Below are 57,671 nucleotides of genomic sequence, written 5' to 3'. Positions count from 1 at the left end.
CAGTCGTCGATAAAACTTTCATCTATAAAGCTGACTTTTTATGTCTTGCTGTTTTGTATGGTAGCCATAGTCTTTCATTCGTTTTTCGACGGAAGTAATTATTTGCAACCGCTTACTACTCCACGTATGTGGCTGTTTGCTATCATGTTAGCTTTGGTCCCTACGGTTATTTCTTTGGTGACGATGACTATGGCCGTTCATGCTATCGGTTCTACACCTACGGCTATTATGGGTGCATTGGAGCCTCTCTCTGCCGTGATTATCGGTGTGACTGTGTTTGGTGAGATTTTTACGTTGCGGTTGGGAATCGGTATATTTATGATCCTTGTTGCCGTAATTCTCATTGTTGCGGCGAAATCATTTTCTCCCCGTAAAATTGTTTCTTTTATCGGACATGTTGTGCATACTGTTCCGGTACGTAGGAAGTAATCGGCTTTTTATTCGCAACGAAATTCGTCGTTAAGATGAAAACCCCGTAATAAATCGGGTGCAGCCATTCTCTTTTTCCCAGCGAGTTGTAACTCTTCTATCCGTATAAATCCGTCGGTACAAGCTATGTCAATATGATTTTTTCCATCTGTGTGTATAGACCCCGGTGCATAGTTATGTTTGGAGGGTAGGGGGGTTGTACGGTATATTTTTACTCCGAAACGATTATTATCCGGCGATATCCATTCGCACCATGCGGCCGGATAGGGAGACAGTCCCCTCACGAGGTTATGGATTTGCTCGCTTGTCTTTTTCCAGTCGATATGGCATGTTTCCTTAAATATTTTGGGCGCAGGCCGTAAGGGTTCGTTAGTTTGGATAGAGGCTTGATCGATAGGGGTGATATTCCCGGAGATAATGGCATCGACAGTTTCGACTACCATATCGGCGCCCAATGTCATTAGTTTGTCGTGTATTGTCCCTACATTATCTTCGGGAAGTATAGGGATTCTTCGTTGCTGTATGATTTCGCCCGTATCGATTTCGTGTTTGAGGAAGAATGTCGTGATTCCTGTTTCTGTGTCGCCGTTGATAATAGCCCAGTTGAGAGGAGCGGCTCCTCTGTATTGAGGTAAAAGCGAAGCGTGTAAATTGAAAGTACCCAGACGGGGCATGTTCCATACGATTTCGGGAAGCATGCGAAAAGCTACTACAATTTGCAGGTCGGCGTGTAACTCTCTCAACTGTTCGATAAAGCACTCGTCTTTCAGTTTCTCCGGTTGTAGAATCGGTAAACCTCGGCTAAGAGCGTATTCTTTGACCGGAGAGTATTGTATTTTGTGGCCTCTGCCGGCCGGTTTGTCAGGCATGGTAATAACAGCCACGACATTGTATCCTCCTTCGACAAGGCGTTTCAGACTCTCGACAGCGAAGTCGGGAGTACCCATATAGATGATGCGTAAATCTTGTTTTTCCATTGTTTTTAATCTTGAGAAAAGTGAACGAGTACCCGCCGGTACGAATTGAAAATTTTTGATTTGGAAACAAACCCGATATATTTCCCGTTTTCTACGACAGGTAGATTCCATGCGTTGGTTTGGTCAAATAATTTCATGACATTATCCATGTTGCTCCCTATTTCTATTTTGGCTGGGGGCATGGTCATGAATTTTCTGACATAGAAACGGTTATACAGTTCTGGCCTAAACATGATATTGCGTATGTCGTCGAGTATGACGATGCCTAATAATGTATTGTCATTGTCGGTTACCGGGAATATGTTACGATGGGATTGCGAGATAACCTTTACCATGTCTCCGAGACTCATATTCGGGTGTACTTCGATAAAATCTTTTTCGATGACACTGTCCATCTTCAAAAGAGTAAGTACGGCTTTATCCTTGTGATGGGTGAGTAGTTCTCCTTTTTTTGCCAGACGCATGGTATATATGCTATGTGGTTCGAACACTTTTATCGTTGCATAAGCTACGGTCGAGGTAATCATTAACGGCAGGAATAAATCATACCCACCGGTAAGTTCTGTTGTCAAGAAAATAGCCATGAGCGGGGCGTGCATAACAGCGGCCATGACTCCTGCCATACCCATCAATGCGAAATTTTTGTCAGAAAGCTCCATGGGTAATAGTCCTGTATGATTAAGAACATAGGCAAAGAAGAAGCCTGCGAAACACCCTACGTACAAACTGGGTGCGAAGGTTCCTCCCACACCACCTCCGCCATTGGTCGCACTGGTCGCTAATACCTTTACGAGTATGATGAGTCCCAAGAAGAGCATCATGACCCACATATTTCCATTCTCAGTATAAAATAAACTCCCTTCGGCCAGTTGTTTGAGATTGTCGTTCAGCAAGCTGGTAATGGCTCCATAACCTTCGCCGTACAGTGGCGGTAATAGAAAAATAGAACAACTTAGAATGAGCGAACCGAGAATGAATTTTTTCCATGGAGTCCCTATCCGGCGGAATATATCTTCCATACGGTTCATAATGCGGGTAAAATAAAGAGAAACAAATCCGCAAAAGAAACCGAGAAAAATAACGTATGGTATGCGGGCGGCGACGAACGGTTCGGTTTGGACGAAACTAAATTCGGCATTGTATCCGGTAAAGATATAAGAAACAGTGACTGCGGTAATCGACGAGATGAGTAAAGGTAAAACCGAAGTTGCAGTCATATCGATCATCAGTACTTCGAGTGTAAACAAGATTCCGGCGATGGGGGCCTTGAATATTCCCGCAATGGCGGCGGCAGCTCCGCAACCCACCAAAAGCATTAGTAATCGTTGGTCGAGGCGAAACAACCTTCCTATATTCGAACCGATCGCAGCCCCAGTATAAACGATGGGAGCTTCCGCTCCGACCGATCCTCCGAATCCGATTGTGATAGAACTCGCGATGACCGATGTGTACATATTATGTGGTTTAAGCCGGCTTTTCTTTTGCGATATGGCATAAAGTATGCGGGTGACACCATGACTGATATCGTCTTTTACAATGTAACGTACGTACAAGCCGGCCAATAAAATACCTATTATCGGGTATATGAGATAAAGATAGTTGGCGCTGTCGGCATTGAAATGCGATGTTAGCAACTGTTGTATAAAATGTATGAGAAATTTAAGAATAAGAGCAGCGGCGGCAGTACAAATTCCGATAATAAAACTGAGAATTAAAACGAAATTGTGTTCATTGATGTGTTTTTCCCTCCACATCAACAGCCGCATCATCAAATCGTGCCTATCTTCCCTTTGGGTATCTTCTATTTCTATATCTTCGTCTTCAATCATATATGTTTATTTATACTCCTTTTCCTGTAATAACGGTTCTGATGGTGTAGATGATAATTTTGAGGTCTACCAGCAAAGACATATTTTCCAAGTAAAGAATATCGTATTTCAACCGGGCTATCATTTCATCGACGTTTCGAGCATATCCGTATTTTACCATTCCCCACGATGTGATTCCGGGGCGTATCTGATGCAATAATACGTAATAAGGAGCTCGTTCGACGATTTGACGGATAAAGTATTCCCGTTCGGGCCTCGGACCTACGAGAGACATGTCTCCTTTCAATACATTCCAAAACTGTGGTAATTCGTCCAATCTGTATTTCCGTAATACTTTCCCTATTTTAGTAACCCGCTTGTCGTTTTCTTCCGATAACAAAGGGATTCCGGTTTCTGCATGGGCTTTCATCGTTCGGAATTTGTAAATTTTGAACGGTCTGTGCCTGTAACCTATGCGCTCTTGTTTGTAAAATATAGGACCGTTCGAGTCTTTTTTAATTAGTATGGCTAAGAGTAGAAACAAAGGAGAAAGTAAGATCAATGCGATAAAAGAAACAAAGATATCGATTACTCGTTTCATATTCTTTTCTCCCTCGGAGATGGCGCAATTACTCATGTCGATGAGCGGAGCCCCATAGATGTTGGTTAGTCTTACTCTCGAAGAGATAATGTTAAACTCGTCTGTCCCCAATTTTATGGGTAAGTTGAGTGGATATAGTGTATTGATAAGTTTATGAAGCTCTGCTAAATCGTTTTCTTCCGGGGCAACGACAAGCTCTTGAATGTTCTTTTGTTTACACAGCGAGGATAATTGTTTTATCGGGTATGTCCTTCCTTCGGCTTCCGGGGCAGGCGTTTCGTGGTTGACCCGAATGAATCCGACGATATGATAACCGAGCGATTGTCTGGGTTCTTCGAGTTCTTTCATTTGCTTGATTGCTTTGGGACCGCAACCGATGATAAGCGTGTTGAATTGCCATTTTCGGCGGTGAATCATAGATGTGGCATTTCCTGTGACAATGGCCCGCCCTGTATATACACAGACAAATTGTAAAGCATATAAAGCAAGTAGCAATTCGTAATTGTCTATTCTTATTCGTAGAACATCGTTGATGAGGGCAATAAAAAATATAAACAGTGTATTGACCAATACAGATCCCAATGTCTGTATTAATTCTTGAATGCGAGATTTGAAAAAAGGCTGGTTGTAATATCCCGACAAATAATAAACGCACATCATTAACAGCGGGAAAAGTATTTGTCCTTCTATGACACGAGGCGAAAGCAAATACATTTTCAATGATTCGCCCGCTGCAATTCCCGGAAAATGGAAACGGACAATATTGAAAAGGAACCACGATACATTCGATGTAAGGTAATCCCCCAGTACGTATCTCCGTATTTGTCGTTTACCGTTGATCACTCTCGTATAATCTTGATAGTTCCGTCGGCTTCGAGTTTGATGATACTCGACGGGAGGGACTCTTTTATTTCGTCTCTGCGTGCCGTTACGATATAATCGACGGCATTTTTTATTTCGTCCGATATTTCGGAAAAGTTATGGGGAGCCGCATTCCCGCTGATATTGGCCGAGGTTGATACGATAGCTTTTCTGAACTGTCGGCACAATCGTTGTGAGAACGGTTCTTTTGTGATGCGTATGGCTATGCTTCCGTCATCGGCGAGCAAATTCGTTGCAAGGTTGCGTGCTCCGGGATAGATGAGGGTAAGAGGCTTTACGGCCACATCGAGTAGTTGCCACGCCGTTTCGGGTACTTCCGAAACATAATATTCCACTTTCGCTTCACTGTCTGTAAGTATAATAAGGGCTTTGCTGTCGGCTCTCTGTTTGATTTTATAAACTCGTTGTACCGCTTCTGCATTGGTAGCATCGCAACCGATACCCCATATTGTGTCGGTGGGATATAAAATGATTCCCCCCCGCTGCATGACCTCGCAAGCCTGTTTTATATCGTCGTTGATTGTCATGGACATATCCTCTTGTTTCTGTTCAAGAAACAAAGATAATACAAACGAAAGCATAATGGTGAACAAATCTTCGTTTTTTAGGAGCTGTTTTGAAAAAAACTCCCGGGTAGTATTTCTTTTTTTGTTTGCCGGTATGCGCGCTTTGGGGGAACTTTTCATTAATGAGACGATAGGCGGTGTATTGGTGATAGTTCGTCGTACGCTTTGATTTAAGTTCCCCGACATATTTTTAAAGCATTATTTATAAATGGTTTGCTACATAATATATTGTGGCTTTATTGAAAAATGCTATCTTCGCACAGTAAACGAAAATGAAAATGGCAAGAGAAAGAGAGAATCTGCCGGTAGAAGTTCGCCCCTATCGTGTAGGCTTGACGTTGAGCGGGGGAGGAGCCAAAGGTTTTGCCCATGTAGGGGCATTGAAAGCAATGGAAGAATTGGGGGTTCGGCCGGATATAATATCCGGTACGAGCGCAGGAGCTGTTATTGCGGTACTTTATGCCGACGGCTATTCACCCGATGAAATCTTAGACCTTTTTTCAGGTTTGTCTTTCAATGATTTGGCCGAAATAACTTTGCCCCGTTCCTGCTTTTTTAAAATAGATCGGTTTAAACATTTCTTGCAAAAGTCGTTGCGAGCAGTCAATATCGAGGATTTGTCTATCCCGGTTGTCGTTACGGCTACCGACCTTGATCATGGAAAGTATGTAGCATGGCGATCGGGAGAGATTGCCGAGCGGGTAACGGCTTCGTGTAGTATTCCTATTATATTTCCTCCGGTTCTTATCGATGGTACGCATTATGTCGATGGAGGTGTCTTGCGTAATTTGCCGGTTTACCCCATTCGTCCCGAGTGCGATGTCGTTATAGGTATCAATGTGAGCCCGTTAGTTAATAAGCAATATAAGCAATCGATATTGGATATAGCGGTTCGTTCATATAGCTTCATGTCTAAAAGCAATGTGATCGAGGATATGAAATTGTGCGATCTTTTTATTCCTATGAAAGAGGCTGCACGATATGCCGTATTTGATATTCATGCTTTGCGTGATATCGCTAATGTCGGCTATCAGCAGACATTGAAACTTTTTACAGGAAAACATGCTTCCAAAATAAATGAATTGAATAAATAAAAAACGCGCGATATGTCCGATGAGAAAATAGTTATCTATCAGGTTCTCCCCCGATTGTTCTCCAATATGTGCGATACATGTGTCCCTAATGGTACTTATGTGCAGAATGGAGCCGGTAAGTTAAACCATTTTACCTCGAAAGTCTTACGAGAGATAAAAAAGTTGGGTGCGAACTATATTTGGTATACGGGGATTATAGAACACGCTACCAAGACAGACTATTCGAAATATGGGATTCGAAAGGATAATAAATATGTGGTTAAGGGTGAAGCCGGGTCGCCTTATGCTATCAAAGACTATTATGATATAGATCCCGATTTGGCCGAAGATCCATCGGCACGTATGCAAGAATTCGAGGCGTTGGTAACCCGTACACATGAAGTCGGATTGAAAGTAGTACTTGATTTCGTGCCGAATCATGTGGCTCGTCAATATCATTCTGATACTACGCCAGAAGGTGTCGATGATTTGGGTGCTCATGACAACAAGGAGATGCATTTTTCTCCTTCCAATAATTTTTATTACATACCTCGGCAGGCATTTACGCCGCAATTTTACATAGGTGAAGGAGAGGATCGCTATTTCGAATATCCTGCGAAGGCAACCGGAAATGATTGTTTCGGGGCTTTCCCGGGAGAATATGACTGGTATGAAACGGTGAAGCTGAACTATGGAGTGGATTATACAGGAGGTGGCCGTTGTCACTTCGACCCTATACCCGATACATGGTACAAAATGCTCGATATTCTCCTATTCTGGTGTGGGAAAGGTGTTGATGCTTTTCGTTGCGATATGGCCCACATGGTTCCTGTCGAGTTTTGGAATTGGGCTATTTCGAAAGTGAAAGGAAATTATCCCTCGGTTATATTCATTGCAGAGATTTATGATCAGGCGTTGTATCGGGTTTATATCGAGAAAGGTAAATTCGATTACCTATATGATAAAGTAGGATTGTACGATAAATTGAGAGGGGTATTGTGTCATCAGGTATCGGCTGCGCAGCTCACTTATTGTTGGCAGTCTGTCGATGGAATAGGAGGAAAAATGTTGAATTTTCTCGAAAATCATGACGAACAGCGCTTCGCTTCCGACCAGTTTGCCGGTGATGCCGATAAAGTCCTCCCTGCATTGGTCGTTTCGTCGATGATGAATACAGGACCTATGATGATATACTTCGGACAGGAATTGGGTGAGCGTGCAGAGGATGCCGAGGGATTCAGTGGAAAAGATGGTCGTACGACGATATTCGACTATTGGAGTGTGCCCACGGTTAGACAGTGGTACGATAGCGGGCGTTGCTCGGTATCTAAATTGTCAGCAAAGCAGAAAAAACTACGAAATTTGTATAAAACGGTTCTTAATATTAGTCGTTTGGAATCAGCTGTTGTTCATGGCGATTTCTTTGATTTGATGTATGTCAATGGGGAAAATCCATGTTTTAATCCGCATCGGCAATATGCATTCCTTCGTAAATATGGAAATGAGTTATTAGTTATTGTTGTTAATTTCGATGACCGGCAGGCGAATGTGAAGATCAATATCCCCGATCATGCATTCGAAACGATGAAAATAGTTCCGGGTAAATACGAGGCATTAGAACTGATTGGAGGAGATAAAGAGATGAAGGAGTTGAGTCCCGAAATACCGTTTGCTTGCGCCCTTTCGGGGTATGGAGCTGCGGTTTGGAAAATAGAGTTAAAAAATTTTTCCAAAGAGATACAGAAAAAATAAAAAAGTACAGGAAAATTTTGAAATAGAAATTGTACCTTTGCCGTACAATTAATAATCTCTGTTTTACACACAAAAATCATGAGTCAAACACCTCCTTTCAAGGTATTTTCGGGAACCAATTCAAGGTATCTCGCTGAGAAAATTTGTAATAGTCTGGGTTGTGAGTTAGGTCAAATGAACATTCAGCATTTTGCCGATGGAGAATTTGCCGTTTCTTTCGAAGAGTCGATCCGTGGTTGTCAAGTCTATTTAGTGCAATCGACATTTCCCAATTCCGACAATCTGATGGAATTGTTATTAATGATCGATGCTGCCAAACGAGCTTCTGCCAAGTCTATTGTAGCTGTTGTTCCTTATTTCGGGTGGGCTCGCCAAGATCGCAAGGATAAGCCACGTGTTTCCATTGCTGCGAAATTGTTGGCCGATATATTGAGCGTTGCAGGTATCAATCGCCTTATAACGATGGATTTGCATGCCGATCAAATACAAGGTTTCTTCGATGTTCCGGTAGACCACTTGTATGCTTCGTCTGTATTTATTCCCTATATTCAGTCTTTGAAATTGAAAGATATGGTGGTTGCTACCCCCGATGTGGGTGGTTCCAAACGAGCCAGTACTTATGCCAAATACTTGGGTGTACCTTTGGTTTTATGCCATAAACAACGGGCTAAGGCCAATGTGGTAGAAAGCATGACAGTGATAGGAGATGTAGAAGGAAAGAATGTCATTTTGGTAGACGATATGGTCGATACGGCCGGGACGATAACCAAAGCAGCCGATTTAATGATGAGCAGAGGAGCTCTTTCGGTACGTGCCATAGCTTCTCATGCCGTGATGAGCGACCCTGCCAGCGAACGGGTTCAAAACTCTTCTATGACCGAATTGATTTTCACGGATAGTATTCCTTACACCAAAAAATGCGATAAGGTACATATCCTCAGTATCGCTGACTTGTTTGCCGATACTATTCGTCGGGTCTACGAGAATAAGTCTATCAGTTCGCAGTACCTCCTGTAATTGGGAAGTATAGAATCTAATATAATGTTACCGGGTCTATTGCAAAAAGCAAATAGGCCCGGTAATTTTTTAGGAGAGAGGGTAAATTCATTTTGAACGCTTTCCCTGTATTTTTTCGAATTGAAAAATATTGATAAGAAAACGAGGAATATAACAATGGATAGGGAGGCTGAACCTATGTCTTAAAGGTTCGAGAATTAATCACCCTTTATTATCCTTAGCTTTCGTGTGTGAGTAGAATTTAGAGTCTGAATTTTGGATTATTGGGGATAATGGAATGAAGGAAGAGGACGTTAAAAAAAATAATCTGTGTAACTACTACACAGATTATTTTTTCATTATCGTTGTTTGTTGCAACTTACTTCACTTCCTCGAAATCGACATCGGTAACATCTTTACCATTATTTCCGCTTTGTGAAGCATCTGCACCCGGTTGAGCTTGTTGTGCTCCGGCAGCTTGTTGTTGAGCCTGAGCATTGTACAAGTCTTGGGCGGCAGCTTGCAATACATTGTTCAATTCGGTCGAAGCGGCATCGATACCGGCAATATCCTGAGCTTTGTGAGCTTCTTTTAATTTAGCCAGAGCCGACTCGATAGCGCTTTTTTTGTCTGCCGGAATCTTGTCTCCCATTTCATTAAGCTGTTTTTCGGTTTGGAAGATGAGAGCATCGGCATGATTCAGTTTGTCGATACGTTCTTTTTCCTTTGCATCGTTTTCAGCATTGGCAGCAGCCTCGTCCTTCATTCGTTTGATTTCGGCGTCGGTCAACCCGCTCGATGCTTCGATACGTATGCTTTGTTCTTTACCTGTACCTTTGTCTTTGGCCGATACATTCAAGATTCCGTTGGCATCTATATCGAACGTGACTTCGATTTGAGGCACACCCCGCATGGCTGCCGGAATTCCGTCCAAGTGGAATTTACCGATAGTTTTGTTGTCTTTTGCCATAGGGCGCTCACCCTGTAATACATGGATTTCAACTGAGGGCTGGTTGTCGACAGCCGTCGAGAAGACTTCCGATTTACGGGTAGGAATAGTCGTGTTGGCGTCAATCAATTTGGTCATTACGCCACCCAGTGTTTCGATACCCAATGAAAGGGGAGTTACATCGAGTAATAATACATCTTTCACATCACCAGTCAATACCGCACCTTGAATGGCAGCACCTACCGCAACTACCTCATCGGGGTTAACACCCTTTGAAGGAGTTTTTCCGAAGAATTTTTCTACAATCGCTTGTATAGCAGGGATACGAGTAGAACCACCCACGAGAATTACTTCGTCTATGTCAGAGGCACTTAAACCCGCATCTTGCAAAGCCTTGCGACACGGTTCGATAGTAGCCTGAATCAATCGGTCGCTCAATTGCTCGAATTTGGCACGAGTCAATGTTTTAACCAAGTGTTTGGGTACACCGTTCACCGGCATAATGTAAGGTAAATTAATCTCGGTCGATGTCGAGCTCGACAATTCTATTTTAGCTTTTTCGGCTGCTTCTTTCAAACGTTGCAAAGCCATCGGGTCTTCTCTCAAATCGACACCTTCGTCTTTTTTGAATTCATCGGCAAGCCAGTCGATGATAACGTGGTCGAAGTCATCACCGCCGAGGTGTGTATCACCGTTGGTCGATTTCACTTCGAATACACCGTCACCCAATTCAAGAATAGAAATATCGAACGTACCGCCACCCAAGTCAAATACGGCGATTTTCATGTCTTTATTTGACTTGTCAAGGCCGTAGGCCAATGCGGCAGCAGTAGGCTCATTGACAATACGACGTACATTCAAGCCTGCGATTTCACCGGCTTCTTTCGTGGCTTGACGTTGAGAATCGTTAAAATAGGCCGGTACGGTAATAACGGCATCGGTTACTTCTTGCCCTAAGAAATCTTCGGCTGTTTTTTTCATTTTTTGAAGAATCATTGCCGAAATTTCTTGTGGAGAATAGAGACGACCGTCGATGTCTACACGCGGTGTATTATTATCGCTTCTTACTACTTTGTAAGGTACGCGAGAAATTTCGTTAGCTACTTGATCGAATGTTTCACCCATGAAACGTTTAATCGAGAAAATAGTCCTCGTAGGGTTGGTGATGGCCTGACGTTTGGCAGGTTCTCCCACCTTGCGTTCACCACCATCTACGAAAGCCACGATCGAAGGAGTCGTACGACGGCCTTCACTGTTGGCAATTACTACCGGCTCGGTTCCTTCCATAACGGCGACACACGAGTTGGTTGTTCCTAAGTCAATACCAATAATCTTTCCCATAATTTTATATCTTTTATTGTTAATTCGTTATTTTGTTTACTGTCTGTTTTTTTATAGACACTGCATCTTGTTCAAATGTTATGCCAAAAAACGAAAGCAAGGAAAATGTTTTTTTTGTCAGACTTTTCCAAAGCGCTTTGTTGTCCTGTGTCAGTAATGCTGTCGATTTGTCATATTGACTTTGCTCTTTCTGTTTATCTAAAAAACGCAAACGAGCGAGTATGGGGCGGTTCTGTTTGTACTTATTTCCCCGATTTATTTCGTTATTAAACCGAAATGATGTAAATTTGCCAATCTTATAAACAGGAATTTTTATCGAAAGTATAGTTAACTAAATACTAATTATTATGAACATTTCTCACATTGAACATTTGGGAATCGCTGTGAAGAGTCTCGAAGAAGCCATTCCTTATTATGAAAACATTTTAGGTCTTAAATGCTATTCTATTGAAGAGGTTGCCGACCAGAAAGTGAAGACGGCCTTTTTCAAAGTGGGGCAGACCAAAATCGAATTATTGGAGCCGACAAGCGAGGATAGCACTATTGCCAAATTTATAGAAAAACGTGGCGAGGGAATTCATCATATGGCGTTCGCTATCGAAGACGGTGTTGCCAATGCTTTGGCCGAAGTGGAAGCCAAAGGGGTACGCCTTATCGATAAAGCTCCCCGCAAAGGAGCCGAAGGGTTGAACATCGCATTCCTTCACCCCAAATCCACTTGTAGCGTATTAACCGAACTTTGTGAAAATCCTAATAAATAAGAATATGAGCAATCAACTTGAAAAGGTACAAGAGCTGATAGAACTACGCGCTCAGGCTCGCTTGGGCGGTGGACAGAAAGCTATCGATAAGCAACACGAGAAAGGAAAGTATACGGCTCGTGAACGTATTGCACAACTCCTTGATGAAGGTAGTTTTGAAGAATTGGATATGTTCGTGAAACACAGATGTACCAATTTCGGCCAAGAGAAAAAATCATTTTTAGGCGACGGTGTCGTTACGGGTTATGGTACGATAGAGGGTCGCCTTGTTTATGTTTTCGCTCAGGATTTTACAGTGTTCGGTGGTTCTTTGTCCGAGACAATGGCTTTGAAAATTTGCAAAGTCATGGATATGGCTATGAAAATGGGTGCGCCTTGTATCGGTTTGAACGACTCGGGTGGAGCTCGTATTCAAGAAGGTATCAATGCTTTGGCTGGTTATGCCGAGATTTTCCAGCGTAATATCATGGCTTCTGGGGTTATACCTCAGATTTCAGCTATATTGGGCCCGTGCGCAGGTGGTGCGGTATATTCTCCTGCTTTGACCGATTTCACGATCATGGCGAAGGGTATTTCATATATGTTTTTGACTGGGCCGAAAGTGGTAAAGACCGTTACGGGCGAAGATGTTACACAAGAGGCTTTGGGTGGAGCCGAAGTTCATTCTGCCAAATCGGGTGTAGCCCATTTCGCTGCCGAGAATGGAGAAGAAGCTCTGTCTATTATTCGTAAACTCATCAGCTATATACCGCAGAACAATTTGGAGGAGGCTCCTTTGGTTCCTTGCAATGATCCTATCGATCGTTTAGAGGATTCTCTCAACGAAATTATTCCCGATAGCCCTAATCGTCCGTACGACATGTACGAGGTAATCGGCGCTATTATCGATAATGGTGAATTTTTGGAAATACAACGTGATTATGCCAAGAATATCATCGTCGGCTTCGCTCGCTTCAACGGACAGTCAGTCGGTATTGTCGCTAACCAGCCTAAATATTTGGCAGGAGTTCTCGACAGCAATGCTTCCCGCAAGGCTGCTCGTTTCGTGCGTTTCTGCGATGCATTCAATATTCCTATTGTAAGTTTGGTCGATGTGCCGGGCTTCTTGCCGGGAACCGGACAAGAATACAATGGTGTGATCCTGCATGGTGCCAAATTGCTTTATGCTTATGGTGAAGCAACTGTGCCTAAGGTGACTATCACGTTGCGTAAATCGTATGGCGGTTCGCACATCGTGATGAGCTGTAAGCAATTACGGGGAGATATGAACTACGCATGGCCTACTGCCGAAATCGCCGTTATGGGTGGGGCCGGCGCTGTGGAAGTCCTTTATGCCAAAGAAGCCAAAGCAGCCGAGGATCCTGCTAAATTTATGGCCGAGAAAGAAGCCGAGTATACCAAGTTGTTCGCTAATCCTTATAATGCGGCCAAGTATGGATATATCGACGACGTTATCGAGCCTCGTAATACTCGCTTCCGTATTATACGCGCATTGCAGCAATTACAGACTAAGAAGTTAACTAATCCGGCTAAAAAGCACGGAAATATTCCTTTGTAATACATTTAAAGTATATAAGCGATGAATAAAAAAATCTTAGGGGTATTCCTGTTCGCCGTTTTTACGATGTCTTCGGTGTGGGCGCAGGGCCGCAAAGGATTGCGTATTAATGAAGTCTTGGTTACGAACGAGACGAATTATCAGGACGATTACGGTTGTCAATCGGCTTGGATAGAGATATTTAATACGACCTTCGGTACTGTCGATATACGTAGTTGCTATTTGACAAACGATAGGAATAATCCCAAAAAGTATCCTATTCCCAAAGGCGATGTACTTACAGAAATGCCTCCTCGTCAGCATTTGCTGTTTTGGGCAGATGATATGCCCAATAGAGGGACTTTTCATGTGAATTTTAAATTGGATCCCGATAAGGATAATTGGATTGGGCTTTATGATGCTAATGGAAAAGATCTGATAGACTCGGTGACAGTTCCTGCCGGTATTCCTGCCGATCACTCCTATGCTCGTATCGAAGATGGTGTAGGGCAGTGGATCATCAAAGGCGGTGATGAGACATCGGGGTATGTGACTCCAAGTACGAATAACGTTACGCTCGACTCGAATGAAAAGATCGAAATGTTTTCGGAACATGATCCTTTTGGTGTAGGCATGGCTATTATGGCGATGGCTATTGTATTTTCCGGATTGTTACTGCTTTATTTGATGTTCCGCTTAATTGGTCAAATAACGGTGTTTGTTAAAAAGCGTAATGCTATGCGGGTTCACGGAATATCCGATAAGGAAGAGGCTAAGGAAAAAGGTCTTGGTCGTGAATCGGGCGAAGTGTATGCCGCTATTGCTATGGCTTTATATCAACATCTCGAAGTACACGATGTGGAAGATACTATACTAACCATAAACAAAGTGAAGAAAGCGTATTCGCCGTGGAACTCTAAAATTTATTCTTTGAGGGAAGTTCCCAATAAAAAGTAATTCTCAAAATAACGATTAAAATCTTATGAAAGAATATAAGTATAAAATCAATGGAAATCTTTACAAAGTTTCCGTTGGAGAGATAGAAAAAAACATAGCCCATGTCGAGGTTAACGGTACTGTTTATAATGTCGAGATGGAAGAAGCTGCACCTGTAAAAGTGAGTGCACCTAAACCCTCTTCGGCTCCTCGTACGGCTACGGGAGAACCTGTTATTTCCAAACCCACGTCTGTAAGTTCTGGTGCAGATGCTGTAAAATCGCCGCTGCCCGGTGTTGTCAATGATATTTTAGTAAACGTTGGCGATACGGTGAATGTGGGACAGACTGTGCTTATTCTTGAAGCTATGAAGATGGAAAATAATATCAATGCTATCAAGAGTGGTAAAGTTACAGCCATCAAAGTAAATAAAGGTGATTCGGTACTCGAAGGAACCGAACTTATTATAATAGAATAAGGCTATGAGATTTATAGATTTCTTAGGAGATAATTTGGTTCAATTTTGGGAATATACAGGTTTTGCCAATTGTACACTCCCTCATTTGGCCATGATATTGGTCGGATTGTTCTTTATCTATTTGGCAATAAAGAAAAATTTCGAGCCAATGTTGCTTGTGCCCATCGGTTTCGGTATTCTCATCGGGAACATTCCTTTCAAAATCGATGCTGGTCTCGAAGTTGGTATTTATGAAGAAGGCTCGGTACTTAATATCCTTTATCAGGGAGTGAGTGCCGGTTGGTATCCGCCGTTGGTCTTTTTAGGTATTGGAGCAATGACCGATTTCTCGTCGCTTATCGCTAATCCTAAATTGATGTTAGTAGGTGCGGCTGCCCAGTTTGGTATTTTCGGGGCTTATATGGTTGCTTTGGCTATTGGTTTTGCTCCCGATCAAGCTGGTGCAATCGCCATTATCGGTGGAGCCGATGGTCCTACGGCTATATTCCTTTCATCGAAACTGGCGCCGAATCTTATGGGGGCCATTGCGGTTTCGGCATATTCTTATATGGCCTTAGTTCCGGTTATACAGCCTCCTATCATGAGGTTGCTTACAACGAAGAAAGAACGGGTTATTCGTATGAAACCGGCGCGTGCGGTTTCTCAGAATGAGAAAATTATGTTTCCCATTATTGGGTTACTACTTACCTGCTTCTTAGTGCCTTCGGGTCTACCGTTGTTGGGTATGTTGTTCTTTGGTAATTTACTTCGTGAAAGCGGTGTTACCTCTCGTTTGGCTAAGACGGCGAGTGGTCCTTTGTGCGACATTGTGACTATTCTGTTAGGTATGACCGTGGGAGCATCTACGCAAGCATCCGAGTTTTTAACACCCAGTACACTCGGTATTTTCGCCTTAGGTTTCATGGCATTTATCATAGCTTCTGCTTCGGGTGTATTGTTTGTCAAGATATTTAACCTTGTATTGCCCAAGAGCAAGAAGATTAATCCGCTTATCGGTAATGCAGGTGTATCGGCTGTACCTATGTCGGCGCGTATTTCCAACAATATTGGTCTTGAATACGATTCGACAAACTATCTGTTGATGCACGCTATGGGACCCAATGTAGCCGGTGTTATAGGCTCGGCCGTGGCTGCCGGTGTTCTACTTGGATTCTTATCGTAATTACACGATTGAATAAAAAATGGAGGAGGTATGTCTGTTATCATGACATACCTCCTCCATTTTTTATGTCTTTGTAACTACGAAAATAGGATGTGGTTCGGCATGGTCGAATTGGAAACAGGAATTCCGTTTGTCTCTGCGCTCACCTTTCGCTATCTTTGCATAAAATGCAGGGCTGTGTCTTGGTATATTTGTGGTAATTTTCTGTATGACAGAGACTGCCTTTGCAAAAAAAATAGGGAGTGTGAGTATGTCGGTTTCGTGGAATTTGTGGCATGGTTGTCATAAAATAAGTGAAGGGTGTAGGCATTGTTATGTATATAGGCAAGATAGTCGATATGATAAGGATAGTAGCGTCGTGACACGTACGGCAGCTTTCGATTTACCTTTGCGTCGTAAACGTAACGGTGATTTTCGTGTACCCTCGGGTGAAATGGTATATACGTGTTTTACTTCCGATTTTTTTCTTGAAGAAGCCGATGAATGGAGAGCCGAAGCATGGGCTATAATTAGGGAACGCTGTGATCTATCGTTTCTAATTCCGACGAAACGTATAGACCGTTTCAGAGTATCTTTGCCCAGTGATTGGGGCGATGGTTATGACCATGTCGCTATTGCTTGTACCGTAGAAAATCAAGACAGGGCGAATTATCGGTTACCTCTTTTTCGTTCGTTGCCTATACGGCATAAACTATTGTTTTGTGCTCCCTTGTTAGGAGCGTTGGATTTGTCTGGCTATCTCGATGACGATATAGAGGAAGTATCGGTCGGAGGAGAGTCGGGTATGGATGCGAGGGTTTGCGATTATGATTGGGTATTGGATATACGCCGACAATGTATAGCAGCCGATATCCCGTTTAGCTTTCACCAAACCGGAGCCCGATTGCGTAAAGGAGGGAAGGTATATCGTATTCGTCGGGAATTCCAGCATTCACAGGCGCGACGTGCGGGGATAAATTATAAAATCGATAGGTAATTCTTTCCAAAAAGCAAAGTAATTTCTCGGTGGGTGTATGAAAAAATTTATTCGCTTGATCTATATTCGCTAGGGGAGAGTCCGGTTTGGTGCTTAAAATATTTCCCAAAAAACGATTGAGTCGAAAAATTCAAATGATAGGCGATTTCCTGTATACTCATACCCGAAAATTTCAGAAGATTTTTGGCTTCGAGTATTACATAATCATCGATCCATTGAGCCGCTGATTTTCCTGTTTGTTTCTTTATCAGAGTCGAAAAATATTTGGGTGTGATACACAATTTTTCTGCATAAAAAGTAACGCTTCGTTCTTGTGTGTGATATTGGGTGAGTAGGGCGATGAATTTTCCGAAAAAGATTTCCTGCCGACTCATTTTAATTTCATTTTTGGAGGGTGAATCATGGGCAAGTATCGTGTCATGAATTTTATACATAAGAGCAGAACCGAGTCTTAGGAGCGTTGCAGTCTTCTTGGGTGTATCTTGTGTGTGGCAAATGAGCTGCATGAGAGAGATAAACTGACAAAAAATATCAGTATCTTCGTTAGATAAATGAAAGCAAGGTTCTTTTTGTATTTGCATGTATAGAGGAATCATGTCTCGTGCGTCGAGGAAAGATTGTTCGAAGAAAGCACTTGAAACGGCTATTCCATAAAATTTACGATTACCTATATCTTTTACCTGTATAATATTTTCAGGAGTGTTTATAATCATCATGTTGGTAGTGATGCGATATTCCTTTAAATTAATATTGCATATTAGTTCTCCTTCTAAACATATTACAGCTACCAGAGCATCAACTCGACAAGGATATTTGAACAATTCGGTGTTCGGTAAATTTTCTCCGATAATGATGAAGTCATCATCTAATCCCGTGGGATTATTTCTTTTTATCAATTTCGAAAGTTGGGCAAGAGTGAAACTTTCGATGCCTTTTTTATCCATAAATACGATATTTTGCCCAAATGTAACTAAATAACTTAGAATTTTAGCTGTGAATATTATTTAAATACGACTTTTAGAACATCAACTGTGAAAAAGAGGACTTTGTCGATGGAGGGCTTTGCGTCATCTTTGTATCAAAATTTAATGGAGAAAAGTATGAAAAGGAATGGTAAAGCATTTGCTTATTTGTTTTTGGCGGTATGGTCAATGACGAGTATAGGATGTACGTCTTCGAGTAAGGAAGAACGAGCTGTCAGGGAGATTCCGGTGAAGACATGGACGGTGTCTTTTCGAGAAGGAGTCTATACTCGCAGTTATATAGGAGAAATTGAGGGCGAATCTTCTTCCTCGTTGAGTTTTCAAGTCCCGGGGTATGTAGAGTGTATATATGTAAAAGAAGGTCAACGGGTAGAGCGAGGCGAGCTGTTGGCTCGATTGGACGAGACTACGTTACAAAGCACTTATGATGCGGCATTGTCTACTTTGAAACAAGCCGAGGATGCTTATGCTCGTATGGAGCAACTGCATAAGAGCGGAAGTTTACCCGAAATTAAGTGGGTAGAGGTTCAAAGTTCTTTGCAACAGGCTCGTAGTATGGAGCAAATAGCCAAGAAAAATTTGAAAGATGTCGAGTTGCGAGCTCCATATTCGGGGATAATAGCTCAGAAAAGTATAGATACGGGGAGTACTGTGCTTCCGGGAGTACCGGCATTTAAACTGATGAAGATCGATTGGGTGAATGTGAATATTTCTGTTCCTGAGAATGAAGTTGCCGATGTGAAGATGGGAGCCGATGTAACAGTTACAGTAGCTGCTTTGGGTGGTAAATCTTTCTCTGGAAAGATTACGGAAAAAGGAATTGCGGCCGATCCTCTGGCACACACTTATAAGGCGCTTGCAAGGATAGAAAACCGGCAGGGAGAGTTGTTGCCGGGTATGGTGTGCGTGGTTAACATGGGAAGTCGGAACAATTCGCAGATAGTGATTCCCAATTCTGTTGTACAGGTAGATTATAATGGCGATCACTTCGTTTGGCTTTGCAACGACGGGGTAGCGGTGAAACAGACTGTATCGGTTGGCGCTTTGTCGGGGAATGGTGTCATTATTTCTTCTGGTTTAGCTGTCGGTGATAAGGTGATTGTCGAGGGTGCATCGAAAGTGAGTGAAAATATGAAAGTATCGGAACAATGAAAACAAAAGGTGGTATTATAGAAACTGCGATGAAATATCGTCAGATTGTCATTCTGATTGTTTCATTGATGTTTTTCTTGGGTATATATGCTTTGATAAAGATGCCCAAACAGGAATTCCCTGTTTTTACGGTGCGTCAGGGAGTAGTGATAGCCGTTTATCCGGGAGCCACTTCCGATGAGGTGGAAGAGCAGGTGACTAAACCGCTTGAAGATTTTATTTTTGAGTTTAAAGAAGTAAAAAAGTCTAAGACCCATTCACTCAGTCGAGATGGCATGGCGATCGTTTTTGTCGAGTTGAACGACGATATAACCGATAAAGATGAATTTTGGGCTAAATTCAAACATCGGGCTGCGGTTTTTAAATCCGAGTTGCCGACCGGGGTATTGGCATTGGTTACTAACGATGACTTCGGCGATACGTCAGCCATGTTAATAACGATCGAATCAAAAGATAAGACCTATCGGGAACTGGAAAATTATCTCGACGAACTTAAAGATCGATTAAGAAACATCGATGCGGTAAGTAATTTACGAACATTCGGTGTGCAGAAAGAACAGATAAGCGTTTATCTCGACCCTGCGAAACTTGCCCGATATGCTATCGGTAACACGACATTGGCGACAAAGTTGTTAGCGCAAGGTTTTACGACGATGAGCGGGGCGGTTGATAATAGCAAGTTTGTGGCTCCCATTCACATATCCGAGGCATATGATTGTGTGAATGATGTGGCTGATCAAATAATTTTTAGCGATCCGCAGGGGCATGCTATACGTCTAAAAGATGTGGCGCGTGTCGTGCGGGAATATTCCGAGCCGGATTCTTACATTACGAACAACGGAACGAAATGTTTGGTCCTCTCTATGGAGATGCGCGAGGGGAACAACATCGTTCAAATGGGAGAGGACGTCAATAAGGTATTGGAAGAATATGAGAAGGAATTACCCGATGATGTTTCTATATTTCGTATTACCGACCAGTCACAGGTGGTGGGAGATTCAGTGACGACTTTCCTCAGAGAGTTGTTGATCGCTATTATTGCGGTTATTATCGTAGTTATGCTGTTAATGCCTTTGAGGGTCGCTTCGGTAGCTGCATCGACGATTCCTATTACTATTTTTCTGTCCCTGTTGGTATTTTATGCTTGTGGATTGGAATTGAATACGGTGACTTTGGCGGCGTTGATTGCTACATTGGGTATGATTGTCGATAACTCCATAGTGATTATCGATTGTTATATGGAAAAATTGGATAGCGGAATAGACCGTTGGACTGCTGCGATAGAAAGTGCAAAAGAATTCTTTAAATCGATCCTCTCGGCTACATTGGCGATTAGTATCACGTTTTTCCCGTTTTTGATAACCTCGCAGGGAATGATCAACGATTTTTTACAATCGTTCCCGTGGGCGATAACTATTATTTTGTTTTTATCCTTGCTGGTAGCTGTTTTGCTAGTTCCTTACATGCAATATCATTTTATTCATACAGGGTTTAGAAAACAGCCCAAAGAGGAGAAAAAGCAACGTTGTTCGTTCTTGACGATTCTTCAATCTTCTTACGACAAATTGATTGTTAAGTGCTTTGCTCATCCGATTCGGACAATGGGGGTGGGACTTCTTTCTATTGTCGCTGGTGTTGTTATATTTTTATCATTACCGATGAAGTTAATGCCGTTTGCCGAGCGTAATCAATTTGCGGTGGAAATATATATGCCTTTTGGTACGGCACTCGAACAGACAGCCGCTGTGGCGGATAGTTTGGAGTCCATACTTCGGCAAGATAATCGAGTCGTTTCGGTAGCGTCATTTAAAGGTGACGGTTCTCCTCGTTTCCATACCAGTTATGCTCCTCAAATGCCGGGTTCCAATTATGCCCAGTTTATTGTCAATACCATTGGTAATAAAGCCACGGAAGAGATGATTGCCGAATACAAGGACAAATATCTCAATTACTTCCCGAATGTCAGAGTCCGGTTTAAACAACTCGAATATTCCGAAGCAGCCTATCCGATTGAAATGAGAGTGAAAGGGAATAATCGGGATAGTTTGCGATTGGCGGCCGATAAGGTAAAGTCGGTAATGTCCGAATTTGATGGACTTTCGCTGGTTCATGATAATTGGGAAGGGCAACTTCCCGGAGTATCGTTGCGATTGAAAGACGACGAAATGAGCCGATTGGGTATTAACAAGGCATTGTTATCGACCGGTTTGTCCATGCATTTGGGGAATGGGTTGCCGGTAACTACCGTATGGGACGGCGATTATCCTATCGATGTGGTCCTGAAAGATGGTGGCAATATAGAACCTTCATATGAAGATGTGGGCAATCAATATGTATCGGCATGGGGTGGTACGGTTTCTGTCCCGGTAAGGCAGATTGCCGACATTGAGCCTGACTGGCACGATGCCCAAATCGCGCATCGTAACGGTATACCGTCTATTTCGATACAATCCGATGTAAAGGAGGGGTTCAATGCGGCTGCGTTGACTAAGGAGATCGTAAAGGCGATTGAAAAAATCGATTTGCCCGATGGGGTTGATTTTGAAGTCGGTGGTAGTGAGGAGGCAGACAATGAGATGTTGGATATGATATTGAGCGGTCTGTTTATTTCTATTGTTGTTATATTCTTTATTTTGCTGTTCCATTTCCGCCGAATCAATATGGCGTTGCTTGTTTTGGGATCCATTTCATTGTGCCTATTGGGTGCGGCTCTCGGCATTTGGGTAATGGGACTCGATGTGAGTGTGACAGCCGTATTGGGTATTGTGAGCTTGATGGGTATCCTTGTACGTAACGGCATTATTATGCTCGACTATGCCGATGAGCTAAGGGAAAAAGAAGGTTTGACGGTTAGGGAAGCCGCTTTGCACTCAGCGAAGCGTAGAATGCGCCCTATTTTTCTTACTTCTGCTGCTGCATCGATGGGAGTTATTCCTATGATTCTTGGCGGTAGTCCGCTGTGGTCCCCTATGGGTTCGGTGGTGTTTTTCGGGACTATTGTTTCTATGGTACTGACTGTAACGATATTACCCGTAGCCTATTGGTTAATATTTAGCAGAGCCGATCGCAAAAGTATAAATCATTGAAAGAAAGAACAATTATGAGAAATCGAATTATATATCCTGCGTTATGTTTGATGTTAAGCGTGGTATCTTCAAATGCGCAGAAACTTTATACACTCGAAGAATGTAGAACATTGGCATTGGAAAATAGTGCAAAAATGAAAAACAGCCGGTTTGAAGTCGAGGCTGCCAAACAAACTTCCAAAGAGGCTTTTACCAATTACTTTCCGAATGTGTCGGCGGTAGGTGCGATTTTCAAGGCCAGTGAAGGAATGGCTCAGATGGATATGGCACTGCCGGTTCCGGGAATACCGCCTTTATCTATGGAGATGTTGAAGAAAGGGAAGACGGCAGGGGTGACTTTGGTTCAACCTGTATTTATGGGTGGTCGCATTGTCAATGGGAATAAGTTGGCAAATATAGGAAAACAAGTGAGTAAATATCAGCTTTCTCTTACAGAAGATCAGGTAGAAGCCTCTGTTAATCAATATTATTGGCAGATTGTCGCACTAAAAGAGAAGTTGCGTACGTTGGAGACGTTGGAAACTCAACTCAAAGGAATATATAAAGATGTAAAAGCAGCGGTTGATGCGGGGCTTACTATACGAAACGATTTGTTAAGAGTGGAGTTGCAACAGCAAGACATTATGGCGAATCGATTAAAAGTAGAGAATGGTTTGTCAGTGACAAAGATGCTATTGTGCCAACTTATAGGTGTCGATAAGAGTGAATTCGATATTGCTTTCGATGATTTTCCTTCGGCTGTATCTCCGTTGGACTATTATGTTGCCCCCGAGACGGGACTTGAAAATCGTGCCGAAAGTAAACTGCTCGATAAGAGTGTAGAGGCTGCTAAATTGCAACTGCGCATGAAGCGAGGAGAAAATCTTCCTTCTGTGGGGGTAGGAGCCGGGTATATTTATCATGATTTGATGGAAAAAGATACCGATTTCGGAATGATTTTTGCCAGTGTGTCGGTTCCTATTTCTTCATGGTGGGGAGGTTCGCACGCCATTAAACGGGAAAAAATAAAAAAACAGCAAGCCGAAAATACCCGGCAGGATTCCCGGGAAATGATGTTGGTTGAGATAGAAGTCAAATGGAACGATTTACAGGAAGCCTATCAGCAAGTGCTTCTTTCCGAGAAATCCATAGAATCTTCTACCGAAAATCTTCGTCTCAATAACGATTATTATAAGGCGGGGACTGTCTCTCTGTCCGATTTGCTCGATGCTCAGTCGCTTATGCAGCAAAGCCATGATCAGTACGCCGAGGCATGTACGGCTTACCAACAGAAACTTACAGCCTATTTGCAGGCTACCGGGCGATAATTAGTTGCATTGGATTCGTGTAAAACAGTCCGGCCGATAATGAATCTATATCGGTCGGACTTCGTTTATTGTATGTAAGAAGAAGTTTTTTGGCAGGGAAGTTTATAACGAAATTTTCGAATGGTATCGCTTCTCTCCTTGAAGAATCTCTATAATATAAATCCCCGGTTTCAATGAGGTGAGAGGTGAAACGATAGAAGAACTGTTGTAGCAAGATGAATGAACTAGCGCACCTGATGTCGTATATACATTGGCTTTTAGTGGCGTTTGATCGTTCGTGTCGATATACAACATTTGTTTATAACAATAACATCGTAAAGATGTATCGGTTTTACTCGTTTCAATATCGCTTCCTCCTGTCGATTGACGTTTTTTGGCGAATATCCAAGATAAAAAGTCTTCTCTTTTAAAAACCTCGTCCCATACGAAATGGCTTGCACCGGGAACTTCTATATATTCTGCGTCAGCTTTGATATTTGTAAGTTTCTGGTAGGCTTGGCGGGAATTGTTTACGGGAACGACTCCGTCTGCGTCGCCGTGGAAAAGTCGCCAATATATGTTTTTTACCTTGTTGTCTAGTCTTTCTACATTCACTCCGCCGCAAATGGGTATAGCTGCGGCGAAAGTCTCGGGATACCGGCAGGCTATATCGAATGTACCCATGCCACCCATCGAAATGCCGAGGATATATATACGGTCTTTATCGATTTCTTCCATTTGAAGGTAAGAATCGATAAGTTCTTTTACCAGTTTGGTCGGTGTGGAGGTTGGATAATCGATTGGGAAAGTTGTAGCATCATAGGAGGCCGGTTGTGACTCGAATGGCCAAAAATTGGACGGAGGACATTGTGGGAATAGTACGAATGCAGGATAATCCTTTCGGTTTTGGGGATTTGTGAACATTTCGGAACCGTATCTCAGTTGACTTTCATTGTCTGAGCCTCTCTCTCCCGCACCATGCAGGAAAATAACTAAGGGATACTGTTTACCCTTTTCTATGGTTGGTGGTTCCAATTTCCTGTAATTTAGCAATCCTTCCGAGGTTGAATGGAATGTTTCTTTGGTAAATACAAGATTGGGATCTTCATAATCGGCGATTTTGGTGCATTTCATCTTCATGGACGATGTATTCACTTCTATCGTATATATTCCGGTTTCCGCTACTTGGAAAGCGTTATCCGGTTTACCGTCGGTTTCTAATTTTATGTATAAATCATACTCTCCGCCCGAAGTAATTATTTGATGGCCTGCTTTTTCCAAGTTACAAGTCAGTGAGGTTGTCCAAGACCGTGCTGTGAGTAATTTAAATCGTTCTTGATTCCCGTTGTCTTTTTTTAATGGGCCGCTCCACGTAAAAGTATTTTCACTTTCTTGAACCATGACGAGTGCTCCGTCTGGATTCCAACCGGCCGAACAAGCATTGCCTACTACATATAAATTATCATAAGTAACGGCAAATATAGGATCTAGAACAAGAAAGATGAAAATAGATAAAAGTGAGACTTTTTTCATGGTTTTGAGCTTTTTGAATTTTGTTTATTATTATGACACAAAAAGAATGTATAACCCTTATAGTTACATTCAAATTTTTTCGAACTATAAAAAATAGAAAATTGTATGGATAAGAACTTGTTTAAATTTTCATATTGCCCCTGCTTGCGTTATCTTTGCATTATGTGAAGATGGGGATACAGATAAGTTGCGTTCCGGCAATTTCAAGCCTGATCTTTTATATTATTTGCATGTTATAGAAAAGAATGAGGAATATTATGTATTTACGTCCTATATTTTTAGGGATATTTTCTTTTTTAATTTTAACGGTGAGTAGAGGTGAGATGATATCGCCTTTGAAAATTCCGTTATTGATGAGTGCTAATTTCGGAGAATTACGACCGAATCATTTCCATTCGGGGATTGATTTGAAGACACAAGGACGTATCGGATTGCCAGTATATGCTATGGACGACGGTTATGTTTCTCGGGTCGTTGTTTCTCCGTGGGGATTTGGCAGAGCTGTGTATATCAATCACTCGTCGGGTTTGACTACGGTTTACGGACATTTGGACCGGTTTGCGCCTTTTATCGATGAAATTGTTCGCCGTCAGCAGTATGAGCAAGAGGATTTTTCTATCGATTGTGAATTTGCCGAAGGTGAAATCCCTGTCGCACAAGGCAATATAATCGGATATAGCGGGAATTCGGGATCGTCTGGCGGTCCTCATTTGCATTTGGATATACGGGATACCGATACGCAAGACCCGATGGATCCTCAGGAATGGTTGTCTCCTTTAATCACAGACGATGTAGCTCCCGAAGTTCGTAACCTCGTTTTTTATACGCATGAAGGGGTGATGGGAAATACGACTCGTCGCATGGAAAGAAAAGCGGTGCGCGCTTCGGCCGGTTCTTACTCGATAGGGGAGTCGGTTCCGGTATGGGGCGATGTATCGTTTGGTATCGAGGCGTATGATCGAATGACGGGTACGACGAATAAATATGGAGTCCATCAAGTCGATTTGTATATCGATGACAGCCTGTTTTTTTCGACCTATATCTATCGTTATTCGTTTGACGAGACTCGTTATATTAATAGCTTTGCCGAAGAAGGAGTGATTATGCGCACTTATATTGCACCGGGTAATCGGTTGAAGTCTATTTATAAACAAGTAGAAAATAGAGGCATTCTTCATGTCGATGAGGAGCGAGCCTATCGTTGTCGGTATGTTTTGACCGATTATGACGGGAATAGTTCCTCTGTCGAATTTTCATTGATTGGAAAATTGCAGGAACCTCCACTCCCTAAAAAAGAGGGGATATATTTCTCTTATGCAGTAGATAATCTCTATAAAAAAGACGATTTTGGCATTTTTGTGCCGGCCGGAGCTTTGTATGAAAATCTCGATTTTACGAGAAGAAAGATTCCTTCGAAAAAATATTGTTCCGATATTCACATTATTGCACCTTCTGTACCCCCTTTGCATAAAGCTGCCGAAATTTCTGTACGGTTGACCGAGGATAAATTGTCAGATAAAAGGCAATATTATTTGGTTCGTTTGGACGATGATAGATCCTATCCGGTTTGCGGGGAGTATGCAAATGGTTGGTATAAGGCTAAAATTACGGAGTTCGGGTCTTATGCCGTTTCGGTAGATACATTGCCTCCGACGATACTTCCGATTGCACCAGACAAATGGTCGACTCGGGAAAAAGTCATTTTGAAAATAAGCGATGACCAAAGTGGTTTGAAAAGTTATCGGGGAGAGATCGACGGGAAATTTGTTTTGTTCGAATTAGACGGGAAGACAGGTAGAATTTCATATCGTCTCGAAAGTAACAGGGTAAAAAAAGGTAGCGAGCATACGTTGCACGTTGTGGTTTACGATATGTGTGGCAACGAGCAGTCTTATACGAACTCTTTTGTGTGGTAAATAAAAATTATTTGATATGAAGAAAATTGCGATTTTAGTTTTTTTTACGGTAGGATTTTTTGTCCACGTGTGGGCTTGTACGGGATTGATTGCCGGGAAGCAGGCTACTGTCGATGGTAGTGTATTGGTTACTTATTCGGCAGACTCTCATACTTTGTACGGAGCTTTGACTTCTTCTCCTGCTGCCGATTGGCCAAAGGGCTCTATGCGTTCGATTGTAGAGTGGGATACGAATAAACCATTGGGAGAAATAGAACAGGTAGAACATACCTACGCCGTGATAGGCAATATGAACGAACATCAGCTTACTGTTGTGGAATCGACATGGGGTGGTCGTCCCGAATTGGTCGATACGACAGGTATTATCGATTATGGCTCGTTGATGCAACTTGCACTTGAACGGGCGAAAACCGCACGCGAAGCTATAAAGGTAATGACCGGACTTGTAAAAAAATACGGATATTATAGTAGTGGAGAATCGTTCACGATTGCCGATCCCAACGAAGCATGGATTTTGGACTTGATCGGCAAGGGCCCCGGACGTCGGGGAGCCGTTTGGGTGGCGGTTCGTATTCCTGACGATTGTATCGCCGGTCATGCCAACTATCCTCGTATTCACAAGATTCCTATGGACGATAAAGAGAATTGCCTGTACTCTCCCGATGTGATTTCTTTTGCTCGGGAGATGGGGTATTTTGATGGGCTGAATAAAGATTTCAGTTTTGCGCGAGCCTATTCACCCGCCGATTTCGGAGCTTTGAGAGCTTGCGATGCTCGGGTGTGGTCTTTCTTCCGTAAGTATGATAGTACGATGGACAATTATTTGCCCTATGTCAATGGAGAATCGGCTGAACCGTTTCCGCTTTATGTTAAACCCTCGCGAAAGTTATCTGTACAAGATATGAAAGAGGCTATGCGTGACCATTTTGAAGATACGCCTTTCGATATGACGCAAGATGTAGGGGCTGGGCCATTCAAAGTCCCTTATCGTTTCCGTCCCATGTCATTCGAGGTAGATGGCAAATCCTACTGCATGGAACGAGCCATTGCTACGCAACAGACCGGATTTACGTTAGTCGGACAAATGCGGAATTGGTTGCCCGATCCTGTCGGTGGTGTACTTTGGTTCGGAGTCGATGATGCCAATACATGTGTTTATATCCCGATGTATTGTGGTATTACACAGGTTCCCGAATGTTTTAGTCCGGAGAATGGATCGATGTATGATTTCTCATGGACCTCGGCTTTTTGGATTCATAATTGGGTGGCGAATATGGCTTATGCTCGTTATGAGCCTATGATAGGAGATATTCGCAAAGTCCAGTCGGCTGTCGAAACCTCGTTGAATCTCCGTCAGCCGGCGGTCGATAAGGCTGCTGTCGAGTTGTATGCGACCTCTCCCCAAGAGGCTATTGCCTACCTCACGCAATATAGTTGCGATGCCGCCGAAGCCTCGACCGCTCGTTGGAAGAAGTTAGGTGAGTATCTTATGGTGAAATTCCTCGATGGAAATGTAAAGCAAGAAGAAAATGGAAAATTCAAGGATAATGGTTACGGATTGCCCGATTCTCCACTTTTCCCCGGATATTCCCAAGAGTACTACGAAGAAATCGTGCGGCAGACGGGCAATCGCTTTCTCGAAACGCCTCCGAAGTATTGAGCCTTGTCGGGAATTGTTTGGGAGAGTGAGGTAGCTCTTGGATTACTGAATGTTAAATTAATGAGAAACTTTTGCTTAAATAGTGTGGTGGTCTCGTTGAAATAACTAAATTTGTGACAGAAGATAATTAACTATTGAATTCTTTACGATATGGGAAATGAAGATTTATTGAAACAGGTGACCGCCAAAGCTCAAATATGGTTGGGCGATGGCTATGACGAAGAAACAAAGGCCGCTGTGCGTGCCATGCTCGATAACGAAGATAAGACCGATTTGATAGAAGCGTTTTATAAGGACCTCGAATTTGGTACGGGTGGTCTGCGTGGAATCATGGGAGCCGGAACGAATCGTATGAATATCTATACGGTGGGAGCTGCTACTCAGGGATTGTCCAATTATTTGAAAAAGGCCTTTGCCGACCTACCCCAGATAAAGGTTGCTATCGGTCACGACTGCCGGAACAACAGCCGCAAATTTGCCGAGGTCGCTGCCGATGTTTTTTCGGCGAATGGTATTAAAGTATATTTGTTCGATGCTTTGCGTCCTACTCCCGAAGTTTCTTTTGCCATTCGAGAGTTGGGGTGTCAGAGTGGAGTGATACTTACGGCATCGCATAATCCCAAAGAATACAATGGATATAAGGCTTATTGGAACGATGGGGCACAGATGATAGCACCTCACGATAAGAATACCATAGACGAAGTAAATAAAATCACTTCGGTGAAAGATGTGAAGTTCCGGGGAAATGCAGAGCTGATCGAGATTATCGGAGAGGAAATAGATCGTCGGTATCTCGACCGTATTAAGACTCTATCGCTTAGTCCCGAGGCCATTGCTCATCATCACGATATGAAAATTGTATACACGCCTATACATGGTACGGGTGTGAAGTTGATTCCTGCTTCGTTGAAAAACTTCGGATTCACCAACATCATTCACGTTCCCGAACAAGATGTTGTAAGTGGAGATTTTCCGACTGTCGTTTCTCCCAATCCCGAAGAACCTGCGGCTCTCGATATGGCTATTAAGAAAGCCATTGAAACCGATGCCGAGTTGGTCATGGCTTCTGATCCCGATGCCGATCGTATCGGTATCGCTGTGCGTAACGATAAAGGAGAATTCGTTTTGGTGAATGGCAATCAGATTGTGATGATATTCCTCAATTACCTGATGACTCGTAATAAAGAATTAGGGCTGCTGAAAGGTAACGAATATATCGTTAAGACTATTGTGACGACCGAGACTATCAAGACGATCGCCGAGCAGAACGGATTCAAAATGTACGATTGCTATACAGGCTTCAAATGGATTGCTTCTGTTATTCGTGAGAACGAAGGCAAAGCCCGCTATATAGGTGGCGGAGAAGAAAGCTACGGATTTTTGCCCGAAGATTTCGTTCGCGACAAAGACTCTGTATCGTCTATTTCTTTAATGGCCGAAATCGCTGCTTGGGCGAAAGACAAAGGTATGACTATGTACCAAATGTTGCAGGATATCTATATTAAATATGGATATTCCAAAGAAAAGGGTATCTCGGTCGTTCGTAAAGGGAAATCGGGAGCCGAGGAGATAGTCGCCATGATGAAGAATTTCCGTGAGAATCCTATGAAAGAACTCGGTGGTTCTCCTGTGATTCTTGTAAAAGATTATGCATCGCTTGAAGTTACCGATGTGGTGAATGGTACGAAATCGAAACTCGATATGCCTGTAACTTCCAATGTCTTGCAATATTTTTCGGCAGATGGTTCCAAAGTCTCTATCCGTCCTTCCGGTACAGAACCTAAAATCAAATTCTATATCGAAGTGCGTGGTATCAAGATGGATAACTATGCCGATTACGATGCAGCCAATGCAGCGGCCGATGCTAAAATCGAAGCGATTAAAAAAGAGTTGGGTATTTAATCGTTTCTGATTGAAATAGAGCCTTCTTGGCAGTAGAGAGAAATTAAATTTTGAAACACTCTCCAAGTATATATCCCCGGAAAGAATTTCTTTCCGGGGATTTTTTATTAAATGACTTTATTAACTTTTCCTTACTGTTCTCGTAATCGAGCTCAATAGTCAGCATTCAAGTATGGTTAGTTCCGTGGTATTTTCTCTGTATCGTATACATATAGGCTTTATGTAATTAGGAGATAAAAACACAATATAAAACTTGTTTTTAATTTCCCTTTACACTATCTTCGCCAAGTCGTTCGGCTGTTTGGTCTGTTCGACAGACATATTTTTTTTGAAGCGTTTTGTTTTATCCTTTACAAGAAAACGACCAATTTTTAGCAGAAGGATAAGCAGTGCAAACGCTCATGCTTGCCATATATGCGCACGGGAGTGCGGGTATATATCGGTCGGCGTGGGGGTAACTGTTTATTTCTGCGTGGTTACTTGGTCGTACCTCTTGTAAGATAAACAGGTAAGTTCCCTACGCTTTTTTAGTTTTAAACGTCTGCCGGAGGGGAATAGGGAGGCAAAAATAGATTGTATTTTATATGATTAACCTATCGAAAAACAACGTTGAAATGAAAAAGCCTTTTATTTATTCGGCTATTGCTTTTGTTCTTTTCTTGTTCGGCTGTGAGGAAGAATATGACAAATCGGGTATTTATTCTGTCGATATTGTGACGATGAATAAAACGGATGCTTATGCGGTTGTCGATTATAGGACTTTGTGTGGCTCCGGGAGGCTTGATACAGTTCCTCCTCATTCAAAAACGGTCAATAAGATATTGATTTGGGATACACATTTGGTCAAAGATTCTATGTGGTTGGAGTCGGAGCAACGTTTTGAGTATGTTCCCGATAAAGATTCGAGAGTATATACTCCTGCCGAATTTACATTAAATTATTATCGAGGGACGAATATGGACGGTCGGTTGGTCTTGTCGTCTATGAATAAAAAGAAGGTTGTCTATTTCAAGAGAATAGAACCTAATCAAATATGGGGTATTGAAATTCCCTGATGGTATAAGGTTGCAATTGTTCTTTTTGGTTGGCGACCGAGGGTAGAGCTTCGATATTTCATGTCTTACGAAAGAGGGCATTATCAACCCCTCTCTTCGGGACTATTGTTTTTCAGCTTCTCCCCTATGGCACAACGTGCCATAGGGGAGAAGTGGATTACTTTTAAACCCTTCCTTTGTGGGGCGTTAGCCATATAGAGGAAGAGGCTCGGTTAGAATTCACTTGTGAAGTGGAATTTTATCTTGGGAAAATCTGTTTGAGCCATTTGTAGAACATAGTTCGAATCGGCCATGAAGACGTCGCGACCATCGCGGTCTACACTCATGAACTGGTGTTTCCGTTTTTTGAATGCTTCGAGAGCCTGTGGGTCGTCGCTTTCTATCCAACAAGCCTTGTAAAGGCTAATGGGCTCCCAACGGCACTGCGCTCCATATTCGTGTAGCAATCGGTATTGGATAACTTCGAATTGTAGTTGTCCTACTGTCCCGATGATTTTACGGCCGTTGAATTGACTGACGAATAATTGGGCTACACCTTCGTCCATTAGTTGATCTATACCCTTGTTCAATTGTTTCGACTTCATCGGATCATCGTTTTCGATGTATTTGAACATTTCGGGCGAGAAACTCGGTAGCCCTTTGAAGTGCAATTCCTCGCCACAGGTGAGCGTGTCGCCTATTTTGAAGTTGCCTGTATCGGGCAACCCGACGATGTCGCCGGGATAAGCTTCGTCGACCACCGATTTCTTCTGTGCCATGAATGCCGTGGGACTCGAAAAGCGCATCATCTTGTTACTGCGCACATGCTTGTAATTGGCATTTCGTTCGAATTTTCCAGAGCATACTTTTACGAAAGCGATACAACTGCGATGATTGGGATCCATGTTGGCGTGTATTTTGAATACGAACCCTGTGAAGTTTTCCTCTTCGGGTCGGACGACTCTTTCTACCGCTTGAATGGGTTTGGGTGCAGGCGCTATTTTCACAAAGCAATCGAGCAATTCTTTTACTCCGAACATATTTAGTGCCGAGCCGAAAAATACGGGAGCCATTTTGGCAGCTAAATAATCTTCCGTGTTAAATTCGGGATAGACGCCTTCGACCAATTCGAGGTCGGCACGTAACTTTTCGGCATCTTGTTCTCCTATGTAGGTTTCCAATTCGGGACTGTTCACATCAGTTAATTCGATGCGTTCGGTAACGACTTGTTTATTCGGTGTAAATAGGTTTAGATTCTGTTCGTAGATATTGTAAACTCCTTTGAATTTTTGTCCGATGTTGATAGGCCAACTGAGGGGCCGTACGTTTATTTTCAGCTCTGCTTCCAATTCGTCCAGAATGTCGAACGGGTCGCGACCCTCACGATCGAGTTTGTTGACAAACACGATTACCGGTGTATTGCGCATACGACACACCTCCATGAGTTTGCGAGTTTGTGTTTCAACACCTTTTGCAACGTCGACTACGATAATTACGCTATCTACTGCTGTCAGTGTGCGGTATGTGTCTTCGGCGAAGTCTTGGTGACCCGGGGTATCGAGAATATTTATCTTGTAATCGCCGTAATTGAATCCCATGACCGAAGTAGCGACCGAGATACCGCGTTGCTTCTCTATCTCCATCCAGTCCGAAGTGGCGGTCTTTTTGATTTTATTCGATTTTACAGCTCCGGCAATGTGAATAGCTCCTCCGAAAAGAAGTAGTTTTTCGGTTAGTGTCGTTTTTCCTGCATCCGGGTGGCTGATAATAGCGAATGTTCTACGTTTACTGATTTCTTCTGTAAGTGTACTCACGTTATTAATGGGTTTCTTGTAATAGTTTTATGCAATTCGACAGGCTTTCGTACCAGTGAGGAATAGTCAGCCCGTATGTTTTTTTAATTTTACTTTTATCGAGGACGCTGTAAAAAGGTCTGTGTGCCTTACTGGGATATTCATCACTTCGTATCGGTGTCACTCGACAGGTCGTGATCCCGGCCAGCCTGTGAATAGTTACTGTGAAGTCATACCAACTACATACCCCTTCGTCGGAGAAATGGTATGTTCCCGGCACGAATGTATCCGCTTGCAGTATGACAAGGATTGCTTGTGCGAGGTCGGCGGCACAAGTGGGCGTGCCTATCTGGTCGGCGACTACCGATAACTCCTCCCGTTCTTCTCCTAAATGCAGCATGGTTTTGACAAAATTGTTGCCATAAGGGGAGTATAACCATGCTGTGCGAATGATAATGCTTTCGGGACAGATGTCGGTCAATATTTTTTCGCCTTCTAGTTTGGTCGAACCGTAAACCGATTGCGGGTCAGGGGGCATATCTTCGGTATAGGGACTGTAACCTCTTCCGTTGAAAACATAGTCGGTGGAGATATGAATCATGCGGGCTCCGTAATCGGCAGCCGCGCGAGCAAGGTTTTCGACAGCATCGGTATTGATTTTTTTGCAAAGTTCGGCATTGTCTTCCGCTTTGTCTACCTGGGTATAGGCGGCACAGTTGACGATATAGTCGATATGGTTGTCGGCTATGATTTGTTTTACGGCTTCGGCATTGCAGATGTCCAATTCGGCGACATCGGTAAAGATACATTCGAAACGGTTGTTACCTTTCAATGCGTTCCGCATTTCATGTCCCAACTGTCCGTTAGCGCCCGTAATAAGAATTTTCTTAGTCATCGCATTTTATGTATTATTCCAGTTCCAATTCTCCGGCTTTTTCCTGTTTGTATTTCTCGGCGAGAATCGAAAGAAAAGCCGATATCTGTTGAATAGCTTTCAGTGTGTCGGATTGGATTTCTTTTTTCTGCAATCGCAGTAACAATACTCCGTACAACGCATTGAAACATGTTTCCAATTCACCGGTCTTTCCCTCTCCCGATTTGGCTCTCAGCTCCACTATATAGGGCAGAGTCTTGAAAAATGCTGCTCCGTAAAACGGTTCTCGGGTAGATTTCAGCAAACGCAGGTGCAAATCTGTCAAGTCGATAAGTACGTTTTTGTTCAGTTGTAGATGGCCTTTCTTTTCTACACCCTCCGAGTGCATCATATCGATGAGTGATTCGTACCAATCCCGCATGCTCTTTTTTTGTTCCTCGGGTAAGTCATAAGAATCGATGATATGCTTTTGTATTTGGTCTATATCCAGCCCGTAAGCTCGGATAATATCCTCGATTTGCCACATATACAGCAAGTATTCGGCAATATTTTCCTTTTTTTTCTGACTGGCTATGATCATTTGTAACGAAATTTTAAGTAAACAGTCTGTGTTGCGACCTTTGGGTTATAGGGATTCCTTTCCCGAAATTGTCTGCAAAGATAATGTAAATCGTTTGCTGTCGCAATGTTATGTAATGAAAAATATGAAAGTTCAAAGTCTCCTGTTAAGGTGATTGAATGGGAAGAAATAATTTGTGGAGTCGGAATGCGTTGTTCCGAAATTCGAAAAGTGTTTAGGGGAGAAAGAGAAAACCTCCGTTATGCCTCATTTACATAACGGAGGTTTTGATTATTGACGAATAAGTTTTGTCAATTGTTCTGGATCCGGGTCTTTGGCGATGATGACACCCTCGGGCGAAATCAGATAACTGGCGAATCCTTTGTTCAGACGGTAGTTATCGAATATATCCGATTGAGAACCGTCTTTGTCATAGAATTGGGTAGCGGTGTTTAGTCCGTCTCGTTTGATCGTCTCTTCGAAGACTTTTCGACTGGTATCGAACGATACCGATACGAGACTAATGTTTTCGATTTCGCTTTTGTCTATTTCTCGGGCAAACCGTATATTTTCCATACGAGACGGAGCATCGTATCCGGCCCAGAAATTCAGCAAAACATATCGGCCTTTTAATTCACTGAGAGTAACTGCCCCCTCTGAATTTTTTAATTTCAACATCGGAGCTTGTTTCCCTTCTTTTAATCCAGTTTCTACCGGATTGAAAGCCGACGAAAACAATAAAACCAACGCCAGCATACCAATAACTGACTTTGTTTTCTTCATAATGAAGTATTATGGTTCATACTAAATCTGACGTCAGGGTATCGCACCGAAACGGCAGACCCCGCTGATTTTCAGCGGTTAGTTCCTCTTGCTTAGGACGCTTCCTTCGCTACCGGGAACCCATAAAATCGGGACAAAGTTGGAGGTTTTTCGGGAATTAACCAAATGTATTTCTTGTTTTAACAATTTAAAATTTGATAATTATCTGGTTATTAGGCTTTTTTTTTGAAGGAACTAATTGCTACTTAAAACGGCACATTCTGTATCCTATTGCTTCAAACTTTTCGCCATAAAGGGGGATTTTGTTTTTTTCTGTCCCTTGTGCATCGTAGTCGATGAGGTAAAGTTGGTCGTTTTCGCGCACGAACATACTGCATACATTTTGGAAACTTATGCAATTATGAATATATCCATCGCCATTGTAGATGAGTTGTTCGTTGCCGAATGGGACAATGCTGCGACGATAAATTTTATTGTCCTCGGTTATGATATAATCGTGGTTACTTAAATAGGGGAATTTCTGTATATCCCAATGGTTTATAATGTTAGAGAATTGCTCTCGGTCGATAGGTGTAGCTTCAAAAGAGTCTACACCACCGGTCGGAGTAATGGTGATGGCAAAGAGAGTGCTATTGCCCTTCTCGATGTTGCCGGGGAGTAATATGGTTTTGTCGGGATATTGGTAGGCTTTGTAGTAGGGATACCAAATCATAGTGGTATTGTCGGGGGCGGGATCTACCCAGTCGGTCTCCCACATTGAGGTTCCTTCGGGAGTTTCTATACGGAGGGTCGAGTGAATGTGCGAGGCATCTTCCCAATAATGTAAATAACGCAACCGATATAGCATTCCCGAACCGTAACAAGTGAAAACTTCGCTTTTGGCTTGCCCTTCGGTAGGAGGTGTAAATTCTTTGATTTTCCCATATTTGTTCATGATCTGATTCTCGTTGAGGTAGATAGAACCGTCACTTGCGCCTATCCATTTGCCCCAAATGCCTATGGCATCGGGAACTTGGGTTTTGTAAGCACGAGCGGTGACATACAGTCCGGGGTTGTGTTGGGATAATTCTTTCCAATAATTCAAGTCTCCCTCAGGCAGTTCTATGATATAAATGCGTGTATTGAAATCAAGATCTTCTTGGTAACGTTGTAGGTTCGATACATAGAAACTGCGTTCATCGCGTTGTTGGAACTGAGCATTCATGCGTATCAGAACATCTTGTTCGTCTATGTAATAGACAAGTCCTGTGGCGATGTCGATAATGACTTGTTGAGAGGAACTGCTCCACAAACTGGCTGTATAGTTTGTGGTGTCATAATGGATCATCTCGTCTTCGTTGGTTCCACATACAATTCTTCCATAGATGTATCGGGAAGAGATTTGTTCGAGGTCTCTAAACGAACAAAAACCGAGTGCTCGGCCATCGGCGTTGCGAAACAAAGGGAGAGATATTGCGCCGTTGGAGTCAGAAGCGAACGAGTAGTCGTAAGAGCCACTATTGCAGGTGACGAGGGTTGTGATGTTGTCTACGTCCATGCTGAACGGAAAACCTACGACGAAATTACTTATCGGCTCACCGCTTGTGTATATCTCGACTTCCCCGAATTGGTATTGCTCTTCGCCGATAGTCACATACATGGTGTGTGCTCCTTTGAGGCATGCCGGCAACTCAAAAATTCCCTCTTGGCGGGAGAGGGGAGTCACGTCAAATTTTTCATCGTTGATGTATAAGGCAATAGGTTTTTGGATTAAGTCGGTCGATTTGGAAGAGACAATGGTCTGGTAGTCGGCGATGATGCGCCGGGGAATTGCGAAGTCTAGTATCGTGCCATTTTGAGTGCGGGTGCTTTGTTTTACAATGATAAGAGAACTGTTTTCGCCACAGGTGAGCCTGAATGCAGCCTCTCTTTCTTTACCGCTGAAATTAGCTTGGGCGATAATCCCGATGGAGTGTGTTCCTTTTGAACCGTGCTCGGTGTCGACTGTTACCCAGTCGGAGCCTTTATACTCGGTCTCCGGGCTAGTCTCGGGAGCGATATACCAATCGTCTGATACAGTAAATTCGATACTGTTTGGCTTTTGGGTCTCATCGGCCGATAGAACGACAATATCATTAACCAACTCGATTGAATAAGGCTCATCGTCTTTATTTTTGTCCGAAAGATCAAGACAGGCTGTTAAGAGTGCTACTGAAAAAAATAAGGTAAAAATGTAAATGAAAGATTTCATAGAATCCTTTTTGTTGGGAAATATTTTTTTAATTATGTTTTGCAAATATAACTCAAAAAAAAGTGTAATAAGAAAGTTTCTGTCGTTTTTTATATAATCCTCTTTGAGGAGCTGTTTGGCAAGGTTACTTGTATATCTTTTTGAGGGTTGGAATTTGTCTTTTCTTTTCGGGGCGCTTTTTGAGGAATCATTTATTAGCGAAAGATAATACCATAATAGGGAAACTTCTAAATAAAGTTTGTCGCTGCTATTCTTTACGCTATATTTGCAGAAATAAATCAGAATAGTTCTTTTTAATGAAACCGAAAACCGAAATTATACTTATTAATATATCGGGTGACGATAAACCGGGAGTAACGACCGCTTTGGCAGAAGTGTTAGCCCGGTACGATGCTTTTATTTTGGATATCGGGCAGGCCGATATTCACCATACGCTTTCGTTGGGAATATTATTTAAAACTGACGAAACCAAATCGGGCGATATACTTAAAGATCTCCTGTTCAAGGCCTATGAGCTTGATGTGAACATTCGTTTCTCTCCTATTAGTGAAGAGGAATATACGCGTTGGGTGGGGTTGCAGGGAAAGAACCGCTATATCATTACGATATTGGGGCGTTGTATTACAGCCCGTCAGATAGGTGAGGTCACCCGTATTGTGGCAGAGCAAGGATTAAATATCGATGCCATTCAACGACTTACGGGACGTATTCCGCTCGATGAAACGGTTCGGCCTCCCAAATCATGTATTGAGTTATCTGTGAGGGGTACGCCGAGAGATAAAGTGGCTATGCAGTCCGAGTTCATGCAACTTTCTGCACATTTGGGCATGGATATATCTTTGCAGGAAGATAGTATATATCGCCGTTGTCGTCGGTTGATCTGTTTCGATATGGATTCTACACTAATAGAAACCGAGGTTATCGACGAGTTGGCAGTGAGAGCCGGGGTAGGTGACGAAGTGAAAGCGATTACCGAGTCGGCTATGCGAGGGGAGATCGATTTTTGCGAGAGTTTCGCACGACGTGTCGGTCTGTTGAAAGGACTCGACGAATCGGTCTTGAAAGAAGTGGCTGAATCGCTTCCCGTCACCGAGGGCGTGGATCGTCTGATGCAAGTGTTGAAACGGGCAGGATTCAAAATTGCTATTCTTTCGGGTGGATTTACCTATTTCGGAAACTATTTGAAACAACGTTATGGAATCGATTATGTGTATGCCAATGAGTTGGAGATAATCGATGGGAAATTGACGGGACGTTATGTCGGCGATATTGTCGATGGGCGTCGAAAGGCTGAGTTGTTGAAATTGATAGCACAGGTAGAAAACGTGGATATAGCTCAGACGATAGCTGTCGGAGATGGGGCGAATGACTTGCCTATGTTGAGTACGGCAGGTTTAGGTATCGCTTATCATGCTAAACCGAAAGTGAAGGAAAACGCTAGCCAGTCTATATCGACGATAGGCCTCGATGGTGTTCTCTATTTTATCGGATTTAAAGATTCGTTTATTTCCGAAGCCAATTGATGAGTATATTTTGCCGGGTTGTTGCAAATGATAATATGAATTATGAAACGAATTTTGTCGATTCTCTTTACAGTGATCTGCGGATTGGCTTGTGTGCAGGCCCAGACCGTGGGTTTGGTTTTGAGCGGAGGCGGAGCTAAGGGAATAGCGCATATAGGTATTATCAAAGCTCTCGAAGAAAATAATGTGCCCATCGATTATGTAGCCGGTACGTCGATGGGGGCTATTGTGGGGGCATGGTATGCTATGGGATATACCCCCGACGAAATGCTGGATTTGATTCTTTCCGAAGATTTCAACTTGTGGTCTCGTGGAATTTTTGACAAAAGATACGTCTATTATTTTAAGAAACCCGATCCTACTCCCGAGATCGTTACATTTAATGTCGCTTTACAAGACTCGACTAAATTCGAACCGCATTTCTTGCCTAATAGCCTCATCAATCCGTTCCCTATGAATTATGCGTTCATGAGTATATTTGCACCTTATTCGGCACAGTGCGAAGGGAATTTCGATAATTTATTCGTTCCGTTTCGAGCGGTTGCCTCCGATGTATATCACAAGCGAGAAGTCATATTGAGGAATGGTGATTTGGGTGATGCCGTGAGAGCTTCCATGAGTTTCCCTTTCGTATTCAAACCGATTGAAATCGACAGCGTATTGGTCTATGACGGCGGTATTTATAATAATTTCCCTGTCGATGTGATGAAGTCCGATTTTAATCCCGATATCATCATCGGGAGTATTGTTGCCGCTAAACTGGATAAACCCAAAGAAGACGATTTGATGAATCAAATCGAGAATATGGTCATGCAAAAAAGCGATTATACTCTCGATCCCGAAGATGGGATTTTGATGCGTTTCAATTTGAGTGATGTAGGACTTCTCGACTTTCCCAAAGCACGGCAAATTGCCAAGATAGGATATGACCGTACGATAGCTATGATGGATTCTATCAAAAGTCGTATTCCCAGAGAACTATCTCAGGACACCCGCCAATTGCAGCGAATGGTTTTCAAAAGTAAAACCCCCGACCTTGTATTTGATAAAGTTTCGGTAGAGGGAGGGAATCATCAACAACGGGAGTATATTCGTCGGCAATTCGATTCAGATGAACCTTTTTCCGATGAGCAGGCTAAGGCTGCTTACTATAAAACCATATCCGATGGGAAAATATCCGATTTGATACCTCATGCCCGATACGACAAGGAAAGTGGCATGTTCAATCTCGATATTAAAGCAAAAGTGCACGATCAACTGGCGATAGGAATGGGAGGATTTATTTCGTCGACTAGTTCCAATCAAATATATATAGGTGCACACTATCGCACGGTAAGCCTCAATTCTCTCGATCTCGATTTAGGTGGGCAAATAGGACAGTCTTATACTTCCGGCATGTTATCGGCTCGTTTCGATTTGAAGACCGTTATACCTATGTATCTGAAACTGCAAGCTGTGGCTTCTAAACAAAAGTTTTATCAAAATGAAACGTTGTTTTATTCCGACCGTATGCCCTCTTTTATCACACAATCCGAGCAATATGTGAAGTTACGGTTGGGGTTGCCGTTTTTGACCGGTTCGAAAGCTGTCGTTTCTGTTGGATATGGTTCGATGAACGATAAGTATTACCAATCCAATACGGTAGATTTTTCCAAGAATGAACAGGATCGCAGTCGTTATAACTTGCTTGTAGCATCGATGAAATTCGATCAAAATAATTTGAATAATTACATGTACCCCACCTCTGGTACAGATTGTTCCGTATTAGGGCTATTGGCGTATGGAAAAGAACGATTCAAACCATATAACTCGAATTTGCAACCACATAGCAAACAGACACTTTCGTGGTTACAGATAGAAGGAAATATTCATACCTATTTCCCTTTGGGAAATAAATTCGTGTTGGGTGTTCGGGGAAAAGCCGTGGTATCGAGTAAAGGACTGTTGAGTAATTATACTTCCACACTAATCCAAGCACCGGCATTTACTCCTACTCCGCATAGTAAAACTATCTTCAATCCAGCTTTTCGTTCCACACAATATTTGGCTGCGGGAGTGATACCCATTTGGAAAATCCTGAATAATTTGCAATTTCGCAATGAGTTCTATGTTTTTGCTCCATTTCGGCAGATTTACGAAGGTGAAAATATGGTTCCCTATTATGGAAAAGCCTTTACGAAGTATCATTTTATGGGCGAGAGTTCCTTAGTGCTCGATCTCTCTTTCGCTTCGATTAGTCTTTATGCCAATTACTATGATTATCCAGCACGTAACTGGAACTTCGGTATAAATATCGGTCTGTTGGTATTCAATCCTAAATTCTTGGAATAAGAAAAAATCTATTTATCTGAAAATGGGTACGATAGAAAAAAATCATATATTAGAGGTAAAAAAATAAGATAAAAAGATACGTCGGAATAAAATTATTCCTATCTTTGCAACCGCAAACGGCTCCGTAGCTTAACTGAATAGAGCATCTGACTACGGATCAGAAGGTTACAGGTTTGAATCCTGTCGGAGTCACTCAATGCAAGGTTGTTCAAGCGAGAACAACTATATGAAAAAACAGATTTGGAAATGGCTCCGTAGCTTAACTGAATAGAGCATCTGACTACGGATCAGAAGGTTACAGGTTTGAATCCTGTCGGAGTCACAAAAAGGGTCCCATATAATCTATATGAGACCCTTTCTTTTTGGAATTCTGTCCTTATTTTTAGCTCTCTTATTTCCGATTTCGTTGGAATAAGAGGGGATTTAATGTTCGTCTAAAATCTCGTTACTATCTTCTTCGCTATTTCCGTCGTCTTTTTGAGAAGCTGGTTTAACCACCCATGCGCTCAATTCATATAATGCATATAAGGGAACGAATACGACAGACAAAGTAAATGGGTCGCTCGATGGTGTGATAAACGCAGCTAATATAAGTAGTATGACGATAGCATGTCGGCGATAAGTTTTGAAAAAACGTCTTGTGATAAGCCCCATGTTCGACAACAACCAGCACAGCAGGGGTAATTCGAATACGAGTCCCATAATAAAATTAAGTGTGAGGAAGTTGCTCATGTATGAGTCCAGTGAGATTTGGTTAGGAATCATTTCGCTCACTTGGTACTCTGCCAAAAAACGCAACGTTAACGGAAATACAAGAAAATATCCCACTCCGATACCGATAAAGAACATGATATTTCCTGCGAGAAATGCCCCTCTGGCATGTCGTTTTTCGCCGGCGTATAATCCCGGACTGACGAAAGTCCACAGTTGATAGATGACATATGGAAACGCAAACAACAAGGCAATCCACATGGACGTGCTCATGTGGATAAAAAACTGGGAAGCTAATTGTATATTGATAAGTTTTACCTCGAAGTGGTCGTTGCAAAAATCCGGTAAGATGGACGTGTGTTGGCTCAGGTCACAAAGTAGCCGATATAATATGAAATCAGAATGGCAGGGTGCGAGGATAATGCTGTCGAATATTCGAGGCATGAGAGTGAAAAACACGACCGATAAGAGGATAATTGCACCGACCGAGCGTAGTATGACTCTGCGCAGGTCATCGACATGATCCCAAAAACTCATCTCTTTCAGCTCGTTATCCATGAATGTGTCGTGGCTCTACAAGTGTGGTAAAACCGTGAAATATCATTTATACATGAGAATGCAGAAATGATAATGATTATAATTATAGTGAACGATCGAGTAATTATTTCCCTTCTTCCTTTTTCTGTTCCTCGTTTTTGGAGACCGGGGCATTTATTTCCTCTTCGATTTCGTTCATTCCCTTTTTGAAACTACGTACACCCTTCCCGATACCGTGCATCAATTCCGGTATTTTTCTACCTCCAAAAAGAAGTAAAACCACTACCAATATAACAATAAGCTCTGTCGTACCGAGGTTACCGAAGAGTAAAAGTATTGCAGAAAATGTGTTCATTTATTTTATCGTTTAAGTATTATTTCGTTCAATGGGAACAAAATAAGAAAGAATATTTGTATAATACAACAAATCTATATCAAAATTGATTAACTTTGCAGCGATTTTTGAATAAGGAAAATTTTCCGTAATTAAAAAAGAAGAAAATGAAAGCATTTGTATTTCCCGGACAAGGGGCGCAATTTGTAGGTATGGGAAAAGACCTCTACGAAAATAACCCCGTAGCCAAAGAGATGTTCGATAAGGCCAACGAGATATTGGGCTTCAATATCACCGACCTGATGTTTAACGGAACAGACGAAGATTTGCGTCAGACCAAAGTTACTCAGCCTGCTATATTCCTGCACTCGGTAATTTTGGCAAAAACGATGGGTGACGATTTTAATCCCGATATGGTAGCCGGTCACTCGTTGGGTGAATTTTCGGCATTGGTAGCCGCCGGAGCACTTTCTTTCGAGGACGGTTTGCGTCTTGTCTCGGCTCGTGCGCAGGCTATGCAGAAAGCTTGTGAAAAAACACCGTCGACGATGGCGGCTGTGTTGGCTTTACCCGATGCGAAAGTAGAGGAATTGTGCGCTTCGGTAACCGAAGGTATCGTGGTTCCTGCCAATTATAATTGCCCGGGACAAATCGTTATATCGGGTTCTATCGAAGGTGTAGATGCTGCTTGTGCAAAGATGTTGGAGGCCGGTGCGAAACGGGCTTTGAAACTCAAAGTGGGTGGTGCTTTCCATTCTCCGCTAATGGAGCCGGCTCGTGCTGAATTGGCAGATGCCATCGCTCATACCGATTTCCATGCTCCGAAATGTCCTGTTTATCAGAATGTGAATGCAGAACCTCAAACCGATCCTGAAACGATTAAGAAGAACCTTATCGCTCAATTGACCGCTCCGGTACGTTGGACACAAACTGTCCAAAACATGATCGCCGCCGGAGCCGATACATTTGTCGAGGTAGGACCGGGAGCTGTACTGCAAGGTTTGGTAAAGAAAATTTCGTCGGAAGTAGCGACTTCGGGAATCCAGTAAGTCGTATACAATATTAGTAAAAGATCGGTAACGAAAGTTGCCGCTCTTTTTTTGTTTCCGGTTTATCGGGAAAATCGCTTTCTGATAAATTTGTTTTGCACATTGAGCTGTGAGGGAGTTTGGCGAGAAAAGTGAACATGTTTGCTTTGTCTTTCTCTCACCTTGTACTATCTTTGCAAAGTTGCGAAGACGGGCTGTGGTTCGGCATAATCAAATAAATTTGCTTCTGCGCTCACCTTGCACTATCTTTGCATAATCAAAAGAATTGTGATATGAACCTCTTCAATGATTTTCTGAATACTATTTCGGATACAGAGGTTACGACGACCTCGGCTATATTCAAGTTGATGCTGAGTTTGTTGTTGGGGGGTATCGTGGGCTTTGAGCGAAAGCGGAAAGGCCAAGTAGCCGGTGCTCGTACATTTGCGCTCATCTCTATGGGTGCAACGTTGGCGATGATTATCTCTATCTATATTCCACAGGTTTATTTGGGATTGAAAAACGGAGACCCGGGACGAGTTGCCGCACAAGTGATTACAGGTGTCGGTTTCTTGGGTGCGGGAGCCATCATTCAAACAAAAGGTTCGATACGAGGTCTGACCACAGCTGCCGGTATTTGGATGGTGGCGGCTTTGGGTTTGGCGGTAGGTGTAGGTCTTTATGTTATTGCGGTTATTTCGACCATATTGATATTGTTCACATTGGTGAGTTTGGAACAATATGAACGTCGGACGAATTTAGACCGGGAAGGAAAAATTATACATTTGAAAGCGGCCGAGATTGTCGAGGATTTGACCCGGTATGAAAAATTATTGGGTGAGTATAAGGTTTCGTTACACAATGTGTTGGTAGAATATAATTATTCGGAACAGAAGACCGATTTGAAATTTATCGTTTTGTCTCGGTCTACGACCGATTTTGTTTCTCTTTTTTCCCATATGCGTAATATTTACCGAACGGAATATATTTCACTTCAAAACGAGATTTGATTATGGAATTGGATGCCCTCATTACCGATTTGGCTCTTATTTTGATTGTGGCTGGGGTAGTGACATTACTTTTCAAGAAATTGAAACAGCCCGTTGTATTGGGTTATATTGTCGCCGGTTTTTTAGTGGGTCCCAATTTCGTTTTTTTCCCTACCATAGTAGATGAGGGAGATATAAATTTATGGGCAGAACTGGGTATCATTGTACTTCTGTTTTCTTTGGGATTGGAATTCAGCTTTAAAAAACTTTTTCAAGTAGGGGCATCGGCCGTTCTTACAGCGCTAGTCGTTGTATCGGGTATGATGCTGGCAGGCTACGGAGCCGGTCGGTTATTACATTTTACGTATCTCGACAGTATCTTTTTGGGAGCCATGTTATCCATGTCGTCGACGACGATTATCATCAAGGCCTTTACCGATTTGAATTTACGCAAGAAGGCTTTTACGAATTTAGTTTTTGGTGTGTTGATCGTGGAAGATTTGTTTGCCGTGGTGATGATGGTGATACTTTCTTCTATTGCCGTGAAGAACTCGTTCGAAGGGGCGGAATTGTTAGAGAGTATCGCTAAATTGGTCTTTTTCCTGATTATTTGGTTTGTTGTGGGAATCTCCATATTACCTCTGATTCTGAAAAAAACACGTAAGTTTTTAAATGACGAGACTTTGTTGGTCGTTTCTATGGGGCTCTGTCTGGGTATGGTCGTTTTGGCTACTTATGCCGGATTTTCTTCTGCTTTGGGCGCTTTTGTCATGGGATCTATATTAGCCGGTACGAACGAAGCCGAACGGATAGAGAAAGTCGTTCAACCGGTAAAGGACCTGTTTGGAGCCATATTTTTCGTATCGGTAGGTATGTTGGTCAGCCCGGCGGCTCTCAGTCAATATGCATTGCCTATCTGTTTGCTCTCTATTGTTGTTATTGTAGGACAGATATTCTTCGGTACGGTGGGTATGTTGGCTTCGGGACAGACTTTGAAAATATCAATACAATCGGGGTTCAGTTTATCTCAAATCGGTGAGTTCGCTTTTATTATAGCCTCGTTGGGAATGTCGTTGAATGTGATCGACAAATTTCTGTATCCGATAGTTGTGGCAGTATCGGTGATAACTACTTTTTTGACTCCTTATTGTATTCGGTTGGCCGACCCTGCTTATAGTTGGATTGAGCGACGTTTGCCGGAGAGGTGGCTTGCAGCTATCGACCGTTATAGTCAGAGCCGAACCGAAATAAAGCCTCATAAGGCAGTATGGAAAGAGGCTATTGCACAATATTTGTGGAGAGTACTGCTTTATTCGTCGCTGATCGTAGCGATAATTATGGTCTCTAAAATGTGGTTTATACCGTTGATGGTGGAAATTTTGCCTGAGTGGGGGCGTATGATCGCCGCTATCGTAACTTTTGTAGTGATGTCGCCGTTCTTGTGGGCTTTGATGGTTAAGGAGGTAAGCATGTCCTTGATAAGGAAATTGGGAGAGGGGAGTGTAAACCGGGTTCCATTGACTTTGATGATAGTTTTCCGCATATTGCTGGCTTTGTTTTTCGTTATATATTATCTTTCTATCGTCCACTCTCAACGTACCGGTGTGTTGTTGGGACTGGGCATATTCATTGTTGTTCTCATTTTATTGTCTAAGCGCATACAGAAGCAGTTCATGCGTATCGAAAATATATTTATGGATAACTTGAACGAAAGGGAATTGCGAAAGACAGGACGGAATACGAGCTTGGTGAGCGATATGCATTTGGCCTATATGGATGTAAATGCTGACTGTCCGTTTGCCGGGCGTCGCCTAATGGATTCCGATTTACGCAAAGAATATGGAATCAATGTCGTAAGTATTCAGAGGGGAACTCGGCGAATCAATATCCCGAAGGGGGAAACCCGAATTTTTCCGGGAGATACGATCGGTGTTATTGGAACAGATGATCAGATTCAATCTTTGCTTACCGTAGTGGAAGGTAGTGAATCGCCCGAAGAGGAAACCGATAACAGGGAAGTCACATTTACGCATGTTGTTGTTCCCGGGAATTCGCCGTTGATCGGGCAAACGAGCTCGTCGTTGAGCATTCGTAATAAGAATAATTGCCTCGTTGTGGGAATAGAACGTGCAGACGGAACATTTCATCAGCCCGACGGACAAACTTGTTTTGAGGCGCACGATGTGATTTGGCTTGTCGGGGAGCCGGATAATATCAAACAGTTGATTCAGGATAAAATAGAAAATCATATACAACATACATAAAGACCTACGATTATGCAGGAAAAAATTATTATTCTCGATTTCGGTTCTCAATACACGCAGTTGATTGCCCGTCGGTTGCGGGAGCTGAACACGTATTGCGAAATCTTGCCGTACAATAAATTCCCTTACGGAGAAGAGGGAATTAAAGGAGTGATTCTCTCGGGGAGTCCCTATTCGGTGAACGATCCTAATGCCCTTTTTGTCGATTTGAGTCGTATCCGTGGTGTCTATCCGGTACTTGGCGTTTGTTACGGGGCGCAGTTTTTGGCTCATACGTCGGGGGGAAAGGTCGAGTCTGCCGATACCCGGGAATATGGTCGTGCCAATTTGGCTTGGCATGATGAGAACGATCCCCTCATGCGCGGTGTGCGGGAGAATTCCACCGTATGGATGTCGCATGGCGATTCTATTACGGTAATTCCCTCTACCTTCACCCTTGTGGCCAGTACCCATGAAGTAAAGACAGCGGCTTTTCATATCGAGGGCGAACCGACATGGGGTGTACAGTTCCACCCAGAGGTATATCACAGTGAAGACGGCACGCTTCTGCTGACGAATTTCGTACGTGATATCTGTCACTGTGATATGGACTGGACACCGGCATCGTTTATCGAACATACGGTAGCGGAATTAAGTACGAAATTGGGAGACGATAAAGTGGTATTGGCTTTGTCGGGAGGTGTCGATTCTACTGTGGCTGCCGTGTTGCTTAACAAGGCGATCGGTAATCACCTTACCTGTATCTTCGTCGATAACGGTTTGTTGCGGAAAAACGAGTTTGAGAGCGTTCTTGCCAACTACAAGGATATGGGGCTCAATGTCTTGGGCATAGATGCTAAGGATTATTTTTACGAACAGTTGAAGGGGGTGACCGAGCCGGAAAAGAAACGGAAAATTATCGGTAAAGGTTTTATTGATATTTTCGATCGCGAGGCTCGTAAGCTGACCGATATAAAATGGTTGGCGCAAGGTACTATTTATCCCGACGTGATCGAATCGCTTTCGATTACGGGTATGACTATCAAATCGCACCATAATGTGGGAGGATTACCCGAGAAGATGAATTTGAAACTGGTGGAGCCGTTGCGTCTGCTGTTTAAAGACGAGGTGCGCCGGGTCGGTCGGGAACTGGGTATCAGCGAGAAACTCATCGGACGTCACCCTTTCCCCGGTCCCGGATTGGCTGTCCGTATACTTGGAGATATCACACCCGAGAAGGTACATATCTTGCAGGAGGCAGATCATATTTTCATACAAGGACTTATCGACAACGACCTGTATAATAAAGTGTGGCAGGCGGGAGTCGTTTTGTTGCCGGTACAGTCGGTAGGGGTGATGGGCGACGAACGGACATACGAGCGGGCTGTCGCCCTCCGAGCCGTTCTTTCGACCGACGGTATGACTGCCGATTGGGCTCATTTGCCTTATGAGTTCCTTGCCAAGGTATCTAACGACATTATTAACAAGGTGCGTGGCGTGAATCGGGTTGTTTACGACATCAGTTCTAAACCGCCTTCGACTATCGAGTGGGAATAGTCGATAGATTTCGGAATTTATAAAACAAGCGGAGCCAATTTCCATTTGAGGAAATTGGCTCCGCTTCTGCATTATGGAGAAAGATTGAATTTATTTTTTCTCGGTAAGAGTGAACCTGATTGTACCGGCATTGACTAAATCTTCGTGGAAAATGAATCGTCCTTTATGTTTTTTTCCGTTTACCGTGATACGGTCGGTGTAGATAGCCTTCGGAGAAGGCCGTTCGCACTCGATGACCAGGGTGTCTTGGGTATAATAACGAGGATCGAGATGGAGTATAATCTTGTCGAAGGCAGGAGCTACGAGGGTATAACGGGGTATTCCCGGACAATCGGGATAAAGTCCCATCATACTGAATACGGCCCATGCTGACATCGTTCCTGTGTCGTCATTGCCGGGTATGCCATCGGGTTGATTCTTGAAGTATTTTTTCAAGAGCGAGTTGACTAGCGAGTCGGTTCTCCATTCTTCACCTTTGACTTGGGCAAAAAGGTAGGGGTAAGTGATGTCTGGCTCATTTGCCGGATCGTAGAAATTTTCATCGAATACTTTGCGCAACTTGGCGGCGAATTTCTTTTCTCCTCCCATCAATCGTTTTAGCCCGTCGATGTCGTGGGGGACATAGAAGGTGTAATTCCATGCGTTGCCTTCGTGGAATCCGGGAGCTGGTTCGAAGTTGAGACCTTGCAGGGGATCGAACGGCGTGTAGAACGAGCCGTCTGGCAGTATGGGACGCAGTGTCCCGAATTCTTTGCAATAGTAGTGTTTGTAGCCCAACGAACGTTTGGCGAAGGTTTGGGCATCTTCTTTGTGCCCTAAACTTTCGGCGAAGCGGGAGAGTGCGAAATCTGCCAGATAGTATTCGAGGGCGTGGGATACGGAGTTGTCGAATTGCTCGCGTAAGGGTACATATCCCAGTTTCATGTAGTCGTCGTTATCGGTGCGTAAAATATTTTCGCTACCGGGAGCAGTCGCCGATTTTACCATCGCCTCATAGGCTGTTTCTGCATCGAAGTTTTTAAGTCCTCGCAACCATGTGTCCGCCAACATAATGATAGCCGGATCTCCCGACATGGTGAGCGTTTCGTTTCCATAAAGTTCCCAGCGAGGTAACCAACCCCATTCTTTGTACATGTCGATGAGGGTCTGTACCATGTCGAGTTGCTTTTGGGGATAAGCGAGGGTAAAGAATGGGTGTACGTTGCGGAATGTATCCCATAGCGAGAAGACGGTGTAGCGATCGTGCCGGGTGGTGAGTATCTTGTCGCTCTCCATAGCGGGATATTGCCCATTGACATCTTGGAGAATGTTGGGGTGAATAAACATGTGGTATAGTGCCGTATAGAAGATGGTTTTTTGTTCATCGGAACCTCCTTCTACTTCTATTCGGGAGAGTATATCGTTCCATTGATTCCGGGCATCGAGGCACACTTTGTCGAATTGGAATCCTTGCTGCTCACTGTCGAGGTTTTGGCGGGCATTCTCGATGCTGACGAACGATACGCCCATTTGTACTTGAATCTGTTCTCCGGGTTTGGTATCGTAGGAGAAGAATACTCCTATGTCATCGCCCGACATTTCTTTGGTGTACCGGGTGTAGATTTTGTACTTCCCGTTATCGGGATCCCATTCGGCCTCTACACCGGTCATAGGTCTTTGTTTTTTCCAGTATCCCGATTGTAGGGGCTTTTTGTCGACCCGTATCACGAAGTAGATAGGGAATACTCCCTGCCGGTTGTAGTAACAAAATCCACCGAGGAGCTTGCTACCTTCGTATTCGGTATCGCTTACTTTACGGACGGTCGCTCCACTCTCGTTGGTGAGTCCTTCTCCTAAATTGAGCAATATGTGGCTTTCACCGCCCGGGTAGGTGAATCGGGCGATGGAGGTGCGGGGTGTAGCACTCACTTCTGTATCGATACCGTAGCGAGTGAGCTGGTTGGCATAGTAGCCCGGGTGAGCTTCTTCTAAAGCGTATTCACTACCGTATTGCTTGTAATCGACATTGAGTTTTCCGTTTGTCGGCATTAATAGGAGTGACCCTAATTCGGGGCAGCCCACGCCGCTAAGGTTTACATGAGAAAATCCGGTAAAAAATGTGTTGTGGTATTCGTAGGGAGTGGACCACCAGCGTGCATCTTTGTCATATACGTTTTTGTCGGAACCCATTACATTGAATGGTGTGACCGACATAAGGCCGTTAGGACAGATTGCACCCGGATTCGTCGTTCCGAAGTTCGTTGTTCCGATGAAGGGGTTTACATAAGCGACAGGCTCGTCTGCCGATAGTGTGGCGGACGAGACTGTCATTATGATTCCCGCAACGATGAGATTGCGAATGTTCATAAAAAATCAGATTGTTGAGTTCTTTTTGGTAAATTCGATGATTTCCGAAATATATCCGAATGCCATTCCCACGACTGTGTCGGCCGCGCCGTAATAGACCGCTACTCGATCTTCGTCGTGAAGGGCTGCACAAGGGAATATAACGTTGGGTACGTCGCCTTGCATCTCGTAGGGCATTGCCGGAGCAAGGAGATAGGGTTGTGTACGATAAAGTACTTTGGAGGGGTCTTCACGGTCGAGAATTGCCGCTCCCATAGAGTAACGGAATCCGTTACAAGTGGTAATGACACCGTGGTAGAACATGAGCCAGCCTTCGTCGGTGAGGATAGGGATAGGGCCAGCACCTACTTTGGTACATTGCCAAGCGCTCACGGGGAAAGGTGTGGGAGAGAGTACGTGCCGATGTTCTCCCCAAAATTTCATGTCGGGGCTGTAACTGATATAAATATCGCCGAACGGAGTGTGTCCGCTGTCACTCGGTCGGCTCAATAAGGCATATTTCCCATTGATCTTTTGCGGAAACAGTACTCCATTGCGATTAAAAGGCAGAAGGGCGTTTTCACATTGGAAAAACTCTTTGAAATCGAATGTGTAGCCTACACCGATGGTCGGACCGTAGTAGCCGTTACACCATGTGATCCAGTAACGGTCTTCGATCCAAGTGACACGGGGATCATACTTGTATTCAGATTCTATCATATCGGTATTTCCTGCTTTGAATTTAATGGGCTCATGTTCGATGTCCCAATGAATACCGTCTTTGCTGAATCCTGCAAAGATATTCATTTGCACGGCTTTGTTATCGCAACGGAATACTCCGGCGAACCCGTCTTCAAAAGGTACTACGGCACTGTTAAAGATGCTGTTGGAAGAGGGGATATGGTAGCGGTCGATTACCGGATTTTTCGAATAACGCCACATGACGTCCGCACATCCTGCCGGACGGTCTTCCCAGGGCATAACCATTTTTTTTGTCATATCGTTTTTTCTTTTTTAATGTATATGTGTTTAATGTTTAATCGCGATTGAACGTAGATCTGTTTTTTGTCATCGATTACTTTCTTTCTTCGAATCATCGTAGGTGAACGGAATGAAGTAGGTGATTAGTAACGATGGTATTGTAGCCAACAATACATAGATAAAGAATCTTTCATAGCCTAGCCAATCACTGAAAAATCCACTCATCATACCTGGAAGCATGACACCGAGGTTCATAATACCCGAAGCGAAAGCGTAGTGTGACATTTGGTGTTTGCCCGGCGCTATCTGTTGCATCATGAAGAGTGTGAGACCCACGAATCCGAATCCATAACCAAAATATTCGATAACGATACCGGTTCCTATCAGATAGAGATTTTCGGGCTGGAATATGGCTAATAATGTGTAGGCTACGAATGGAAAGTTGAATACGCAACAGAGGGTGAAAAGCGTTTTCTTCAATCCTCGACGCGAAACGTAAACTCCTGCTAACAATGAGCCTAAAACAAACGCAGCTGAACCGAACACTCCATTCAATGTGCCGATTTCGGTAAGCGAAAGTCCCAATCCGCCGATATCGCGTGAAGAACGCAGAAATAGCGGAGCGATTTTCATGATAAATCCTTCTGCAAAGCGGTAGAGTATGATGAAACAGATATAGTAAAAGATGTGTTTCTTGGTAAAGAAGTTTTTAATGACCTCCCATAGCTCTTTCGCCACATCGGCGCTTGAACGCTTTTCTTGGTTCGGTACTTGTGTGGAAGGGAGTACTTTTGAGTGGTATAGCCCCAATAGCAACAACAGTGCCGAAATGATGATAAAAATAATCATCCACGCTTCTTTATAGGCGGGCATATTCGCTTGAATAGAGGCTCCTTCGGATGCGCCGAAATGTTCGGCTAGCATTCCCGCTGCTGCTACCAATCCACCGTTGGCTACTAATTTCGCAATGTTGTAGAAAGCTCCTTGTACACCGATGTATTTTGCTTGATCTTCGGGAGATAGTTCGGCCATATAGACGCCGTCACAAGCTATATCATGCGTGGCTCCACTCAAAGCGATGACTGCCATCGTGGAGATACTGATCGCGAAAAAATAGTCGAAGTTCAATGAGAGAGCTACTATACCGAATAATAACCCACTCAGTAACTGAGTGACGACAACGAAAAATTTTTTCGTACGATACATTTCTAAAAAAGGACTCCAAAGGAACTTTAATGTCCACGGTAACATGATGACAGAAGTCCAAAAGGCAATTTGGGTATCGGATATTCCTAAGTCCTTGAACATGAACGTGGAAACGAGATTTACCGCTATAAAAGGAAGCCCCATGGCAAAATATGCCGTGGGGACCCATGCAATAGGATTTATCGATTTTTCTTTACTAACCTTCTTCATTTTCCCAGATTTTGTCTTTTTCTGTTCTATAAATGAGATATCGATTATTTGATTCTGATTTCATCGGTGAATAACCAGCCTCCGGTAATGCCGTTCGATAATGCCTTGTAGCGGATATAGCGAGCTTTTGCATTACCTTCCCAACCGAATTCTTTGAATTGAAGCGTTTCGATGTCGGGTGAAATGTCATTGTCGACAGTCGCGAGGGTATCGTAATGTTCTCCATCGACAGAGCTCGATATGATAACTTGTTTGGGTAACCATACATAGGGACCTTTAAGCTGTATGAATTCGGCACAGACTTGTTTGATGTCGGTTTCTTTACCGAGATCAATCGTTACATCGAAATCACAATCGATAAAGCCTTGCCAACGGTCGTCGTTGTACATCCAACCACCCCGGACGCCATCGACCAATGTTTTCTCTCCCTGAGCGGCGTAATGATTGCTATAAGGATTGGCATAGGTTACTTTTTTCCCGATAGCCAGATGGTTTACCTTTTGGTATGATTCGGGTTTATCGCCTATTTCTTTTTCGAGAGGGAAAGGATTATAACCCTGTTCTCGAAGTATATTTACCGCTTGAAGGGCTCGGGTGTGGAAATTGTCCCACTTTTTGACCTCGGAAGGAGACCACCCGATTTCGGCGAGTGCCAATATCCGAGGATATATCATGTATTCGTAGTGTTCGGGTGTGGGTATGTGCTCGGTCCATACATTTCCTTGTACACCTAGAATAAGCTCGGCTTCTTTCGTGGAAAGCGAATCGGGGACCGGTTCGAAAGAGTAGACTTTTTCCAAAGTAAGATACCCGCCAATGGCCATCGGTTGAGTGTTGGGGGCATCTTGAAATGCATCGAGGTAGCAGTATTTACCGGGTGTCATGATGGCTTGGTTTCCGGCTTTTACAGCTTTGATGCCACCTTCTTCTCCCCGCCATGACATGACTGTGGCCGTAGGAGATAGCCCGCCTTCTATGATTTCGTCCCACCCGATGATTTTACGACCGTGATCGTTTAAGAACTTTTCAATACGGTGTATCATGTAACTTTGCAATTCGTCTACCGAATTTAAGTGCTCGTCGGCCATGCGCTTCTGACAACGGGGGCATGTCTTCCAACTACTTTTGCTTGCTTCGTCACCTCCGATGTGAATGTATTCAGAGGGGAAAAGGTCGATTACTTCGAGTAAGACGTTTTCGAGGAATTCGAAAGTTTTTTCGGTTCCTATGCAAAAGTCGGCATTGACATAGGGTTTACCGGAACAAGATAACTCTGGGTAAGTAGCCAATACTTCTTCGGAGTGTCCCGGCATTTCGATTTCGGGAATGATGGTGATATGACGTTCGGCAGCGTAAGCGACAACTTCCCGAATGTCGTCTTGTGTATAATATCCGCCGACGGCACGAGGATCGTCTTGCTCACAGAAAGTGCGACCTCCTACCCACCAGTCGTTTAATTTATCGAATGGCCTCCACGCTGCGAAAGAGGTGAGGCGGGGATATTTCTTTATTTCGATTCTCCAACCAGCACCGTCGGTCAAATGCCAATGCAACCGATTCATTTTGAAATAGGCCATCGCATTCAATTGTTTTTTGACAAACTCTTTATCAAAGAAGTGGCGCGAAACATCGAGGTGCAATCCCCGGTATGGGAAACGAGGGGAATCGTTGATCGTCAGAGCGGGAAGAGTTTTGTTATCGCCGTTATTCAACAGTTGCAGAAGTGTTTGGAGTCCGTAGAATATCCCAGTCTCGGTATTTGCCGACAGGCGAACACCTTTTTTATCGATTTCGATCCGATAGGCTTCATTTCCTGTCACGATGGAACTATCGCAGAGGTTCAATTCTATTCCGTTATTTCCGGTAGCCGATTCGGCAAAGGGAACGGAACCGAGCGATGTCCCTTCGAGATAGTCGGTCAGAGCTTGACGACTTTCTGCGGAGAGGTTTGTATAGAACTTGGTCTCGGGTGAAATTGTAAAATTTCCGCTGTGATACTCTACCGATCGAGGCATAGGTATAACATCTATTCCTTTTCGATCAGAACAACTGTTTCCGATAAGTAACAATGTAGAGAAGAGAACGGATTTGAATATATTATGTGTATTCATACGTTTCGGTAATAATCATTAGTTAACAGAAATTTCATCGACAAAAAGCCAACCTTTTTCACCTTTGGCTCCGTGCCATGCCGGTATTTTATCAGTGGTATCGATAACCACCCGGATTTTCGAGGCGGGGACGGCAGGAAATTCGCAGGTATATTCCCGCACTCCGTCTTGGTCTTGTTTTTGTGTTACCGGAATTTCGAGTTTCCCGATTTCGGTCATCGGGTTGTCTCCATTAGTCGCATAGACTTTTATTTGGGTGGGCGGGAAAATGTACTCGGAATATTGTACGAGCGACCCTATTTTGACCTGACTTATCGTTTGCGTTTTTCCTAAATCGATTGTTGCATCTAATGGCGTATTGATGAATCCGAGCCAACAACCGTTGCTGTAATTGAAATCTCCATGTATGCCATCGGTGAGTACACCGGCTCCTCCGAAAGTATATTTTTCACTGGGTGCATCTTTCAGTTGGGGCATGTGTCCTGTGGCTTTATTGAATTTGAAGGGGCGCACGAGTGTGCGGGTTTCGATGCCTTCGCGTACGACGATGGCTTTCAATGTGCAAGAATCATTTTCGGTACGGATTTCTATCGGCTCGGTATATCGGGTGCTGTTTGTCGTTGGTTCGGATCCATCGAGGGTATAGTAGATGGGTGCATTGCCTTGTGTGCGGAGTGTCGCTTCTATACAGCCTTTGGTTTCATTTACCGAGTATTCGCCTTTAACTTCGAGTATATGTTTGGCATAGTTGAGTCCCATTACATCGTAGATGGCAAGGATATGGCCTATATTATCGAGGAACCGGTCATAACTTTTGTTTTCGACTTGATCCCATTGTACTTCGCTCAGTGCTGCTAATCTGGGAAGTATCATGTATTCGAGGTGTTCGGGAGTAGTGATATATTCTGTCCAGATGTTAGCTTGTGTACCTAATATGAATTTGGCTTGTTCTTCTGTAAGACTTTCGGGTATGGGATTGAAATTGTAGACCATATCGACCGGATTATAACCGCCGATAGCCAAAGGCTCGTTTTGTGTATCTCGTGATTGATAATAGTCAAGATAAAGAGGTGCAGTCGGTGTCATGATGGCATAATGCCCTTGTTTCGCCGCTTCGACACCTCCGGCAACACCTCGCCATGACATAACAGTTGCATTGGTGGTGAGTCCGCCTTCGAGCATTTCGTCCCATCCGATAATTTCGCGTCCGTGTTCATTGAGGAATTTCTCTATCCGTTCGGTCGTATAACTTTGCAGATAGTGTTCGGCTTTACCATGTTCGTCGTCTTTGAGTCCTAATTTTTGGATACGGGCTTGGCAAGCAGGACATTTTTCCCATCGAATTTTGGGACATTCGTCACCTCCGATATGTATGTATTTCGAGGGAAATATATCTATGATTTCGAGCAAAACGTTTTCAATGAATTCGAATGTTTTTTCTTTTCCTACGCAGAGCACATCGTCACGGATACCCCACTGTCCGGAAACTTCGTACGGGCCACCCGTGCAACCTAATTCGGGATAAGAGGCCAATGCCGCCATCATGTGTCCAGGAAGGTCTATTTCGGGA

At 43.3% G+C, this 57,671-nt stretch carries 42 protein-coding genes and 2 tRNA genes (2 of these 44 cut by a window edge); 25 read left to right on the top strand and 19 right to left on the bottom strand.

Annotation, left to right across the window (positions count from 1 at the left end; genetic code table 11):
- A protein-coding gene (locus tag HMPREF9448_RS02020; RefSeq protein ID WP_008860913.1) for an EamA family transporter crosses the window boundary here: on the top strand, positions 1-429 show its final stretch. 510 nt of this gene lie to the left of the window's left edge; 429 of the gene's 939 nt are visible here — the last part of the coding sequence; its start codon lies beyond the left edge, outside the window; it ends in the stop codon at positions 427-429.
- Between the two features lie 8 nt (positions 430-437).
- On the opposite strand, the gene fmt is transcribed toward HMPREF9448_RS02020, so the two are convergent.
- From fmt to HMPREF9448_RS02000, 4 genes are all read right to left on the bottom strand, one after another.
- Positions 438-1,406 (bottom strand): methionyl-tRNA formyltransferase, encoded by a 969-nt coding sequence (gene fmt, locus HMPREF9448_RS02015; protein ID WP_008860912.1) that lies wholly within the window; start codon positions 1,404-1,406, stop codon positions 438-440.
- 5 nt (positions 1,407-1,411) lie between these two features.
- Positions 1,412-3,175, bottom strand: a complete 1,764-nt coding sequence (locus tag HMPREF9448_RS02010; RefSeq protein ID WP_040295909.1) for a chloride channel protein — start codon at positions 3,173-3,175, stop codon at positions 1,412-1,414.
- 70 nt (positions 3,176-3,245) lie between these two features.
- The gene (locus HMPREF9448_RS02005; RefSeq protein WP_008860910.1) at positions 3,246-4,658 is read right to left on the bottom strand and encodes a sugar transferase; all 1,413 of its coding nucleotides are present in this window, start codon (positions 4,656-4,658) and stop codon (positions 3,246-3,248) included.
- Positions 4,655-5,218, bottom strand: a complete 564-nt coding sequence (locus HMPREF9448_RS02000; protein ID WP_040295907.1) for an L-threonylcarbamoyladenylate synthase — start codon at positions 5,216-5,218, stop codon at positions 4,655-4,657. Before HMPREF9448_RS02000 ends, HMPREF9448_RS02005 begins: the two co-directional genes overlap by 4 nt.
- 323 nt (positions 5,219-5,541) lie before the next feature.
- Here HMPREF9448_RS02000 and HMPREF9448_RS01995 point away from each other — a divergent pair, with 323 nt between their 5' ends.
- The 3 genes from HMPREF9448_RS01995 to HMPREF9448_RS01985 all read left to right on the top strand — a co-directional run bounded on the left by HMPREF9448_RS01995 (position 5,542) and on the right by HMPREF9448_RS01985 (position 9,105).
- Positions 5,542-6,357 carry a patatin-like phospholipase family protein gene (locus tag HMPREF9448_RS01995; RefSeq protein ID WP_008860908.1) on the top strand — a complete coding sequence of 272 codons (816 nt, stop codon included), beginning with the start codon at positions 5,542-5,544 and terminating at the stop codon, positions 6,355-6,357.
- A gap of 12 nt (positions 6,358-6,369) precedes the next feature.
- Positions 6,370-8,088: an alpha-amylase family glycosyl hydrolase gene (locus tag HMPREF9448_RS01990; RefSeq protein ID WP_008860907.1), complete on the top strand. Its 1,719-nt coding sequence runs from the start codon at positions 6,370-6,372 to the stop codon at positions 8,086-8,088.
- Positions 8,089-8,166: 78 nt separating this feature from the next.
- Positions 8,167-9,105 carry a ribose-phosphate pyrophosphokinase gene (locus tag HMPREF9448_RS01985; protein ID WP_008860906.1) on the top strand — a complete coding sequence of 313 codons (939 nt, stop codon included), beginning with the start codon at positions 8,167-8,169 and terminating at the stop codon, positions 9,103-9,105.
- A gap of 358 nt (positions 9,106-9,463) precedes the next feature.
- Here the strand turns inward: HMPREF9448_RS01985 and dnaK are convergent, their stop codons facing one another.
- The gene (gene dnaK, locus HMPREF9448_RS01980) at positions 9,464-11,374 is read right to left on the bottom strand and encodes a molecular chaperone DnaK (RefSeq protein ID WP_008860904.1); all 1,911 of its coding nucleotides are present in this window, start codon (positions 11,372-11,374) and stop codon (positions 9,464-9,466) included.
- Between the two features lie 347 nt (positions 11,375-11,721).
- Here dnaK and mce point away from each other — a divergent pair, with 347 nt between their 5' ends.
- The 6 genes from mce to HMPREF9448_RS01945 all read left to right on the top strand — a co-directional run bounded on the left by mce (position 11,722) and on the right by HMPREF9448_RS01945 (position 17,224).
- Complete coding sequence (gene mce, locus HMPREF9448_RS01970) at positions 11,722-12,135, top strand: methylmalonyl-CoA epimerase (protein ID WP_008860903.1); 414 nt, start codon at positions 11,722-11,724, stop codon at positions 12,133-12,135.
- 4 nt (positions 12,136-12,139) lie between these two features.
- Positions 12,140-13,693 carry an acyl-CoA carboxylase subunit beta gene (locus tag HMPREF9448_RS01965; protein ID WP_008860902.1) on the top strand — a complete coding sequence of 518 codons (1,554 nt, stop codon included), beginning with the start codon at positions 12,140-12,142 and terminating at the stop codon, positions 13,691-13,693.
- A 21-nt stretch (positions 13,694-13,714) separates the two neighbouring features.
- Complete coding sequence (locus HMPREF9448_RS01960) at positions 13,715-14,629, top strand: OadG family transporter subunit (RefSeq protein WP_008860901.1); 915 nt, start codon at positions 13,715-13,717, stop codon at positions 14,627-14,629.
- Between the two features lie 25 nt (positions 14,630-14,654).
- The gene (locus tag HMPREF9448_RS01955) at positions 14,655-15,086 is read left to right on the top strand and encodes an acetyl-CoA carboxylase biotin carboxyl carrier protein (RefSeq protein ID WP_008860900.1); all 432 of its coding nucleotides are present in this window, start codon (positions 14,655-14,657) and stop codon (positions 15,084-15,086) included.
- A 4-nt stretch (positions 15,087-15,090) separates the two neighbouring features.
- Positions 15,091-16,248, top strand: coding sequence for a sodium ion-translocating decarboxylase subunit beta (locus tag HMPREF9448_RS01950; protein ID WP_008860899.1), 1,158 nt, complete (start codon positions 15,091-15,093; stop codon positions 16,246-16,248).
- A gap of 250 nt (positions 16,249-16,498) precedes the next feature.
- The gene (locus tag HMPREF9448_RS01945) at positions 16,499-17,224 is read left to right on the top strand and encodes a DUF5131 family protein (RefSeq protein WP_008860897.1); all 726 of its coding nucleotides are present in this window, start codon (positions 16,499-16,501) and stop codon (positions 17,222-17,224) included.
- Positions 17,225-17,271: 47 nt separating this feature from the next.
- On the opposite strand, the gene HMPREF9448_RS01940 is transcribed toward HMPREF9448_RS01945, so the two are convergent.
- A complete protein-coding gene (locus tag HMPREF9448_RS01940) occupies positions 17,272-18,168 on the bottom strand; it encodes a helix-turn-helix domain-containing protein (protein WP_008860896.1) in 897 nt (298 codons plus the stop codon).
- A 156-nt stretch (positions 18,169-18,324) separates the two neighbouring features.
- On the opposite strand from HMPREF9448_RS01940, the gene HMPREF9448_RS01935 reads away from it, so the two are divergent.
- From HMPREF9448_RS01935 to HMPREF9448_RS01925, 3 genes are read left to right on the top strand one after another with little or no spacing between them, the layout of a single operon-like run.
- Positions 18,325-19,359, top strand: a complete 1,035-nt coding sequence (locus tag HMPREF9448_RS01935) for an efflux RND transporter periplasmic adaptor subunit (protein ID WP_008860895.1) — start codon at positions 18,325-18,327, stop codon at positions 19,357-19,359.
- Positions 19,356-22,445, top strand: a complete 3,090-nt coding sequence (locus HMPREF9448_RS01930) for an efflux RND transporter permease subunit (protein WP_008860894.1) — start codon at positions 19,356-19,358, stop codon at positions 22,443-22,445. The genes HMPREF9448_RS01935 and HMPREF9448_RS01930 overlap by 4 nt, the downstream gene beginning before the upstream one ends.
- A 14-nt stretch (positions 22,446-22,459) precedes the next feature.
- Complete coding sequence (locus tag HMPREF9448_RS01925; protein WP_008860893.1) at positions 22,460-23,752, top strand: TolC family protein; 1,293 nt, start codon at positions 22,460-22,462, stop codon at positions 23,750-23,752.
- 102 nt (positions 23,753-23,854) lie between these two features.
- Here HMPREF9448_RS01925 and HMPREF9448_RS14345 read toward each other — a convergent pair whose 3' ends face one another.
- Positions 23,855-25,264, bottom strand: coding sequence for a SusF/SusE family outer membrane protein (locus tag HMPREF9448_RS14345; protein WP_008860892.1), 1,410 nt, complete (start codon positions 25,262-25,264; stop codon positions 23,855-23,857).
- A 353-nt stretch (positions 25,265-25,617) separates the two neighbouring features.
- Here HMPREF9448_RS14345 and HMPREF9448_RS01915 point away from each other — a divergent pair, with 353 nt between their 5' ends.
- The 4 genes from HMPREF9448_RS01915 (at position 25,618) to HMPREF9448_RS01900 (ending at position 31,797) form a co-directional block, all read left to right on the top strand.
- The gene (locus HMPREF9448_RS01915) at positions 25,618-27,180 is read left to right on the top strand and encodes a M23 family metallopeptidase (RefSeq protein WP_157260315.1); all 1,563 of its coding nucleotides are present in this window, start codon (positions 25,618-25,620) and stop codon (positions 27,178-27,180) included.
- 16 nt (positions 27,181-27,196) lie between these two features.
- Positions 27,197-28,840, top strand: a complete 1,644-nt coding sequence (locus tag HMPREF9448_RS01910; protein WP_008860890.1) for a dipeptidase — start codon at positions 27,197-27,199, stop codon at positions 28,838-28,840.
- Positions 28,841-28,990: 150 nt separating this feature from the next.
- Entirely contained in the window at positions 28,991-30,742 is a 1,752-nt protein-coding gene (locus HMPREF9448_RS01905) for a phospho-sugar mutase (RefSeq protein ID WP_008860889.1), read from the top strand.
- Between the two features lie 614 nt (positions 30,743-31,356).
- On the top strand, positions 31,357-31,797 hold the full coding sequence (locus HMPREF9448_RS01900) for a hypothetical protein (protein ID WP_008860888.1): 441 nt from the start codon (positions 31,357-31,359) through the stop codon (positions 31,795-31,797).
- A gap of 212 nt (positions 31,798-32,009) precedes the next feature.
- Here HMPREF9448_RS01900 and HMPREF9448_RS01895 read toward each other — a convergent pair whose 3' ends face one another.
- The 5 genes from HMPREF9448_RS01895 to HMPREF9448_RS01875 all read right to left on the bottom strand — a co-directional run bounded on the left by HMPREF9448_RS01895 (position 32,010) and on the right by HMPREF9448_RS01875 (position 38,015).
- On the bottom strand, positions 32,010-33,590 hold the full coding sequence (locus HMPREF9448_RS01895) for a peptide chain release factor 3 (RefSeq protein ID WP_008860887.1): 1,581 nt from the start codon (positions 33,588-33,590) through the stop codon (positions 32,010-32,012).
- Positions 33,591-33,594: 4 nt separating this feature from the next.
- Entirely contained in the window at positions 33,595-34,464 is an 870-nt protein-coding gene (rfbD, locus tag HMPREF9448_RS01890) for a dTDP-4-dehydrorhamnose reductase (RefSeq protein ID WP_008860886.1), read from the bottom strand.
- 13 nt (positions 34,465-34,477) lie between these two features.
- Entirely contained in the window at positions 34,478-35,023 is a 546-nt protein-coding gene (locus HMPREF9448_RS01885) for a DUF4924 family protein (protein WP_008860885.1), read from the bottom strand.
- 270 nt (positions 35,024-35,293) lie between these two features.
- Positions 35,294-35,785 carry a redoxin domain-containing protein gene (locus HMPREF9448_RS01880; RefSeq protein ID WP_040295812.1) on the bottom strand — a complete coding sequence of 164 codons (492 nt, stop codon included), beginning with the start codon at positions 35,783-35,785 and terminating at the stop codon, positions 35,294-35,296.
- 241 nt (positions 35,786-36,026) lie between these two features.
- Positions 36,027-38,015 (bottom strand): BACON domain-containing protein, encoded by a 1,989-nt coding sequence (locus tag HMPREF9448_RS01875; protein WP_008860882.1) that lies wholly within the window; start codon positions 38,013-38,015, stop codon positions 36,027-36,029.
- Positions 38,016-38,311: 296 nt separating this feature from the next.
- Here HMPREF9448_RS01875 and serB point away from each other — a divergent pair, with 296 nt between their 5' ends.
- The 4 genes from serB (at position 38,312) to HMPREF9448_RS01855 (ending at position 42,191) form a co-directional block, all read left to right on the top strand.
- Positions 38,312-39,538 carry a phosphoserine phosphatase SerB gene (gene serB / locus HMPREF9448_RS01870; RefSeq protein WP_008860881.1) on the top strand — a complete coding sequence of 409 codons (1,227 nt, stop codon included), beginning with the start codon at positions 38,312-38,314 and terminating at the stop codon, positions 39,536-39,538.
- Between the two features lie 42 nt (positions 39,539-39,580).
- Entirely contained in the window at positions 39,581-41,869 is a 2,289-nt protein-coding gene (locus HMPREF9448_RS01865) for a patatin-like phospholipase family protein (RefSeq protein WP_008860880.1), read from the top strand.
- Between the two features lie 118 nt (positions 41,870-41,987).
- A tRNA-Arg gene (locus tag HMPREF9448_RS01860) sits at positions 41,988-42,061 on the top strand.
- A 56-nt stretch (positions 42,062-42,117) separates the two neighbouring features.
- Positions 42,118-42,191, top strand: a tRNA-Arg gene (locus HMPREF9448_RS01855).
- 101 nt (positions 42,192-42,292) lie between these two features.
- On the opposite strand, the gene tatC is transcribed toward HMPREF9448_RS01855, so the two are convergent.
- A complete protein-coding gene (tatC, locus tag HMPREF9448_RS01850; protein WP_008860879.1) occupies positions 42,293-43,138 on the bottom strand; it encodes a twin-arginine translocase subunit TatC in 846 nt (281 codons plus the stop codon).
- Between the two features lie 103 nt (positions 43,139-43,241).
- On the bottom strand, positions 43,242-43,472 hold the full coding sequence (tatA, locus tag HMPREF9448_RS01845) for a twin-arginine translocase TatA/TatE family subunit (RefSeq protein WP_008860878.1): 231 nt from the start codon (positions 43,470-43,472) through the stop codon (positions 43,242-43,244).
- 146 nt (positions 43,473-43,618) lie between these two features.
- Between tatA and fabD the strand changes: the two genes are divergently transcribed.
- The 4 genes from fabD (at position 43,619) to guaA (ending at position 49,268) form a co-directional block, all read left to right on the top strand.
- Positions 43,619-44,500, top strand: coding sequence for an ACP S-malonyltransferase (fabD, locus tag HMPREF9448_RS01840; RefSeq protein ID WP_008860877.1), 882 nt, complete (start codon positions 43,619-43,621; stop codon positions 44,498-44,500).
- A 272-nt stretch (positions 44,501-44,772) separates the two neighbouring features.
- Positions 44,773-45,489 carry an MgtC/SapB family protein gene (locus HMPREF9448_RS01835; protein ID WP_008860876.1) on the top strand — a complete coding sequence of 239 codons (717 nt, stop codon included), beginning with the start codon at positions 44,773-44,775 and terminating at the stop codon, positions 45,487-45,489.
- Positions 45,490-45,491: 2 nt separating this feature from the next.
- On the top strand, positions 45,492-47,732 hold the full coding sequence (locus tag HMPREF9448_RS01830; protein ID WP_008860875.1) for a cation:proton antiporter: 2,241 nt from the start codon (positions 45,492-45,494) through the stop codon (positions 47,730-47,732).
- Between the two features lie 12 nt (positions 47,733-47,744).
- A complete protein-coding gene (gene guaA / locus HMPREF9448_RS01825) occupies positions 47,745-49,268 on the top strand; it encodes a glutamine-hydrolyzing GMP synthase (protein ID WP_008860874.1) in 1,524 nt (507 codons plus the stop codon).
- A gap of 90 nt (positions 49,269-49,358) precedes the next feature.
- Here guaA and HMPREF9448_RS01820 read toward each other — a convergent pair whose 3' ends face one another.
- From HMPREF9448_RS01820 to HMPREF9448_RS01800, 5 genes are all read right to left on the bottom strand, one after another.
- Positions 49,359-51,578 carry a GH92 family glycosyl hydrolase gene (locus HMPREF9448_RS01820; protein WP_229042411.1) on the bottom strand — a complete coding sequence of 740 codons (2,220 nt, stop codon included), beginning with the start codon at positions 51,576-51,578 and terminating at the stop codon, positions 49,359-49,361.
- A 42-nt stretch (positions 51,579-51,620) separates the two neighbouring features.
- Positions 51,621-52,592: a glycoside hydrolase family 130 protein gene (locus HMPREF9448_RS01815; RefSeq protein WP_008860872.1), complete on the bottom strand. Its 972-nt coding sequence runs from the start codon at positions 52,590-52,592 to the stop codon at positions 51,621-51,623.
- A gap of 69 nt (positions 52,593-52,661) precedes the next feature.
- Entirely contained in the window at positions 52,662-53,990 is a 1,329-nt protein-coding gene (locus HMPREF9448_RS01810; protein ID WP_008860871.1) for an MFS transporter, read from the bottom strand.
- Between the two features lie 44 nt (positions 53,991-54,034).
- Positions 54,035-56,101 carry a glycoside hydrolase family 20 protein gene (locus HMPREF9448_RS01805; RefSeq protein WP_008860870.1) on the bottom strand — a complete coding sequence of 689 codons (2,067 nt, stop codon included), beginning with the start codon at positions 56,099-56,101 and terminating at the stop codon, positions 54,035-54,037.
- A gap of 18 nt (positions 56,102-56,119) precedes the next feature.
- Positions 56,120-57,671, bottom strand: partial view of a beta-N-acetylhexosaminidase gene (locus tag HMPREF9448_RS01800; protein WP_008860869.1) — the 3' portion only. 797 nt of this gene lie beyond the right edge of the window; only the last 1,552 of its 2,349 coding nucleotides appear in the window; its start codon lies beyond the right edge, outside the window; it ends in the stop codon at positions 56,120-56,122.

The sequence above is a fragment of the Barnesiella intestinihominis YIT 11860 genome (assembly GCF_000296465.1).
GTDB lineage: Bacteria > Bacteroidota > Bacteroidia > Bacteroidales > Barnesiellaceae > Barnesiella > Barnesiella intestinihominis.
This window is presented reverse-complemented; position numbering and strand designations above follow the sequence as displayed.

Excerpts from the sequence above, each read along its gene's own strand:
- fmt (WP_008860912.1), bottom strand. The coding sequence starts at position 1,406 with ATGGAAAAACAAGATTTACGCATCATCTATATGGGTACTCCCGACTTC.
- HMPREF9448_RS02010 (WP_040295909.1), bottom strand. The coding sequence starts at position 3,175 with ATGATGCGGCTGTTGATGTGGAGGGAAAAACACATCAATGAACACAAT.
- HMPREF9448_RS01995 (WP_008860908.1), top strand. The coding sequence starts at position 5,542 with ATGGCAAGAGAAAGAGAGAATCTGCCGGTAGAAGTTCGCCCCTATCGT.
- HMPREF9448_RS01990 (WP_008860907.1), top strand. The coding sequence starts at position 6,370 with ATGTCCGATGAGAAAATAGTTATCTATCAGGTTCTCCCCCGATTGTTC.
- HMPREF9448_RS01985 (WP_008860906.1), top strand. The coding sequence starts at position 8,167 with ATGAGTCAAACACCTCCTTTCAAGGTATTTTCGGGAACCAATTCAAGG.
- dnaK (WP_008860904.1), bottom strand. The coding sequence starts at position 11,374 with ATGGGAAAGATTATTGGTATTGACTTAGGAACAACCAACTCGTGTGTC.
- mce (WP_008860903.1), top strand. The coding sequence starts at position 11,722 with ATGAACATTTCTCACATTGAACATTTGGGAATCGCTGTGAAGAGTCTC.
- HMPREF9448_RS01965 (WP_008860902.1), top strand. The coding sequence starts at position 12,140 with ATGAGCAATCAACTTGAAAAGGTACAAGAGCTGATAGAACTACGCGCT.
- HMPREF9448_RS01960 (WP_008860901.1), top strand. The coding sequence starts at position 13,715 with ATGAATAAAAAAATCTTAGGGGTATTCCTGTTCGCCGTTTTTACGATG.
- HMPREF9448_RS01955 (WP_008860900.1), top strand. The coding sequence starts at position 14,655 with ATGAAAGAATATAAGTATAAAATCAATGGAAATCTTTACAAAGTTTCC.
- HMPREF9448_RS01950 (WP_008860899.1), top strand. The coding sequence starts at position 15,091 with ATGAGATTTATAGATTTCTTAGGAGATAATTTGGTTCAATTTTGGGAA.
- HMPREF9448_RS01945 (WP_008860897.1), top strand. The coding sequence starts at position 16,499 with ATGTCGGTTTCGTGGAATTTGTGGCATGGTTGTCATAAAATAAGTGAA.
- HMPREF9448_RS01940 (WP_008860896.1), bottom strand. The coding sequence starts at position 18,168 with ATGGATAAAAAAGGCATCGAAAGTTTCACTCTTGCCCAACTTTCGAAA.
- HMPREF9448_RS01935 (WP_008860895.1), top strand. The coding sequence starts at position 18,325 with ATGAAAAGGAATGGTAAAGCATTTGCTTATTTGTTTTTGGCGGTATGG.
- HMPREF9448_RS01930 (WP_008860894.1), top strand. The coding sequence starts at position 19,356 with ATGAAAACAAAAGGTGGTATTATAGAAACTGCGATGAAATATCGTCAG.
- HMPREF9448_RS01925 (WP_008860893.1), top strand. The coding sequence starts at position 22,460 with ATGAGAAATCGAATTATATATCCTGCGTTATGTTTGATGTTAAGCGTG.
- HMPREF9448_RS14345 (WP_008860892.1), bottom strand. The coding sequence starts at position 25,264 with ATGAAAAAAGTCTCACTTTTATCTATTTTCATCTTTCTTGTTCTAGAT.
- HMPREF9448_RS01915 (WP_157260315.1), top strand. The coding sequence starts at position 25,618 with ATGAGTGCTAATTTCGGAGAATTACGACCGAATCATTTCCATTCGGGG.
- HMPREF9448_RS01910 (WP_008860890.1), top strand. The coding sequence starts at position 27,197 with ATGAAGAAAATTGCGATTTTAGTTTTTTTTACGGTAGGATTTTTTGTC.
- HMPREF9448_RS01905 (WP_008860889.1), top strand. The coding sequence starts at position 28,991 with ATGGGAAATGAAGATTTATTGAAACAGGTGACCGCCAAAGCTCAAATA.
- HMPREF9448_RS01900 (WP_008860888.1), top strand. The coding sequence starts at position 31,357 with ATGAAAAAGCCTTTTATTTATTCGGCTATTGCTTTTGTTCTTTTCTTG.
- rfbD (WP_008860886.1), bottom strand. The coding sequence starts at position 34,464 with ATGACTAAGAAAATTCTTATTACGGGCGCTAACGGACAGTTGGGACAT.
- HMPREF9448_RS01885 (WP_008860885.1), bottom strand. The coding sequence starts at position 35,023 with ATGATCATAGCCAGTCAGAAAAAAAAGGAAAATATTGCCGAATACTTG.
- HMPREF9448_RS01880 (WP_040295812.1), bottom strand. The coding sequence starts at position 35,785 with ATGAAGAAAACAAAGTCAGTTATTGGTATGCTGGCGTTGGTTTTATTG.
- HMPREF9448_RS01875 (WP_008860882.1), bottom strand. The coding sequence starts at position 38,015 with ATGAAATCTTTCATTTACATTTTTACCTTATTTTTTTCAGTAGCACTC.
- serB (WP_008860881.1), top strand. The coding sequence starts at position 38,312 with ATGAAACCGAAAACCGAAATTATACTTATTAATATATCGGGTGACGAT.
- HMPREF9448_RS01865 (WP_008860880.1), top strand. The coding sequence starts at position 39,581 with ATGAAACGAATTTTGTCGATTCTCTTTACAGTGATCTGCGGATTGGCT.
- tatC (WP_008860879.1), bottom strand. The coding sequence starts at position 43,138 with ATGGATAACGAGCTGAAAGAGATGAGTTTTTGGGATCATGTCGATGAC.
- tatA (WP_008860878.1), bottom strand. The coding sequence starts at position 43,472 with ATGAACACATTTTCTGCAATACTTTTACTCTTCGGTAACCTCGGTACG.
- fabD (WP_008860877.1), top strand. The coding sequence starts at position 43,619 with ATGAAAGCATTTGTATTTCCCGGACAAGGGGCGCAATTTGTAGGTATG.
- HMPREF9448_RS01835 (WP_008860876.1), top strand. The coding sequence starts at position 44,773 with ATGAACCTCTTCAATGATTTTCTGAATACTATTTCGGATACAGAGGTT.
- HMPREF9448_RS01830 (WP_008860875.1), top strand. The coding sequence starts at position 45,492 with ATGGAATTGGATGCCCTCATTACCGATTTGGCTCTTATTTTGATTGTG.
- guaA (WP_008860874.1), top strand. The coding sequence starts at position 47,745 with ATGCAGGAAAAAATTATTATTCTCGATTTCGGTTCTCAATACACGCAG.
- HMPREF9448_RS01820 (WP_229042411.1), bottom strand. The coding sequence starts at position 51,578 with ATGACAGTCTCGTCCGCCACACTATCGGCAGACGAGCCTGTCGCTTAT.
- HMPREF9448_RS01815 (WP_008860872.1), bottom strand. The coding sequence starts at position 52,592 with ATGACAAAAAAAATGGTTATGCCCTGGGAAGACCGTCCGGCAGGATGT.
- HMPREF9448_RS01810 (WP_008860871.1), bottom strand. The coding sequence starts at position 53,990 with ATGAAGAAGGTTAGTAAAGAAAAATCGATAAATCCTATTGCATGGGTC.
- HMPREF9448_RS01805 (WP_008860870.1), bottom strand. The coding sequence starts at position 56,101 with ATGAATACACATAATATATTCAAATCCGTTCTCTTCTCTACATTGTTA.